The organism is Kocuria sp. KH4, from assembly GCF_053711175.1.
The window spans coordinates 166,367-223,424 of the sequence record NZ_JBSJYX010000001.1; the positions used below are offsets into that span (position 1 = coordinate 166,367).

The 57,058-nt window shown below is 75.2% G+C and carries 48 protein-coding genes (2 of these 48 cut by a window edge); 16 read left to right on the plus strand and 32 right to left on the minus strand.

Annotated features, from left to right (window positions below):
- Positions 1-630, plus strand: the 3' portion of a protein-coding gene (locus tag ACWCOM_RS00855; protein WP_454546840.1) for a phosphatase PAP2 family protein. Its footprint begins 222 nt before the window's first position; only the last 630 of its 852 coding nucleotides appear in the window; its start codon lies off the left edge, out of view; its stop codon occupies positions 628-630.
- Here ACWCOM_RS00855 and ACWCOM_RS00860 read toward each other — a convergent pair.
- The gene (locus ACWCOM_RS00860; RefSeq protein WP_454546841.1) at positions 563-1,456 is read right to left on the minus strand and encodes an MBL fold metallo-hydrolase; all 894 of its coding nucleotides are present in this window, start codon (positions 1,454-1,456) and stop codon (positions 563-565) included. The two genes, ACWCOM_RS00855 and ACWCOM_RS00860, sit on opposite strands and share 68 nt — an antisense overlap.
- Before the next feature lie 40 nt (positions 1,457-1,496).
- Here ACWCOM_RS00860 and gluQRS point away from each other — a divergent pair, with 40 nt between their 5' ends.
- Positions 1,497-2,495: a tRNA glutamyl-Q(34) synthetase GluQRS gene (gene gluQRS / locus ACWCOM_RS00865; RefSeq protein ID WP_454546842.1), complete on the plus strand. Its 999-nt coding sequence runs from the start codon at positions 1,497-1,499 to the stop codon at positions 2,493-2,495.
- Here the strand turns inward: gluQRS and aceB are convergent.
- Both aceB and aceA read right to left on the minus strand, forming a co-directional pair.
- Entirely contained in the window at positions 2,417-4,090 is a 1,674-nt protein-coding gene (gene aceB, locus ACWCOM_RS00870; RefSeq protein WP_454547080.1) for a malate synthase A, read from the minus strand. The two genes, gluQRS and aceB, sit on opposite strands and share 79 nt — an antisense overlap.
- Positions 4,091-4,257: 167 nt before the next feature.
- Positions 4,258-5,541, minus strand: coding sequence for an isocitrate lyase (gene aceA / locus ACWCOM_RS00875; protein WP_454546843.1), 1,284 nt, complete (start codon positions 5,539-5,541; stop codon positions 4,258-4,260).
- 172 nt (positions 5,542-5,713) lie between these two features.
- Between aceA and ACWCOM_RS00880 the strand changes: the two genes are divergently transcribed.
- Complete coding sequence (locus ACWCOM_RS00880; RefSeq protein WP_454546844.1) at positions 5,714-7,195, plus strand: helix-turn-helix domain-containing protein; 1,482 nt, start codon at positions 5,714-5,716, stop codon at positions 7,193-7,195.
- A 141-nt stretch (positions 7,196-7,336) separates the two neighbouring features.
- Complete coding sequence (gene putP, locus ACWCOM_RS00885; RefSeq protein WP_454546845.1) at positions 7,337-8,833, plus strand: sodium/proline symporter PutP; 1,497 nt, start codon at positions 7,337-7,339, stop codon at positions 8,831-8,833.
- Positions 8,834-8,926: 93 nt separating this feature from the next.
- Here the strand turns inward: putP and ACWCOM_RS00890 are convergent, their stop codons facing one another.
- The 3 genes from ACWCOM_RS00890 to ACWCOM_RS00900 form a co-directional block, all read right to left on the minus strand.
- Entirely contained in the window at positions 8,927-9,895 is a 969-nt protein-coding gene (locus ACWCOM_RS00890; RefSeq protein ID WP_454546846.1) for an L-lactate dehydrogenase, read from the minus strand.
- A 106-nt stretch (positions 9,896-10,001) separates the two neighbouring features.
- Positions 10,002-11,975: a penicillin-binding transpeptidase domain-containing protein gene (locus ACWCOM_RS00895; protein WP_454546847.1), complete on the minus strand. Its 1,974-nt coding sequence runs from the start codon at positions 11,973-11,975 to the stop codon at positions 10,002-10,004.
- A gap of 102 nt (positions 11,976-12,077) precedes the next feature.
- A complete protein-coding gene (locus tag ACWCOM_RS00900) occupies positions 12,078-13,703 on the minus strand; it encodes an SLC13 family permease (protein WP_454546848.1) in 1,626 nt (541 codons plus the stop codon).
- Positions 13,704-13,870: 167 nt separating this feature from the next.
- Between ACWCOM_RS00900 and ACWCOM_RS00905 the strand changes: the two genes are divergently transcribed.
- A complete protein-coding gene (locus ACWCOM_RS00905; protein ID WP_454546849.1) occupies positions 13,871-14,773 on the plus strand; it encodes a LysR family transcriptional regulator in 903 nt (300 codons plus the stop codon).
- Positions 14,774-14,891: 118 nt separating this feature from the next.
- Complete coding sequence (locus ACWCOM_RS00910; protein ID WP_454547081.1) at positions 14,892-15,989, plus strand: tartrate dehydrogenase; 1,098 nt, start codon at positions 14,892-14,894, stop codon at positions 15,987-15,989.
- Positions 15,990-16,128: 139 nt separating this feature from the next.
- Here the strand turns inward: ACWCOM_RS00910 and ACWCOM_RS00915 are convergent, their stop codons facing one another.
- The 3 genes from ACWCOM_RS00915 to ACWCOM_RS00925 form a co-directional block, all read right to left on the minus strand.
- Complete coding sequence (locus ACWCOM_RS00915) at positions 16,129-17,088, minus strand: HpcH/HpaI aldolase/citrate lyase family protein (protein ID WP_454546850.1); 960 nt, start codon at positions 17,086-17,088, stop codon at positions 16,129-16,131.
- A gap of 326 nt (positions 17,089-17,414) precedes the next feature.
- Positions 17,415-20,024, minus strand: coding sequence for an ATP-dependent helicase HrpB (gene hrpB, locus ACWCOM_RS00920; protein WP_454546851.1), 2,610 nt, complete (start codon positions 20,022-20,024; stop codon positions 17,415-17,417).
- Between the two features lie 128 nt (positions 20,025-20,152).
- The gene (locus ACWCOM_RS00925; RefSeq protein WP_454546852.1) at positions 20,153-20,962 is read right to left on the minus strand and encodes an alpha/beta fold hydrolase; all 810 of its coding nucleotides are present in this window, start codon (positions 20,960-20,962) and stop codon (positions 20,153-20,155) included.
- Positions 20,963-21,129: 167 nt separating this feature from the next.
- Here ACWCOM_RS00925 and dhaK point away from each other — a divergent pair, with 167 nt between their 5' ends.
- The 6 genes from dhaK to ACWCOM_RS00955 all read left to right on the plus strand — a co-directional run bounded on the left by dhaK (position 21,130) and on the right by ACWCOM_RS00955 (position 28,439).
- On the plus strand, positions 21,130-22,131 hold the full coding sequence (gene dhaK, locus ACWCOM_RS00930; protein ID WP_454546853.1) for a dihydroxyacetone kinase subunit DhaK: 1,002 nt from the start codon (positions 21,130-21,132) through the stop codon (positions 22,129-22,131).
- Positions 22,131-22,763 carry a dihydroxyacetone kinase subunit DhaL gene (dhaL, locus tag ACWCOM_RS00935; RefSeq protein WP_454546854.1) on the plus strand — a complete coding sequence of 211 codons (633 nt, stop codon included), beginning with the start codon at positions 22,131-22,133 and terminating at the stop codon, positions 22,761-22,763. The genes dhaK and dhaL overlap by 1 nt, the downstream gene beginning before the upstream one ends.
- Positions 22,760-25,237 carry a phosphoenolpyruvate--protein phosphotransferase gene (gene ptsP / locus ACWCOM_RS00940; protein WP_454546855.1) on the plus strand — a complete coding sequence of 826 codons (2,478 nt, stop codon included), beginning with the start codon at positions 22,760-22,762 and terminating at the stop codon, positions 25,235-25,237. Before dhaL ends, ptsP begins: the two co-directional genes overlap by 4 nt.
- Before the next feature lie 10 nt (positions 25,238-25,247).
- Positions 25,248-26,225 carry a 1,4-dihydroxy-2-naphthoyl-CoA synthase gene (locus tag ACWCOM_RS00945; RefSeq protein WP_454546856.1) on the plus strand — a complete coding sequence of 326 codons (978 nt, stop codon included), beginning with the start codon at positions 25,248-25,250 and terminating at the stop codon, positions 26,223-26,225.
- Between the two features lie 58 nt (positions 26,226-26,283).
- The gene (locus ACWCOM_RS00950; RefSeq protein WP_454546857.1) at positions 26,284-27,435 is read left to right on the plus strand and encodes an AMP-binding protein; all 1,152 of its coding nucleotides are present in this window, start codon (positions 26,284-26,286) and stop codon (positions 27,433-27,435) included.
- A gap of 122 nt (positions 27,436-27,557) precedes the next feature.
- Positions 27,558-28,439, plus strand: coding sequence for a 1,4-dihydroxy-2-naphthoate polyprenyltransferase (locus tag ACWCOM_RS00955; RefSeq protein ID WP_454546858.1), 882 nt, complete (start codon positions 27,558-27,560; stop codon positions 28,437-28,439).
- Between the two features lie 15 nt (positions 28,440-28,454).
- Here the strand turns inward: ACWCOM_RS00955 and ACWCOM_RS00960 are convergent, their stop codons facing one another.
- A complete protein-coding gene (locus ACWCOM_RS00960; RefSeq protein ID WP_454546859.1) occupies positions 28,455-28,742 on the minus strand; it encodes a DUF4229 domain-containing protein in 288 nt (95 codons plus the stop codon).
- An 81-nt stretch (positions 28,743-28,823) separates the two neighbouring features.
- Here ACWCOM_RS00960 and ACWCOM_RS00965 point away from each other — a divergent pair, with 81 nt between their 5' ends.
- On the plus strand, positions 28,824-29,282 hold the full coding sequence (locus ACWCOM_RS00965; RefSeq protein WP_454546860.1) for a PLDc N-terminal domain-containing protein: 459 nt from the start codon (positions 28,824-28,826) through the stop codon (positions 29,280-29,282).
- Positions 29,283-29,393: 111 nt separating this feature from the next.
- On the opposite strand, the gene ccsB is transcribed toward ACWCOM_RS00965, so the two are convergent.
- The 11 genes from ccsB to ACWCOM_RS01020 all read right to left on the minus strand — a co-directional run bounded on the left by ccsB (position 29,394) and on the right by ACWCOM_RS01020 (position 39,221).
- Complete coding sequence (gene ccsB / locus ACWCOM_RS00970; RefSeq protein WP_454546861.1) at positions 29,394-30,464, minus strand: c-type cytochrome biogenesis protein CcsB; 1,071 nt, start codon at positions 30,462-30,464, stop codon at positions 29,394-29,396.
- A gap of 13 nt (positions 30,465-30,477) precedes the next feature.
- Entirely contained in the window at positions 30,478-32,211 is a 1,734-nt protein-coding gene (gene resB / locus ACWCOM_RS00975; protein WP_454546862.1) for a cytochrome c biogenesis protein ResB, read from the minus strand.
- Between the two features lie 44 nt (positions 32,212-32,255).
- Entirely contained in the window at positions 32,256-33,017 is a 762-nt protein-coding gene (locus ACWCOM_RS00980; RefSeq protein ID WP_454546863.1) for a cytochrome c biogenesis CcdA family protein, read from the minus strand.
- Positions 33,014-33,634 (minus strand): TlpA family protein disulfide reductase, encoded by a 621-nt coding sequence (locus tag ACWCOM_RS00985; RefSeq protein ID WP_454546864.1) that lies wholly within the window; start codon positions 33,632-33,634, stop codon positions 33,014-33,016. The genes ACWCOM_RS00980 and ACWCOM_RS00985 overlap by 4 nt, the downstream gene beginning before the upstream one ends.
- A gap of 54 nt (positions 33,635-33,688) precedes the next feature.
- A complete protein-coding gene (locus ACWCOM_RS00990; RefSeq protein ID WP_454546865.1) occupies positions 33,689-34,360 on the minus strand; it encodes a histidine phosphatase family protein in 672 nt (223 codons plus the stop codon).
- Between the two features lie 49 nt (positions 34,361-34,409).
- Positions 34,410-34,673 (minus strand): glutaredoxin family protein, encoded by a 264-nt coding sequence (locus ACWCOM_RS00995; RefSeq protein ID WP_454546866.1) that lies wholly within the window; start codon positions 34,671-34,673, stop codon positions 34,410-34,412.
- Positions 34,674-34,781: 108 nt separating this feature from the next.
- Positions 34,782-34,880 (minus strand): 30S ribosomal protein bS22, encoded by a 99-nt coding sequence (locus ACWCOM_RS01000; protein WP_005504750.1) that lies wholly within the window; start codon positions 34,878-34,880, stop codon positions 34,782-34,784.
- A gap of 161 nt (positions 34,881-35,041) precedes the next feature.
- Positions 35,042-35,854: a FadR/GntR family transcriptional regulator gene (locus ACWCOM_RS01005; RefSeq protein ID WP_454546867.1), complete on the minus strand. Its 813-nt coding sequence runs from the start codon at positions 35,852-35,854 to the stop codon at positions 35,042-35,044.
- Positions 35,855-35,968: 114 nt separating this feature from the next.
- A complete protein-coding gene (gdhA, locus tag ACWCOM_RS01010; RefSeq protein WP_454546868.1) occupies positions 35,969-37,309 on the minus strand; it encodes an NADP-specific glutamate dehydrogenase in 1,341 nt (446 codons plus the stop codon).
- 35 nt (positions 37,310-37,344) lie between these two features.
- On the minus strand, positions 37,345-37,920 hold the full coding sequence (locus ACWCOM_RS01015) for a metalloregulator ArsR/SmtB family transcription factor (RefSeq protein ID WP_454546869.1): 576 nt from the start codon (positions 37,918-37,920) through the stop codon (positions 37,345-37,347).
- Between the two features lie 89 nt (positions 37,921-38,009).
- Positions 38,010-39,221, minus strand: coding sequence for an acetoin utilization protein AcuC (locus ACWCOM_RS01020; protein ID WP_454546870.1), 1,212 nt, complete (start codon positions 39,219-39,221; stop codon positions 38,010-38,012).
- Positions 39,222-39,428: 207 nt separating this feature from the next.
- Here ACWCOM_RS01020 and ACWCOM_RS01025 point away from each other — a divergent pair, with 207 nt between their 5' ends.
- Both ACWCOM_RS01025 and ACWCOM_RS01030 read left to right on the plus strand, forming a co-directional pair.
- The gene (locus ACWCOM_RS01025; protein ID WP_454546871.1) at positions 39,429-40,841 is read left to right on the plus strand and encodes a TrkH family potassium uptake protein; all 1,413 of its coding nucleotides are present in this window, start codon (positions 39,429-39,431) and stop codon (positions 40,839-40,841) included.
- The gene (locus ACWCOM_RS01030; protein ID WP_454546872.1) at positions 40,834-41,502 is read left to right on the plus strand and encodes a potassium channel family protein; all 669 of its coding nucleotides are present in this window, start codon (positions 40,834-40,836) and stop codon (positions 41,500-41,502) included. The genes ACWCOM_RS01025 and ACWCOM_RS01030 overlap by 8 nt, the downstream gene beginning before the upstream one ends.
- Before the next feature lie 63 nt (positions 41,503-41,565).
- Here ACWCOM_RS01030 and proC read toward each other — a convergent pair whose 3' ends face one another.
- From proC to ACWCOM_RS01080, 10 genes are all read right to left on the minus strand, one after another.
- Entirely contained in the window at positions 41,566-42,402 is an 837-nt protein-coding gene (proC, locus tag ACWCOM_RS01035) for a pyrroline-5-carboxylate reductase (RefSeq protein WP_454546873.1), read from the minus strand.
- A 49-nt stretch (positions 42,403-42,451) separates the two neighbouring features.
- Positions 42,452-43,315, minus strand: coding sequence for a sugar phosphate isomerase/epimerase family protein (locus tag ACWCOM_RS01040; RefSeq protein WP_454546874.1), 864 nt, complete (start codon positions 43,313-43,315; stop codon positions 42,452-42,454).
- A complete protein-coding gene (locus tag ACWCOM_RS01045) occupies positions 43,312-44,289 on the minus strand; it encodes a Ppx/GppA phosphatase family protein (RefSeq protein WP_454546875.1) in 978 nt (325 codons plus the stop codon). The genes ACWCOM_RS01040 and ACWCOM_RS01045 overlap by 4 nt, the downstream gene beginning before the upstream one ends.
- A gap of 49 nt (positions 44,290-44,338) precedes the next feature.
- A complete protein-coding gene (gene topA / locus ACWCOM_RS01050; protein ID WP_454546876.1) occupies positions 44,339-47,212 on the minus strand; it encodes a type I DNA topoisomerase in 2,874 nt (957 codons plus the stop codon).
- A gap of 187 nt (positions 47,213-47,399) precedes the next feature.
- Complete coding sequence (locus ACWCOM_RS01055) at positions 47,400-47,837, minus strand: pyridoxamine 5'-phosphate oxidase family protein (RefSeq protein ID WP_454546877.1); 438 nt, start codon at positions 47,835-47,837, stop codon at positions 47,400-47,402.
- Between the two features lie 40 nt (positions 47,838-47,877).
- Positions 47,878-49,554, minus strand: a complete 1,677-nt coding sequence (locus ACWCOM_RS01060) for a DUF7059 domain-containing protein (RefSeq protein WP_454546878.1) — start codon at positions 49,552-49,554, stop codon at positions 47,878-47,880.
- Position 49,555: 1 nt separating this feature from the next.
- Complete coding sequence (gene trhO, locus ACWCOM_RS01065; protein ID WP_454546879.1) at positions 49,556-50,506, minus strand: oxygen-dependent tRNA uridine(34) hydroxylase TrhO; 951 nt, start codon at positions 50,504-50,506, stop codon at positions 49,556-49,558.
- Positions 50,507-50,576: 70 nt separating this feature from the next.
- Positions 50,577-51,809, minus strand: a complete 1,233-nt coding sequence (gene galK / locus ACWCOM_RS01070) for a galactokinase (protein ID WP_454546880.1) — start codon at positions 51,807-51,809, stop codon at positions 50,577-50,579.
- Positions 51,806-52,906: a galactose-1-phosphate uridylyltransferase gene (gene galT, locus ACWCOM_RS01075; protein WP_454547082.1), complete on the minus strand. Its 1,101-nt coding sequence runs from the start codon at positions 52,904-52,906 to the stop codon at positions 51,806-51,808. The genes galK and galT overlap by 4 nt, the downstream gene beginning before the upstream one ends.
- 334 nt (positions 52,907-53,240) lie before the next feature.
- Positions 53,241-54,131, minus strand: a complete 891-nt coding sequence (locus tag ACWCOM_RS01080; RefSeq protein WP_454546881.1) for an aldose 1-epimerase family protein — start codon at positions 54,129-54,131, stop codon at positions 53,241-53,243.
- A gap of 311 nt (positions 54,132-54,442) precedes the next feature.
- Between ACWCOM_RS01080 and ACWCOM_RS01085 the strand changes: the two genes are divergently transcribed.
- Positions 54,443-56,785: a DEAD/DEAH box helicase gene (locus ACWCOM_RS01085; RefSeq protein WP_454546882.1), complete on the plus strand. Its 2,343-nt coding sequence runs from the start codon at positions 54,443-54,445 to the stop codon at positions 56,783-56,785.
- 4 nt (positions 56,786-56,789) lie between these two features.
- On the opposite strand, the gene ACWCOM_RS01090 is transcribed toward ACWCOM_RS01085, so the two are convergent.
- Positions 56,790-57,058: the 3' portion of an Rv3654c family TadE-like protein gene (locus ACWCOM_RS01090; protein ID WP_454546883.1), read on the minus strand. The gene runs 157 nt beyond the window's last position; the window shows 269 of its 426 coding nt (coding positions 158-426); its start codon lies off the right edge, out of view; its stop codon occupies positions 56,790-56,792.

Sequence of the window (57,058 nt, forward strand, 5' to 3'; positions counted from 1 at the left end):
GCGGTGGGGGTGGTGTCCGCCGTGTGCCTGGCCGTGCTCGTCGCGCGGTCCAGGCGCCTGGCCCCCGCGCTGACCGGGGCCGCGGTGGTGGTGCTGTCCAACCTCACGGTCCAGCTGCTCAAGCGCGTGCTCGTGGAGAAGCCGGACCTGGGCATCCAGGAGGCGGCCGGCAACTCCTTCCCCTCGGGGCACACGGCCGCCGCGGCCGCCGCCGTGGCGGTGGTGCTGCTCGCCGCCCCGGCCCGGTCCCGCCCGTTCGTGGCCCTGCTGGGGGCGGCGGCGACGACCGCGACCGGAGTCGCGACGCTGCTCAACGGCTGGCACCGGCCCTCCGACGTCGTGGCCTCCCTGCTCGTCGTGGCGGGGTGGGCCGCGCTGGGCGGGCTGGTGCTGCGCGTGACCGGCCCGGTGGAGCGGCCCGGGCGCGGCGGGGGCCTGGTCGCGCTGCTGGCCGTCCTCGGCGCCGGGGCGCTGGCCGCCGGGCTGCTGCCCCTGTGGGCCGCGCTGCGGGTGCCGGGCGGCGGCTGGGCGGCGATGGCCGGCTGCGCGGCGATCTTGGGGGTCAGCCTGCTCGCGGCGGCAGCCCTGGCAGCGCTGCAAGCGCCGCGGTCGCGGCGTCCTCGACCCTGATCCGCTCCAGCCGGTCCAGGAGGATGCGCGCCGCACCGGGGTTGTAGGGCAGGCGGAACATCGAGGCCGTCACCGGCCGCATGCCCTCGGGCTGCGCGGCGGCGGCCTCGCTGGCGTCCACCCGCTCGATCGCCGCGCGCATGGTCTGCGCCTGCTGGAGCACGAAGCCGCGCTCCACGGGGTGGCCGTGGCCGGGGACGAAGACCCGGTAGCGGTCCAGGGCGGCGAGGTGCTCCAGGGCCGTGGCCCAGCCGCGCGGATAGGAGTCGTCGAAGCTGGGGTCGGAGCCCTGCTCCACGACGTCCCCCGTGAACACGACGTCGTCCACCCCCACGCACACGTCGTTGTCGGTGTGCCCGTGCCCGAGCGAGAAGAGCACCGCGCCGCGCCCGCCGAGGTCCACGCGGGTCAGCGCGGGACGCCGGCCGGTGCCCGGCAGGTGCCGGTTGGGCACCACCAGGCGGGTGTCCGGACCGTCCGCGGCGGCCATCTCGGGCTCGTGGGTGCCCACGTAGGAGCGCTGGAAGTCGCCGTGCTCCTGGATCGCCTCGGCGCAGCCGCGGTGGGCCCAGAACTCCTCGGCGCCGTCGCGCTGGAACACCGCGTTGCCCATGAAGTGGTCGTAGTGGGCGTGGGTGTTCACCACCGTCAGGGGCAGGTCCGTCAGCGAGCGCACGGCCCCCAGGATCTCCCGGGCCTGCCGGGGGCCGGCGCCCGTGTCGATCACGAGGGCGCGACGGGCACCCAGCACGAGACCGGAGTTGAGTCTCCAGTTGTCCGTGCTCACGGCGAAGACGCCGTCGCGCAGTTCGTTGATGCGGGCCACCCTGCCAGGGTACCGACCGGCGCTGTCTATCCTGGCACCCATGACCACTTCCTCCCCGGGGCGTGCGGCCGGAGGCGCCGGTCGCTACGCGCCGTCCCCCTCCGGGGACCTGCACCTGGGCAATCTGCGCACGGCCCTGGTCGCGTGGGCCGCCGCCCGCTCGAGCGGGCGGCGCTTCGTGCTGCGCGTCGAGGACATCGACCGGGTGCGACCGGGCGCGGCCGAGCGGCAGCTGGCCGACCTCGCCCGCCTGGGCCTGGACTGGGACGGCCCGCCGCTGCTGCAGTCCACGCGCGAGGCCGCCCACCGTGCCGCCGTCGCGGAGCTCACCGCGGCGGGGCGCACCTACGAGTGCTACTGCACGCGCCGGGAGATCCAGGAGGCGGCCCGTGCCCCGCACGGGGCACCGGGCGCCTACCCGGGCACGTGCCGGGACCTCGGCGACGCCGAGCGCGCACGCCGCCGCGACCGGCCGCCGGCGGTGCGGCTGCGGGCGGACGTGCGCTCCCGCACGGTCGTGGACCGCTGGGCCGGCCCCTGCACGGGCCTGGTCGACGACTTCGTGCTGCTGCGCAACGACGGGCGGCCCGCCTACAACCTCGCGGTGGTCCTGGACGACGCCCACCAGGGCGTGGACCAGGTGGTGCGCGGCGACGACCTGCTGCCCTCGACGCCGCGGCAGGCCCACCTGGCGGCGGTGCTCGGGCTGCCCGAGCCGCAGTGGGCGCACGTGCCGCTCGTGCTCGCCCCCGGGGGCCGGCGGCTGGCCAAGCGCGACGGGGCGGTGACCCTCTCCGAGCTCGCCGCGGCGGGCCACGGCACGGCGGAGGTGCTGGGCTGGATGGCGGCGTCGCTGGGCCTGCCCGGCCCGGTCCGCACGGCGCAGGACGTCCTCGCGGTCTTCGCCGAGGACGTCCTGCCGCGGGCGCCCTGGGTGGTGGACCCCTCGGCCTGGGCGCCTCAGGCGGGAACCCGGGACCGGGGACCGGCCTCCTCCGGGGCGTGCGGGTCCTCGGGCTCGGCCAGGAACCGCTCGTAGGCCGGGGTGGTCAGGAACGCCGGGTAGTCGTCGCCCAGGGCGACCTCCTCGAAGAGCGCGCGGGCGTCGTCGAAGCGGTCGCCCTCGGTCCGCGGGATCCGCCCGAACTCCTCCTCGAGGAGCTCCTGCACCCACTCCCGGGTGATCTCCTCGCCCTGGTCGGTGATCGCCCGGGAGTTCACCCACTGCCAGATCTGGGAGCGGGAGATCTCCGCGGTCGCGGCGTCCTCCATGAGGTGGTGGATGCCGACCGCGCCGTGCCCGCGCAGCCAGGCCTCGAGGTAGCGGACCCCGACCTCGACGTTGTTGCGGATCCCGGCCTCGGTGATCCTCCCCCGGGCCGAGGCGATGTCGATGAGCGCCCGGCCATCGGGCACCACGTCCTCCCGCCGCCGGTCGAGCTGGTGGGGCCGGTCGCCCAGCACCGCGTCGAAGACCTCCCGGCACACGGGCACGAGGTCGGGGTGGGCCACCCAGGACCCGTCGAAGCCGTCCTGGGCCTCGCGCGTCTTGTCGGCCCGCACCTTCTCGATCGCGGCCCGGTTGACCTCCTCGTCGCGGCGGGACGGGATGAACGCGGCCATCCCGCCGATCGCCATGGCCTGCCGGCGGTGGCACGCCCGCACGAGCTGCTCGGTGTAGGCCCGCATGAACGGCTGGGTCATGGTCACGGCGTCGCGGTCCGGGAGGATGAAGCGGGGCCCCCGGGTGCGGAAGTTCTTGATGATCGAGAAGATGTAGTCCCAGCGCCCGGCGTTGAGCCCCGCGGCGTGCTCGCCGAGCTCCCACAGGATCTCCTCCATCTCGAACGCCGCGGTGATCGTCTCGATCAGGACGGTCGCCCGGATGGTGCCGTGGTCCGCGCCGAGCACGGACTCGGCGCGGGTGAAGACGTCGTGCCACAGCCGCGCCTCGCGGTGGGACTCGGTCTTGGGCAGGTAGAAGTAGGTGCCCAGTCCCAGCCTCCGGAGCCGGCGGACGTTGTGGAAGAAGTACAGGCCGAAGTCGACCAGCGCCCCGGCGATGGGCTCGCCCCGCACGCAGAGGTGCCTCTCCTCCAGGTGCCACCCGCGCGGCCGCACCACGATCGTGGGGTTGGCCCGCGGGTCCGTGTTCTGCAGGGCGTAGCGCCTGCCGTCCGGGCCGGTGTGCTCGATGGTCCCCTCGAGGGCGTCGATCAGGTTCAGCTGGTTGGTGACCACGTTGGTCCAGTGCGGGGTGCTGGCGTCCTCCATGTCGGCCAGCCACACCTGGGCCCCGGAGTTCAGGGCGTTGATGGTCATCTTCCGCTCGGTGGGCCCGGTGATCTCGACCCGCCGGTCCTCCAGCCCCGGCGGCGGCGGGGGGACCCGCCAGCAGTCGTCCTCGCGGATCCTCGCCGTCCCGGGCAGGAAGGTGGGGTCGGTGCCGCGGGCGATCGCCCGGCGCCGCTCCTCGCGGGCGGCCAGCAGCTCGCGGCGGCGCGGCTCGAACTCGCGGTGCAGGGCCGCCAGGAAGGCCAGCGCGTCGGGGGTGAGCACGCGGTCCTGCCGGGGCACGTGGTGACCGGTGAGGGTCACCCCGTTGATCGTCACGGGGTCGCTGGTCATGGTCATCATGGCTGGTTCCTCGCCTGGGAAGGGTCCGGGAGCGGATCGGGAAGCGATCCGCAGGAGGGTGGGCAGAGATCGGGTGGGGCGCCCCGCCGGGACGCGGCCGTCGCCGGGGGGTCGCGGCGGCCGGGGACCCGCTCGGGTCCCCGGCCGCCCCGCCCGCGGGCGGCTCAGAACTGGGCGGCCTCCGTGGAGCCGGCCAGCGCCGTGGTGGAGGAGGCCGGGTTGAGCACCGTGGAGACCAGGTCGAAGTAGCCGGTGCCCACCTCCCGCTGGTGCCGGGTGGCGGTGTAGCCGCGCTCCTCGGCCGCGAACTCCCGCTCCTGCAGCTCCACGTAGGCCGTCATCTGGCGGCGGGCGTAGCCGTGGGCCAGGTCGAACATCGAGTGGTTCAGCGCGTGGAAGCCGGCGAGGGTGATGAACTGGAACTTGAAGCCCATGGCGCCCAGCTCCCGCTGGAACCTCGCGATCGTGTCGTCGTCCAGGTGCTTCTTCCAGTTGAAGGACGGCGAGCAGTTGTAGGCCAGCATCTGGTCCGGGTGCTCCGCGTGGATGCCCTCGGCGAACTGCCGCGCGAGCTCGAGGTCCGGGGTGCCGGTCTCCATCCACAGCAGGTCGGCGTACGGGGCGTAGGCGTTGCCGCGGGCGATGCACGCCTCCAGGCCGTTGCGCACCTTGTAGTAGCCCTCCGCGGTGCGCTCCCCGGTGACGAACGGCCGGTCCCGGTCGTCGACGTCCGAGGTGATCAGCGTGGCGGCCTCCGCGTCGGTGCGGGCGATGATCAGCGAGGGGACGTCGGCGACGTCGGCCGCGAGCCGGGCCGCGCTGAGCGTGCGGATGTGCTGCTGGGTGGGGATGAGCACCTTGCCGCCGAGGTGGCCGCACTTCTTCTCGGAGGCCAGCTGGTCCTCCCAGTGCACGCCGGCGGCGCCGGCCGCGATCATCGACTTCATCAGCTCGTAGGCGTTCAGCGGGCCGCCGAAGCCGGCCTCGGCGTCGGCGACGATCGGGACCAGCCAGTCCTCGACGGTGCGGATGCCCTCCGCGTGCTCGATCTGGTCGGCGCGCATGAGCGCGTTGTTGATCCGCCGCACGACCGCCGGGACGGAGTTGGCGGGGTAGATCGACTGGTCGGGGTAGGTCTGGCCCGCGAGGTTCGCGTCACCGGCCACCTGCCAGCCGGAGAGGTAGACGGCCTGCAGGCCGGCCTTGACCTGCTGGACGGCCTGGTTGCCGGTCAGGGCGCCCAGGGAGTTGACGAAGTCCTCGGTGTGCAGCTTCTGCCACAGCCGCTCGGCGCCGCGGCGGGCGAGGGTCTGCTCCTCCTGCACGGTGCCGCGCAGGCGGACGACCTCCTCCGCGGTGTACTCGCGGGTGACGTCCTGCCAGCGCGGGTCGGCGTCCCACTCCTGGCGGATCTCGTCGGCGGTCTTGGGGGCGTTGGGGTAGGACATGTCAGCTCCTCGTCGAGTGGTCCACGGTGGTGCGGAAGGGCTGCGAACGGGACCGCAGATGGTCCGGAAGTTCGCGTCCTCCGGGTGACACACACCACTGTGCGCCCGGATCGGCCGGGGTGGACCTCGATGTTCCCGCGAAGATTCCCGATTGTTCGCCTAGGATGAAGAAATGACGACCAGTGCGTGGGGCTACGAGCCGCCGTCCTCGGAGGAGCCGCCCCGGACCACCGACCTCATCGGCCTGGGCCGGCGCATCCGTTCCCTGCGCAAGGACCGGGGCCTGACCCTGGCCGAGCTCGCCGGCCGCGCCGGCACGGCCCCCTCGCAGCTGTCCGTCATCGAGAACGGGCGGCGGGAGCCGCGGCTGAGCCTGCTGCAGCGGCTCGCCGAGGTGCTGGGCACCGGCGTGGACGCCCTGCTCGGGGCCGAGCCCGCCACCCGGCGGGAGGCCCTGGAGATCCGGCTCGAGCGCGCCCAGCGCTCCCCGTTCTACGAGCAGCTGGGCCTGCCGGCGGTCCGGGTGAGCTCGGCCCTGTCCACGGAGGTGCTCGAGGCGCTGGTGGCCCTGCAGGACCGCCTGGCCCAGGCGCTGGAGAAGAACTCGGCGACCCCGGAGGAGGCCCGCCGGGCCAACGTGCAGCTGCGCCGGCTGATGCGGGAGCGGGACAACTACTTCCCGGACCTGGAGCAGGCCGCCAAGGAGCTGCTGGCCCTCGGCGGGTACTCCTCGGGACCGGTGTCCAACTCGGTGATCTCGGAGATGGTGGGCCGGCTCGGCTACAGCATCCACCACGTCACCGACCTGCCCCACTCCACCCGCTCGGTCACCGACCTGCTCAACCGGCGGATCTACCTGGTGCAGAGCCCGCGGGCGGACCACGACCCCCGCGCGGTGCTGCTCCAGGCGGTCGGCCATCAGGTGCTGGGGCACGAGCCGCCGAAGGACTACGCCGAGTTCCTGGCCCAGCGGGTGCAGGCGAACTACTTCGCCGCGGCGGTCATGCTGCCCGAGGACCAGACCGTCCCGTTCCTGCTCGAGGCGCAGAAGAACCGCGACCTCTTCCTGGAGGACCTCAAGGACCGGTTCGCCGTCTCGCACGAGACGGCGGGCCACCGCTTCACGAACCTCGCGACCCGCCACCTGGGCATCCGCACCCACTTCCACAAGGTGCACGCCTCCGGGGTCATCCACAAGGCCTACGAGAACGACGGGCTGGCCTTCCCCACGGACCACACCGGCGCGATCGAGGGGCAGATCTCCTGCCGCAAGTGGACCGGGCGCACGGTGTTCGACCAGCCCAACCAGTTCACCGCCTACGCCCAGTACACCGACACCCCCTCCGGCACCTACTGGTGCTCCACGCGCACGGAGCTCTCCGGCCAGGGCACCTTCTCGATCGGCGTGGGCGTGGGCTTCACGGACGCCCGCTGGTTCCGCGGCCGGGACACCCCGCACCGCACCGTCTCCAGCTGCCCGGACCCCTCCTGCTGCCGGCGCCCGCCGGAGGAGCTGAGCCGGGTCTGGGCCGGCCACGCGTGGCCCAACACCCGGGCGCACTCCCACGTGCTCGCGGCCCTGCCGGAGGGCGCCTTCCCCGGCGTGGACGAGCGCGAGGTGTACGAGTTCCTGCAGGCCCACGACGGCGCCTGAGCCGCCCCCGGGCGGTCCGCTCGTCCCCGCCCCGGCTGGTCACTGCCCGGGAGCCTGCGTAGGGTTGCGGGGTCTCCCGACCCACCCACCCCCTCCTGGACGCCGTGCTCCACCGGGCCGGCGCCGGGCGGAAAGGACGCCATGACCCAAGAGATCTCCCAGACGATCGCGATCGTCGTCTACTTCGCCGCCATGATCGCGATCGGCCTCTACGCCAACAGCCGGACCAAGAACCTCGACGACTACATGCTCGGCGGGCGCAACCTCAAGCCCGGCGTCGCCGCGCTCAGCGCCGGTGCCTCCGACATGTCCGGCTGGCTGCTCCTCGGCCTGCCGGGCGCGGTGTTCCTCTCGGGCATGGTCGAGGCGTGGATCGCCGTCGGGCTGATCGTCGGCGCGTGGGTGAACTGGAAGTTCATCGCGCCCCGACTGCGCTCCTACACGGAGGTCTCGCACAACTCGATCACCATCCCGTCCTTCCTGGACAACCGGCTCAAGGGCGGGACCCGGATGCTGCGCATCGTCTCCGGCCTGGTGATCCTGGTGTTCTTCACGTTCTACGTCTCCTCCGGCATGGTCGCCGGCGGACTGTTCTTCCAGTCGTCCTTCGGCTCGAGCTACCACGCCGGGCTGCTGCTGGTCGTGGGCGTCACCATCGCCTACACCCTCTTCGGCGGGTTCCTGGGCGCCACGTACACCGACGTGGCGCAGGGTCTGCTCATGTTCGCGGCCCTGCTGCTCGTCCCGGTCGTCGGCGTCGTCAACGTCGGCGGCCTCGGCCGGATGGCCGAGAACATCCGCGCCGTCCAGCCCGACGCCCTCTCCATGGTCTCCGGGGCCACGGCCATCGGCGTGGTCTCGGCCCTGGCCTGGGGCCTGGGCTACTTCGGCCAGCCGCACATCATCGTCCGCTTCATGGCCATGCGCTCCCCCGCCGACGCCAGGACCGGCCGCCGGATCGGACTGGCCTGGATGGTGCTCAGCGTCCTCGGGGCGATCGCCACCGCCCTGGTCGGCATCGCCTACTACGGCAGCCGCCCCGACGAGAGCCCGACCGATCCCGAGTCCGTGTTCCTGGACCTCGCCCAGCTCTTCTTCCACCCGGTCGTCGCCGGCTTCGTCCTGGCGGCCGTGCTCGCGGCCATCATGTCCACGGTCTCCTCCCAGCTCATCGTCTCCTCCTCCGCGCTGGTGGAGGACCTCTACAAGCTGACCGTCAAGGAGTCCCCCTCCGAGCGCAAGCAGGTCTGGCTGGGCCGCGCCGGCGTGGCCGCCGTCGCGCTCGTGGCGGTCTTCCTGGCCTGGGAGCAGAACAACACGATCCTCGGCCTCGTGGCCTTCGCCTGGGCCGGCTTCGGCGCCTCCTTCGGGCCGATCGTGATCCTGGCCCTGTTCTGGCGCAGGCTCACCGACCTGGGCGCGATCACCGGCATGGTCCTGGGCGCGGTCACCGTGTTCGCCTGGACCGTGACCCCGTGGGCCGACCTCTACGAGATCGTCCCCGGCTTCGTCGTCTCCCTGGTCTCCGCCGTGCTGGTCTCGAAGGCCACGTACCGGCACGACGAGGACGTCGAGCGCGAGTTCGACGACGCCGTGCGCCTCACCCACGCGGCGGAGGACGAGATGGCCGCGCGCTGACTCCCCCCGCGCTGACTCCCCGCGGCACGACCGGGGCCCGTTCCGCCGGAACGGGCCCCGGTGCCGTCCCCGGGCCCGGCGCCCGCCCGGCGGTCAGTACCCGATCGAGGCCAGGCTCGCCCGGATCGCCTCGGCGGAGCGGTGCAGCATGGCCAGTTCCTGCTCGTCCATGGGCACGACCAGGCGTTCGACGACGCCCTGCCGCGCGACGACCGAGGGCACCGACAGGGCGACCCCGCTGATCCCGCGGTAGTCCTCCAGGACCGTGGACACCGGCAGCACGGCGTGCTCGTCGCGCAGCACGGCCTCGGCCACCCGGGTCGCGGCGAGCCCGATCGCGTAGTTGGTGGCGCCCTTGCCCTGGATCACGGTGTACGCCGCGTTGATCGTCCGGTGGGTGATGTCCTCCAGCCGATCCTCGGTGAAGGGCCGGCGTCCCTCCACCGTCCAGTCCCGCAGCGGGATCTGCCCGATGTTCGCGTTCGACCACAGCGGGAACTCGGTGTCCCCGTGCTCGCCCACGATCGTGGCGTGCACGCTCGTGGTGGACACCCCGCCCTCCTCGGCCAGCAGCCAGCGCAGCCGGGAGGTGTCCAGCACGGTGCCCGAGGCCATCACCCGCCCCGGGGGCAGGCCGGTGAGCTGCTGCGCGATCACCGTGAGCACGTCGCACGGATTGGTCACCAGCACGTACACGGCCTCGGGCGCCTGCTCCACGAGCCGCGGCATCAGCGACTCCAGGATGCGCGCGTTGGCGCCCGCCAGCTCCATCCGGGTCTGCCCCGGCCGCTGCTTCGCGCCGGCGGTGACGACGACGAGGTCCGCGCCGGCCAGCACGGCGACGTCGTCGGAGCCGGTCACCCGGGAGCTGGGGGTGAACATGGCCCCGTGGGCCAGGTCCAGGCCCTCGGCGCGGACCCGGTCCCCCGCCAGGTCGTAGAGGGCGACCTCCTGGGCGACGCCCTTGATCAGCGCCGCGTAGGCCACGGACGAGCCGACGGAGCCGGCGCCGACCACACCGATCTTGGTGCGCGCGGAAGTGGGGGGAACGGTCTCGGGCACGGGGAGCTCCTGTCGGGGTCGGGGTGCGCGGCGGACGGGACGTCCTCCCCCATCCTCCGCCGACCGGGCGCGCACCGGAAGGGCCCGCCCCGTCCGGGTCGCCGCCTCAGCCGGTGCGGGCCTCGGCGGCGGCCGCCAGGAAGTCGCGCATCAGCGGTCCGCCGGTGATCGAGCCGAGGTCGCCGTCCTCCACGAAGACCGCGACGGCCAGGTCCTCGTGCTCGGCGATCACCCACGAGTGGGTCCGGGGCGGGTCCTCCTCGCCGAACTCGGCGGTGCCGGTCTTGCCGATCGCCGTGTCCGGCTCGAGCTCCTGCAGCACCTCCAGGTGCCCGGAGGAGACGACGGCCCGCATCATGGTGCGCAGCTGCTCCGCCTCCGCAGCGGTCAGGGGCTGCTCCGGGCCGGGCCCGGTCGTGGCGGTGCCCTCGAGCAGGCCCTCGGTGGTGACCAGCCGGGGGGTCACCGGCTCGCCGGCGGCGACCGAGGCCGTGAGGGTGGCCATGGCCAGCGGCGAGACGAGCGTGCGCCCCTGCCCGAACAGGGCGGCGGCGTGCTGGGCCGGGTCCTCCTCGGCCGGGACGGCGCCGGTGAACACGGGCACCCCGAGGTCCGGCTCGGCGCCGATCCCCAGGGACCCGGCCGCGGCGGCCAGCTCGGCCTGGCTGATCCGCTCGTGCTGGTCCACGAAGGCGGTGTTGCACGAGTGGGCGATCGCCTCGGTGAGCGTCACGGCGCCGGTGAACTCGGCCGGGTAGGACTCGACGTTGTCGACCCGCACGCCCGCGGCCGTGGTCGAGGGCGGGCACTGCACCTCGGTGTCGGGCGTGTCCCCCGCGCGGAGCATGCCCAGGGCCGTCACCACTTTGAAGGTGGACCCGGGCGCGTACTGGCCCAGCAGCGCGGTGGAGTAGCCCTCGGAGCCCGGCCCGTTGGCCGAGGCGACGATCTCGCCCGTGGAGGGCCGGACCGCCACGATCGCGGACGGGGACTCGACGCCGGCCAGCAGCTTCTCGGCGGTGTCCTGGAGCCCGCGGTCCAGGCTCACCGTGACCGGTTCGCCGGCCTCCGCGGGCACCTCGAACAGCGGCGCGCCGGCGGCCTGCACGCCGTCCCCGCCGGGCACGACCTCCTCGACCACCACGCCGGCGGTGCCGCGCAGCCGGTCGTCGAAACGCTCCTGCAGCCCGCCGCGGCCGACCAGCGCACCGGCCGCGAGGTCGCCGCCGGAGTCCTCGAGGTCCTCGGCGGTCGCCGGGGACACCCCGCCCAGCAGGTCGGCGGCGAAGCCGCGGGAGGGCGCCAGCGGCAGCTCGTCCTCGACCACGAGCAGCCCCGGGACGGCCTCCGTCTGCCGGGCGTCCAGCGCCCGGAAGTCCTCCAGCCGCAGGGGGACGGCCTCCACGAACGCCTCGGGTCCGGCCTGCTCGACGGCCTCGGCGTAGGCGTCGGCGTCGATGTCCACGGCCGCGGCGAGCCGGCGGGCCGCCGCGCCCGGGTCCGCGCCGTCGAGCCGCGACCGGTCGATCCCGACCCGGCGGATCGGGCGCTCCGTCACCAGGGTCTCCCCGTCCGCGCCGAGGACGTCCCCGCGGTCGGCGGCCACGGTCCGGGCGCGCAGCGCCTCGCCCTGCTGCAGCCCGGGCTGCACCACGCCGGCGGACCACTCGGGCACCCACTCCCCGCCCTCCGCGCGGACGAGGGGCAGCACCGCGTCGTACGCCCAGTCGCGGTCCGTGCCGGGCAGGTCCCAGGACCAGGCCAGCGTGGCCTCCCGCCGGTCCTCCTGCCCGGTGTCCTCCACCGCCGTGACCTCGACGGACGCGGCGGCCCCGCCCAGCCCGGCGGTGGCCTCCTCGTACTGCTGCTGGGCGGCGGGGCCGGCGACGGCGCCGAAGCCCAGGTCCTGGACGCTGCCCGCGGTCAGTGCCGCGGCGACCCGTTCGGCGCTCTCGCGCCCGTCGTCGGCGGTGAGGCCCGAGCAGCCGGACGCCAGGAGCCCGGTGCTCAGCGCGAGCGCCGCGGCCCGGCGCCGCGGCCCGGGCCGGACGGCGGGGGTGGAGGACTGGTTGGTCTGCACCCGCCCAATCTAGCGGGACGGGCCCCTCCGGGAGCGGACCGGCCGCGGCACGGCAGGGCGCCGCCCACGGGTCCCCACCGGGTCCGTGGGCGGCGCCGGCGGTCAGCCGCCGAGGCCCACGACCGCGATCATGACGGGGACGACGGTGACGATGAGGATCACGCCGAGGATGTCGAAGACGATGCCGGTGCGGATCATGCGGGTGATGGGGACCGCGCCGGTGCCGTAGACGATGGCGTTCTGCGGGGTGGAGACCGGCAGCATGAACCCGAAGGACGCGGCGAAGGTCGCCGCGAGGGCGGGGACGAAGGGGTCGACGCCGATGGCCTGGCACAGCGGGATGACGATCGGGACGATCACCGCGGCCGAGGCCGTGTTGGAGGTGGTCTCGGAGATCAGCACCGCCAGCACGGCGGAGAAGATGGTGATGGCCACGACGTTGGTGATGGGCAGGCTCTCGGAGGCGCCGGTGCCGATGGTCTCGGCCAGGCCCGTGGCGGCCAGCAGGGAGCCGAAGATGATGCCGGTGCCGAAGAGGATGATGGTGCCCCAGTCGATCTTGGCCGCGTCGGTCCAGGTGAGCGTGGCCTCGCGCTTGGCCCAGTTCGTGGGCAGGATGAACAGCAGGGCGGCGCCCAGCACCGCCACGATGCCCTCGTCGAGGCGGTCGTCGAGGAAGATGTAGGCGGCCGACTCGGTGCCGCCGAACAGGCTGACGACGGCCGGCAGCAGCCACAGGGTGACGGTGATGCCGAAGGCCACCAGGGTGTTCTTCTCCGCCCGGGACATCTTCCCCTGGGCCGCGCGGTGCTCGCGGATGTACTCCTCCACGCCCTCGATCCGGCGGATCTCGGGCTTGTTGAGCAGCAGCATGACCAGCGCCAGGACCACGAACATGGCCAGGCAGACCGGGAAGGCGATGGCCATCCACTGGGCGAAGGAGATCCGGGTGCCGGTGGCCTCCTCGATCAGGCCGCGGCCGATGAGGTTCGGCGGGGACCCCACGGGGGTGAGCAGACCGCCGACGGAGGCGCCGTAGGCGAGCATGAGCAGCAGCGCGGCCCCGACCCGCAGCCGCAGGGGGTCGAAGTCGGCCTTCACCACGCCGCGGTCCTGCATCATCTCGGCGATGACGGCCAGGATGCCCAGGGCGGTGGGCATGAGCATGGCCACCGTGGCCGTGTTGGAGACGAAGGCCGAGAGCATGCAGGTGATCACGCCGAAGGCGATGATGATCCGGTAGGTGGACCTGCCCACCCCGGGCAGGGACAGCACCGCCAGCGCCAGGCGCTGGGCGATGCCGTGCTTGAGCATGGCCTGGGCGAGGATGAACGCCCCGATGAACGTGAAGATCGTGGTGGAGCCGAACGGCTGGAGCACGTCGGAGGCCGGGGCGACCCCCAGGACCACCACGGCGGCCACGCCGATCAGCCCGCCGATCGGGATGGGCACCGGCTCGCAGATCCACAGGATGATCACGCCGAGCAGCACGGCCGCGAGCAGGTGCTGGGTGCGGTCCAGGTTCAGCGGCAGCAGGGCGAAGATGATCGCCACCGCCGGGGCCAGGAACAGCCCGGTGGTCTGACGGGCGCGCTCGAACCGCTCCTCCTGCGGGGAGAGCGTCTGCTCGCTGAGGCTGCGGAAGGTCTTGCCCCCCAGCAGGGCGGCGCGCACGTCGGTGCGCGCCGCGGTGGTGGAGCGGGAGGGTGGGGGCTGCTGTGTCTGCACGGTCCTGGTCCTTCCTCGACGGGATGGCTCTACCATGCACTGTGACGTGCATCACGTCCAGCACTGTCTGACTACTACGCTGATAGGCAGGAACGATGGGTGCCGGAACGCCCGGGCGGCACGACCCGTGCCCCCGAGCCGTCCGGACCCGCGGAAGGAGGGCGCACATGGACGTCCGGCAGCTGAGGTACTTCCTGGCGGTGGTCGACCACGGCGGCTTCACCCGTGCGGCGGAGCACCTGCTGATCGCCCAGCCGTCGCTGTCGCAGACCGTCAAGGGGCTGGAGCGGGAGCTGGGCGTGCCGCTGTTCCACCGGATCGGCCGGCGGGTGGTCCTCAGCGGGGCCGGCGAGGAGCTCGTGGGCCCCGCCCGGGTGGTGCTGCGGGACCTCGAGGCCGCCCGGGCGGCCGTCGACGACCTGCGCGGGGTGCGCAGCGGCCGCCTGGACCTGGTGGCGATGCCCTCCCCGGGCGTGGAGCCGCTCACGTCGATGATCGCCGCCTACGCGCGGTCCCACCCCGCCGTGACGGTCGACGTCGAGGCGGCGTTCACGACCGAGGAGGTGACCGCCGCCGTGCGCACCGGCCGGGCCGAGATCGGGATCCTGGGCTCGGACCGCCCGTTCCGCTCCGCCGAGGTCGACGTCCGGCACCTGGAGGAGCAGCCGCTCGTGCTGATCGTCAGCCCGCCGGCGGACGCCTTCCCCGCCGGGGACGCCGTCCGGCGGGAGGAGCTCGACGGGCACCGGGTCGTGGTCTCCCAGCGCGGATCCCTGATGCGGTGGCTCGTCGACGACGCCCTGGCCGCCGGGATCCGCGTCGAGATCGCCGCGGAGGTCGCCCACCGCACCTCCGTCCTGCCCCTGGTCCTGGCCGGGGTCGGGCACGCCGTCCTGCCCTCCTCCTGGACGCCCCTGGCGCGCCGGATGGGCCTGCGCGTGCTCCGGATCGAACCGGTCACCGCGCTGCACGTGGCGGTCGTGAGCCGCCCGGCGGACCTGACCCCCGCCGCCCGCGCGTTCCTCGCCGTCGCCGAACAGCACGCGACGGCCCCGGCCCGGCCGGCATAGGCGCCGGCTATGCGAAGGATGCGAACCCGGTCTTGGACCGCAGGTGCCCGTGCCCGTTCTACTGGAGCACGACGCCGCGGCACCCGGCGGCGAGCCCACGGACAAGGAGAGCACCAGCATGGCCGAGCACCGCGTTTTCACGATCGCCTCGATCCCCGCCGACGGGGTCGGCCAGGAGGTCGTCGCCGCCGGCCGCACGGTCCTGGACGCGCTGGCCGAGCAGTCGGAGGGCGCCTTCGCCTTCGAGTGGACCGAGTTCCCCTGGGGCTCCGCGTACTACGCCGAGCACGGGGTGCTGATGCCCGCCGACGGCCTGGAGACCCTGAAGCCCTTCGACGCCATCTACTTCGGGGCCGTGGGCTGGGAGAATGTCCCCGACCACGTGTCCCTGTGGGGGCTGCGGCTGAACATCACCCAGAACTTCGACCAGTGGGCCAACATCCGCCCGGTGCGCTTCCTCCCCGGGGTGGTCTCCCCGCTGCGCAAGGCCGACGACACCGAGCTGGACTGGGTCGTGGTCCGGGAGAACAGCGAGGGCGAGTACGCCGGGCTCGGCGGGCGCAACCTCTCCGGCCGGGGCCCCGGCAACGAGGTGGCCGTCCAGTCCTCCCTGTTCACCGAGAAGGGCTGCGAGCGGATCATCCGCTTCGCCTTCGACCTGGCCCGCACCCGCACGGTCAAGAAGGTCTCCAGCGTCACCAAGTCCAACGCCCAGCAGTACGGCATGGTGCTCTGGGACGAGGTCTTCGCCCGCGTCGCCCAGGACTACCCGGACGTGGCCACGGAGTCGGTGCTGGTGGACGCGATGAGCGCCAAGTTCGTGCTGCACCCGGAGGAGCTCTCGGTCGTGGTGGCCTCCAACCTCAACGCCGACATCCTCTCCGACCTCGGCTCCGCGCTGGCCGGCAGCCTCGGCCTGGCCGCCAGCGCCAACCTCAACCCGGAGCGCCGCTTCCCGTCGATGTTCGAGCCCGTCCACGGCTCCGCCCCGGACATCGCCGGCCAGGGGATCGCCAACCCGATCGGGGCCATCGCCAGCGCGGCCCTGATGCTCGACCACTTCGGCCTGCACGCCGAGGCCCGCCGGCTCGAGGCCGCGATCGAGGCGACCACCGCCGCCGGTCACCTCACCCGGGACATCGGGGGCACCGCCGACACGGACGAGATCACCCGGGCGATCGTGGCGGCCCTGGCGGCGTCGCTGACCTCCGCCTGACCCGCCGCGCCGGCCGCGGGCGGCCGGGACGGCAGGGGGGCCGGTGGGCGCCGTGCGGACACGGCGCCCACCGGTCCCCCGTCCGCGCGGCAGCGGGTGCGCCGCCGCGCGCGAACGGGTCGGCCCCCGCACCGCCGGGTCAGCAGTGGTACGTGTCGGTCGGCGCCTCGAAGTGGACGTCGTAGCCCTCGGGCACGCTCAGGCCGAAGGCCCCGGCCAGGCCGAGGATCTTCCGGGCCCGGGCGAGCCGCGGGAGGTCGGAGCCGTTGCGGATCTCCCCGCCGTCGGCGTCGAACTCCTGCAGGAACTCGGTGGCCCAGGACAGCTCGGACAGGGACGGGCTCAGGCCCTCGTTGACCGTGGCGGCCTGCTCGGGCATCAGGCACAGCTTGCCGGTCATGCCGAACTCCAGGGTCACGGACGTCGCCTCGGCCAGCTTCGGGCCCAGCGCCCCGACGGCGGGGCCGTCGATGGGCCCGGGGAGGTTGGCCGCGCGGGAGGCGATCGTGAACTGCGAGCGCGTGTAGGCCAGCGTCATGGGGCGCTCGCCGAATCCCGTGTCGCGGCGGAAGTCGCCCAGGCCGAAGCCCAGCCGGTAGGTGGAGCGGGCGCCGGCGATGGCCGGCAGGTGCTGGACCCCGCGGGCGGTCTCGACGAGCGCGACGATCCGGGTGTCCTGGAGCAGCTGAGCGGTGCGGGTCACGTGCTCGGGCGACTCGACCATGGCCAGCATCACCCCGTCGAGGCCGCGGACCCCGGCGAGCGCGCGGAGGTCGTCCTCCCACCACTGCGTGCCGAAGCCGTTGACCCGCACCCAGGCGCGCTGCTGCACCCCGTGCTCGTCCCGGGCGTCCAGCCAGTCGGTCACGTTGCGGCGGGCGCGCTCCTTGTCCTTGGGCGCCACGGAGTCCTCGAGGTCCAGGACGACGACGTCGGCCGCGCTCCCCGCCGCGACCGCGAAGCGCTCGGCCTGGGCGCCGTTGACGAGCAGCCAGGAGCGGGCGAGCTCCGGGCCGACCGCCGGCGCGGCGACCCGGGCGGCCGGCGGCGAGGAGGTGGTCGGGGTCGTCGTGGTGGACTCGATCGAGGTGGCAGTCATGAGTGCGTACCCATTTCCGTGTGGCGCAGCGTGCTGCGCTGCGGCGTGCGTGCCGGGGCGCCCGGGCCGGGGAGGGCGGGGCTGCCCGGCGGAACCGTGACCGGTGGCGGTGCCGCGGGGACGATGGCGTCGCGGGGGTCCGTCCGGTGCGTGCCTCGGGCCGGGGGCCGCGGAGTGGGCGGGCCGGTCCGTGCGCGCTGGATCGACGCGCTCGGCAGGTGCGGTGGGCCCACCGTAACGCACATCACATCCCGGCGCCAGCGGGCCGGCTCAGCGCCGGCGCGCCGTGCGGGCCGGCTCAGCGGCGGCGCGCCGTGCGGGCCGGCTCAGCCCCGGCGCGCCGTGCGGGCCGTGGCGGCCGCGGACCACGGGTCCTCCGGCCACGGGTGCCGGGGGTAGCGTCCGCGCATCTCGGCCCGCACCTGCCGGTAGGGCCCGGACCAGAACGAGGCGAGGTCGTCGGTGACGGCCAGGGGCCGCCCGGCCGGGGAGAGCAGGTGGAACAGCACCGGGGCGCGGCCGCCGGCGACCGCGGGCGTCTCCGCCCAGCCGAAGCACTCCTGCAGCTTCACCGCCACCACGGGCCGGCCGGCGGGGTCGTCGGCGGGCGGGTAGTCGATCCGGACCCGGGACCCGCTGGCCACGGTCAGCCGCTCGGGGGCGAGCTCGTCGAGGCGGCCGGCCTCCGGCCACGGCAGCAGCCGGCGCAGGGCCCCGGGCAGGTCCACGGACGCGCCGGCGGCGAGGGCGTCCAGCTCGGGGGCGAGCCACGCGTCGAGCCGGGCCCGGAGGGCGTCGTCGGAGACGTCCGGCCAGGGGTCGCCGAGCCGGTGGTTCAGCAGCGCGAGCCGGCGCCGGAGCCCGTCCGCGGCCCCGGACCAGGTGAGCAGGCCCGGGCCGTGCTCGGCCAGGGCCGCCCGCACGGCCTCGCGGGCCGCCGCGGGGGACGGCCGCACGGGGGTGGCGGACAGCCGGATCGCCCCGAGGGCGCGGATCCGGCGCGCGCTCACCCGCCGGCCGTCGTAGCGGGTGTCCACCGCGTCGGTGAGCAGGTGCTCGGCGCACCGTTCGGCGGTTCCCCGGTCCAGGGCGGCGCCGGTGCGGACGACCGCGCCCGTGCCGGCGGCGGCCCGCCCGGCGGCACGGGTGGCCTCGGCGACGGCCAGCCACTCGTGGGCGGCCAGCGGGCCGGCCTCCGGGAGGCCGGCCCGGGTGCCGGAGGCGAGCAGCCAGGTGCCGCCCGACCGGTGGGCGATGCGCTCCGGGAAGGCCAGGGCGAGCACCGCGCCGGGCACCAGCTCGGGGGGCACGGGCCCGCCGGGCACCGGCTCGTCGGGCGCGGTCGCCGGGCGCTCCGCCGGCGCACGGTCGCCGGGCGCTCCGGTGCCCGCCTCGCGGGCGGCGCGGCGGAGCCGGTCCGTCTCCTCGGCCCACCGCCGGGCGCCCGGGGCGCGCCCCGAGCGCAGCCCGGCCAGCAGCCGTGCCAGGTCCCCGTCCGGGGCCCGGTGGTCGTCGGCGAGGGCCGCCACGACCTCGGCGGCGGCGCGCTCCCCCACCAGGCGGGACCCGGCCAGCAGGCCGCGGGCGAGCCGGGGGTCGGCCGGCACCCGGGCGAGGGCGCGGCCGGCCGCGGTGGCGCGGCCCTCGGCGTCGACCGCGCCGAGCCCGCGCAGCACCGCCTCCGCCTCCGCGAGGGCGGTGGGCGGGAGCGGATCGGGCAGGGCCAGGCCGCGCCCGCCCGGGGAGCCCCAGCAGGCCAGCAGCAGGGCGGCGCCGGTGAGGTCGGCGGCGGCGACCTCCGGGGTGCCGTGGGCGGGCATCGCCGTCCACGTGCGCTCGTCGTAGCAGCGCACCACGGTGCCGGGGCCGAGCCGGGCCGCGCGCCCGGCCCGCTGCTCGGCGGAGGCGCGGGAGGCGGCGACCGTGACGAGCCCGGTCATCCCGCGGGCCGCGTCCCGGCGGGGCTCCCGGGCGAGCCCGGAGTCCACGACCAGGCGCACGCCCGGGACCGTGAGGGAGGACTCGGCCAGGGCGGTGGTCACGACCGCGCGCGGGGGCCCGCCCGGCGCGCGCCCGGCGGTGGCCCGGTCCTGCTCCGCGGCCCCGGCCCGCCCGTGCAGCTCGAGGACCTCGGTGCCGGGGGCCTGCTCCCGCAGCCGCCGGGCGACCTGGGCGACCTCCCCGGCGCCCGGGAGGAAGACCAGGGCGTCGGCGCCGGGGTCCGCGGCCAGCGCCCCGGCGTGGGCGGCGGCCGCGGTGCGGGCGACGTGGTCGAGGAACTCCGGGCGCACCCCGCGCTCGTCGGTGCGCCGGCCGGGCCCCGGGGCCCACTCGACGCCCAGCGGGTGCAGGACGGCGGGGCTGTCGACCACGGGCGCCGGTCCGTCCCGACCGAGCAGGGCCGCGAAGCGGGCGGCGTCCACGGTCGCGGACATCGCCGCGAGCACGAGGTCCTCCCGCAGCTCGCGCAGCTCGGCGAGCATCCCCACGAGCAGGTCCGTCTCGAGACCGCGCTCGTGCACCTCGTCGAGGACCACGGCGCCGGTGCCGGGCAGCTCGGGGTCGTGGAGCAGGCGGCGCAGCAGGATCCCGGGGGTCACGAACTCCACGAGCGTGCCGGGCCCGCTCCGCCGGTCCCCGCGCACGGTGTGGCCCACGAGCCCGCCGACGCGGGTGCCGGCGAGGGCGGCGAGGCGCCGGGCCGCGGCGCGGGCGGCGACGCGGCGCGGCTGGGTGACGACCACCTTCGCGGGCCCGGTGCCGCGCTCGTGCAGCAGCACGGCCAGCAGCGGCGGCACGAGGGTGGTCTTGCCGGAGCCGGGCGGGGCCTGGACCACGGCGGCGCCGCCGGCCAGGGCCGCGCGCAGGGCGCCGGCGGCCCCGGCCACGGGCAGGCCGGCGCCGATCGCGTCGAGGTCGAAGGGTGCGGAACTCACGCCCCCAGTGTGGCACCGCGGCCCCGGCTGCCCGGCCCGGATGGAACGACCCGGGGGAACGGCCCGGGGGAACGGCCCGGGGGAACCGCCCGGGCCGGACGACTGCGGGGACCCCGGGCCGGCCGGGCTCAGGCCCCGGTGTGCGCCAGGAAGCCGCGCAGCACCGCGGCGAACTTCTCCGGCTCCTGCGAGTGCACCCAGTGGCCGGCCTCGCGGATCGTCACCCGCTGCGTGCGGGGGAACAGCCGGCGCATCTGCGGTGCGTGCTCGTCACGGACGTAGTCCGAGCGCCCGCCGGCCACCCAGAGCACCGGGCCCTCGTAGACGGCCTCCCCGGTGTCCGGGAAACCGCCGATGGTGTCCAGGCTCGCCCGCAGCAGCTCGAGGTTCGGCTCCCACGAGAGCCCGTCCGGGCCGCGGCGCAGGTTCTGCAGCAGGAAGCTGCGGGTGGTGTCCCACGGGATGGGCTCCCGGAGGGCCTCGTCCGCGTCCGAGCGGTGGTGCACGGCGGTCAGGTCCACGGCCGCCAGGCTGTCCAGCAGGTGGGCGAACTCCCCCTCGCCGCCCCCGGACCGGGTGGGCGCGATGTCGACCACGACGAGCCGGGAGACGAGCTCGGGGTGGCGCAGGGCCAGCACCATGGCCACCTTGCCGCCGAGGGAGTGCCCCACGACGGCGACCGGCCCCTGCGCGGCGAAGTCCCCCCGGAGGGTCTCGGCCACGGAGTCGGCCATCTGCCGGTAGTCCACCCGGTCCGTCCACCGGGAGCCGCCGTGGTTGGGCAGGTCCACCAGCAGGCTGCGGTAGCCGGGCCGGAGGTCCTTGGCGACCCGGGTGAAGTTCTTGCCCCGGCCGAACAGGCCGTGCAGGAAGACGACGCGGTCGCCGTCGTCCCCGACGCGGGTCGTGTGCAGGGTGCTCGTCCGGAAGTCAGCCATCCTCCGAGCTTAGGGTCTCGGCCGCCGCGGGCCCGCACCGCGGGAGGACAGCGCGGCGTCCGGGCCCCGGTCCCCGATCCCCCGGCACGGGAGCGGCCGTGGACGCAATGCCGCACAGTCGCCCGGGGGTGTTGTCACGGCCACGGGCGGAGTGGTCCGATAGGCGCATGAAGAAGCTCATCAACGACCCGGCCGACGTCGTCCGGGACGCGCTGCTCGGCATGCAGGCGGCGCACGGGGACCGCCTGCGCGTCGACCACTCCCACCGCGTCGTCTTCCGCGCCGACGCGCCCCGGCGCGGCAAGGTCGGCCTGGTCTCCGGCGGCGGCTCCGGCCACGAGCCGCTGCACGGCGGGTTCGTGGGCCCGGGCATGCTGGACGCCGCCTGCGCCGGCGAGGTCTTCACCTCCCCGGTGCCGGACCAGGTGCTCGCCGCGACCCTGGGCGTCGACGGCGGCGCCGGCGTCCTGCACATCGTGAAGAACTACACCGGCGACGTCATGAACTTCGAGATGGCCGCCGAGCTCGCCGCCGAGCACGGCGTCGAGGTGGTCCCGGTCGTCACCGACGACGACGTCGCGGTGCAGGACAGCCTGTACACGGCCGGGCGCCGCGGCGTGGGGGTGACCGTGCTGCTGGAGAAGATCGCCGGCGCGGCGGCCGAGGAGGGCCGGCCGCTCGCCGAGGTCGCCGACATCGCGCGGCGGGTCGACGGACAGGGGCGCAGCATGGGCATGGCGCTGACCTCCTGCACGGTCCCGGCCGCGGGCAGGCCGACGTTCGAGCTCGCCGAGGACGAGATCGAGGTCGGCATCGGCATCCACGGCGAGCCGGGACGCGAGCGGCGTCCGATGGCCCTCGCACGGGAGATCGCGGCCATGCTCGTGGAGCCGGTCCTCGCCGACCTGCCCGCGGCCGACGGCGCCCCGGTGATCGCGTTCCTCAACGGCATGGGCGGCACGCCGCTGATCGAGCTGTACCTCATGTACGCCGAGGTGCAGCGGCTGCTGGAGCAGGCGGGCGTCCCGGTCGCCCGCAGCCTGGTCGGCAACTACATCACCTCCCTGGAGATGGCCGGGTGCTCCGTGACCCTGCTGCGCGCGGACGACGAGCTCGTGCGCCTGTGGGACGCCCCGGTCAGCACACCGGGTCTGCGCTGGGGCATGTGATGGCGGAGCTCACCCCCGAGGGTCTCGAGCGCTGGCTGCGGGAGTTCGCGGACGTGGTCCACGCCCACGCCGCGGAGCTGACGGAGCTCGACTCCGCCATCGGCGACGCCGACCACGGCAGCAACATGGACCGGGGCATGCGGGCCGTCGTGGGCGTGCTGGACGGCGGGTACGCCGGCGCCGCCGACGCCATGCTGAAGAAGGCCGGCATGACCCTGGTCAGCACCGTCGGCGGGGCCAGCGGGCCGCTGTACGGCACCTTCTTCCTGCGGATGGCCGCCGGGCTGGCCGGTGGGCACGCCCTCGACGCCGCCGCGCTGGGCAGGGCGCTGCGGGCCGGGCTGGAGGGCGTGCTCGCCCGGGGCCGGGCCGCACCGGGCGACAAGACGATGGTGGACGCCCTGGTGCCGGCGCTCGACGCGTACGACGCGGCGGTGGCCGGGGGCGCCGGCATCGCCGACGCGCTGGCCGCGGCCGCCGACGCGGCGGAGGAGGGCTGCGCGGCGACGATCCCGCTCGTGGCGCGCAAGGGCCGGGCCAGCTACCTGGGGCCGCGCAGCGCGGGCCACCAGGACCCGGGCGCCACCAGCACGGCGCTGCTGCTGCGCTCCGCGGCCGACAGCCTGCCGTGATCGGCATCGTCGTCGTCTCGCACAGCCGGGCGCTGGCCGAGGCGGCCGTCGAGCTGGCCTGCGAGATGGTCGGCGAGCGCCCGCCGATCGCCGTGGCGGCGGGCGCCGGCGGCGGGTTCGGCACGGACGCCGCCGCGGTCGCCGACGCCGTCACCGCCGTCGACTCGCCGGACGGGGTGCTGGTGCTCCTCGACCTCGGCAGCGCCGTGCTCAGTGCGGAGATGGCGCAGGAGTTCCTCCCGGCCGACGTCGCCGGGCGGGTGCGCCTGTCGCCCGCCCCGCTCGTCGAGGGGCTGGTGGCCGCCGTGGTGACGGCGGCCGCCGGCGCGCCGCTGGACGCGGTGCTCGAGGAGGCCGGCCGCGGACTGGCCGCCAAGCGGGAGCACCTGGGGGACGCGGCGGACCCGCCGGCGGCCGGGACGACGCCCCCGCCCGCGGCGCCCGAGGTCGTCGCCGAGCTGCCCGTGGACGTCCCGCACGGCCTGCACGCCCGCCCGGCCGCCCGGCTGGTCGGGCTCGTGCGGGCCGCCGACGCGGCCGCCGCGGTCACGAACCTGCGCACGGGCCGCGGCCCGGTCGACGCCCGCAGCCTGTCCGGGCTCGTCACGCTCGCCGTGCGGCAGGGCGACCGGCTGCGCTTCGAGGCCTCCGGGCCCGGCGCCGCGTCGTTGGCCGAGGCGGTGCGCGCGCTGGCCGCGGACGCCTGGGGCGACCGGCCCGCCGCGGCCCCCGGGCCGCCCGCCCCGGGGGGCGCGCCCGCGCCGCCCGCCGCCGGGGCGGGCACCGACGTCGCCCTGGGCCCGGCGGTCGTCCGAGGCACCGCGATCGACCTCTCCGGCTACCGGCCGGGCGGGCCCGACGAGGAGCAGCGGCGCTCGGACGCCGCCGTGGCCCGCGCGCTCGCCGGGCTGGCCGCCCTGCGCCGGTCCGCGGCCGGCGGCCCCGGTCCGGCGGGCGCCGTCCTGGAGGCCCACGAGGCCCTGCTCGCGGACCCCGAGCTGACCGGCGCCGTGGCCGCCGGCATCGCCGCCGGCGCGTCCGCGCCCACCGCGTGGGGGGACCGCCTCGCCGCGCTGGGCGGCGAGCTCGAGGCGATGGACGACCCCTATCTGCGGGCGCGCGCCGAGGACGTCCGCAGCGTGCGGCAGCGGGTGCTCGCCGCCCTGGCCGGGTCCGGTGCCCCCGACGGGGCGGTCCCCGCGGAGGGTCCACCTGTGGTCCTCGTGGTGCGGGAGCTCGACGCCGCGACGGCGGCGATGCTGGACCCGCAGCGGGTCGCGGGCGTGGTCGCGCTGACGGGCGGGGACACCGGCCACGGCGTGCTGGTCGCCCGCTCCCGCGGCGTGCCGGTCTACCCCGACGCCGGCCCGGCCGCGGCCGCCGTGGCACCCGGCGCCCTCGTCGGCTTCGACGCGCGGGCCCGGCGGCTCGTCGTCGACCCCGACGAGGACGCCCGGCGCTCCCTCCGCGAGCTGGCGGCCGCCCGGGCCGCCGAGGCCGCGCGCGTCCTGGCGGGCGCCCACGAGCCGGGCGCGACCGCGGACGGCCACCCGGTGCCGGTGCTCGCCAACGTCACGACGCCCGCCGACGCCGCCCCGGCCGTCGCGGCCGGGGCGCAGGGGTGCGGGCTGCTGCGCACCGAGGTCCTGTTCGGCCACCTGCACGAGGCCCCGTCGGTCGAGGCGCAGGCGGCCGCCTTCGCCGGCATCGCCGAGGCGTTCGCCGGGCGGGACGTGACCGTCCGCACCTGGGACGTGGGCGGCGACAAGCCGCTGCCCTTCCTGCCGGCCCCCGCCGAGGCCAACCCGTTCCTGGGCGAGCGCGGGCTGCGGCTGATGCGGCGGGCGCCGGAGGTGCTCCGCGACCAGCTGAGCGCGATCTGCCGGGCAGCCCAGGAGCACCCGGTGCACGTCATGTTCCCGATGGTCAGCACCGCCGAGGAGGTGGCCTGGGCGCTGGAGCGGCTCGACGAGGCGGCCGCGGCCGCCGGCGGCCGGCCGCCGGGGATGCGGGTCGGCGTGATGGTCGAGGTCCCGGCCGCGGCCCTGACCGTCGGCCGCGTCGCGCGCGGCCTCGACTTCGTGAGCATCGGCACCAACGACCTCGCGCAGTACACGATGGCCGCCGAACGGGGCAACACCGCGGTCTCCGCGCTGGCGGACGCCCGGCATCCCGCGGTGCTCGGCCTCGTGGCGCGGGTCTGCGCCGACGTGCCCGCGGGCACGCACGTGGCGGTGTGCGGCGACCTTGCCGGCGATCCCGCCGCGGCGGTGCTGCTCGCCGGGCTGGGCGTCGAGGAGCTCAGCGTGGTGCCCGCCCGGGTGGCCCTCGTCAAGGCGCGGCTGCGGGACGTGACCCTGGCCGGCGCGCGGGACCTCGCGCGGCGGGCCCTGGCCTGCGGGTCCGCCGACGAGGTGCGTGCGCTGCTGGCTGACCCGGGGCCCGGCTCGAGGCCGGCGCGCGAGGCCCCGTAGACTCGGACCCGTGACCGACGCGACCCCGACCCCCGCCACCCGCCACCTCCCCGAGCGGGTCTCCGAGCTCTTCGACCCTGCGCAGTGGCGCACGGTCGAGGGCTTCGAGGACCTCCGGGACCTCACGTACCACCGCGGCGTGGAGCGGGACGGCGACGGCGCCGTGCTGCGCGACCTGCCGTGGGTGCGGATCGCGTTCCACCGCCCGGAGGTCCGCAACGCCTTCCGCCCCGGCACCGTGGACGAGCTCTACCGCGCTCTCGACCACGCCCGGATGAGCTCCGACGTGGGCGCCGTGGTCCTCACCGGCAACGGCCCCTCCGCCAAGGACGGCGGCTGGGCGTTCTGCTCCGGCGGCGACCAGCGCATCCGCGGCCGCGACGGCTACCGCTACGCCGGGGGCGAGACCGCCGAGTCCATCGACCCGGCCCGCGCCGGGCGGCTGCACATCCTGGAGGTGCAGCGGCTGATCCGCACGATGCCCAAGGTGGTGATCGCCGCGGTGCCCGGCTGGGCCGCCGGCGGGGGCCACTCCCTGCACGTGGTCTGCGACCTCACCATTGCCTCCCGCGAGCACGCCCGGTTCAAGCAGACCGACGCCACGGTGGGCTCCTTCGACGCCGGCTACGGCTCGGCCCTGCTCGCCCGCCAGGTGGGGCAGAAGTTCGCCCGGGAGATCTTCTTCCTCGCCCGTGAGTACGGCGCCCAGCGGATGCTCGAGATGGGCGCGGTCAACGAGGTCGTCCCGCACGCGCAGCTGGAGGACGCGGCGGTCGCCGCCGCCCGGGACGTGGCCGCCCAGTCCCCGCAGGCGATCCGGATGCTGAAGTTCGCGTTCAACCTGCCCGACGACGGCATGGTGGGCCAGCAGGTCTTCGCCGGGGAGGCGACCCGGATGGCGTACATGACCGACGAGGCCGTCGAGGGCCGGGACGCGTTCCTGGGCAAGCGGGACCCGGACTGGTCCGGCTTCCCGTACTACTTCTAGGCCGCCCTCCCGGCCGGGACGTCCCGGCCGGGAGCGCGGCAGCACGAGGAGGGCCGCGATGGCCGGACTGATCGTTCCCGACGACGCCGTGGTCCTCGACGGCCCGGTCGCCGGCGACCCGCTGCGGCTGCTGTCCCCGCTGACCCGGGCCCTCGGGCGGACGGGGCCCGCCGTGGTGGTGCGCACCTCCGGGTCGACCGGACGCGCCAAGCGCACGGTGCTCACCCGGGACGCCCTCGCCGCGTCCTCCATGGCCACCGCGGTGCGCACGGGCGCCGTGGGCCAGTGGCTGCTGGCCCTGCCCGTCCACTACGTCGCCGGGCTGCAGGTCCTGGTCCGCTCGCTCTACGCCGGGACGGACCCCGTGGTGCTGGACCCCGCCGCCCGCTTCACCCCGGAGGCCTTCGCGGCGGCCGCCGAGGGCCTCGAGGACCCGGTGCGCTTCACCTCCCTGGTCCCCACCCAGCTGCAGCGGATCCTGGACCCGGAGTCCGGGGTCCGCAACGGGGACGCCGTCTCGGCCCTGAAGAGCTTTTCCGCGGTCCTGCTGGGCGGCTCGGCGGCCTCCCCCCGGCTGCTCGCGGCCGCCCGGGAGGCGGACGTGCGCGTGATCGGCACCTACGGGATGTCCGAGACGTGCGGCGGCTGCGTCTACGACGGGGTGGCCCTGGACGGGGTCTCCGTGCACGTCGAGCAGGACGGCGGGCGGCCCGGCACCCCGCCCGCGCCGGGGCCCGGGCGGATCTGGCTGGGCGGGGCGGTGGTCGCCGCGGGCTACGCCGGGGACCCGGAGCAGACCGCGCGGCACTTCCACGAGGCCGGGGGGACCCGCTGGTACCGCACGGACGACCTCGGGGAGCTCTCCGCGGACGGCGTGCTCACGGTGCACGGACGGGTCGACGACGTCCTGAACACCGGCGGGGTGAAGGTCTCCGCGGGGCGGGTCGCCGCCGTGCTGGACCGGCACCCGGCCGTGCGCCAGGCGCTCGTGCTGGGCGTGCCCGACCCCGAGTGGGGCCAGGCGGTGGGCGCCGCCGTGGTCGCGGCCGCGGGCACCGACCGGGCCCGGCTGCGCGCCGAGCTCGCCGAGGCGGTGCGGGCCGAGCACGGCAGCGCCGCCGTGCCCCGCCGCTGGGCATGGCCGGAGGAGCTGCCGATGCTGCCCACCGGCAAGCCGGACCGCGCGGCGGTGGCCCGCCTGCTCGGCTGAGCCGGGCGGAGCCCGCCCGGGACCGTGACACAATGGTGGGCGGTCCGGGCCCCCGCCGCGGTCCCCCACCACGCGCGAGACGCCCCGCGGCCGCGCGAGACGCATCCCGACGGAGGTAGCCCGTGGCCACACCAGCCCAGTGGATCGAGGGAGCCCGGCTCCGGACGCTGCCCATGGCCGTGGCCCCGGTCGTGGCCGGCTCCGCCGCGGCCCAGGCCCTGGACTCCTTCGACCCCGTCCGGGCGGTCCTCGCCCTGCTGGTGGCCCTCTTCCTGCAGATCGGCGTGAACTACGCCAACGACTACTCCGACGGCATCAAGGGCACCGACGACGTGCGGGTCGGTCCGCTCCGGCTGACCGGCTCCGGGGTCGCGGCCCCCGGGCACGTGAAGGCGGCAGCGCTGCTGTGCTTCGGCCTGGGCGCGCTCGCCGGCGCGGCCCTGGTGGTGCTCAGCCGCCAGTGGTGGTTCATCCCCGTGGGGCTCTCCGCCGTGCTCGCCGCGTGGGGCTACACCGGCGGGAGGACCCCGTACGGCTACCGGGGGCTCGGCGACGTGTTCGTGTTCGTCTACTTCGGGCTCGTGGCCGTGCTCGGCACCACGCTGACCCAAGCCGGCGCCCTCAACCCCGAGGCGTGGGTCGCGGCCCTGTCGACCGGCCTGATCGCCACCGCCCTGCTGATGGCCAACAACATCCGGGACCTGCCCGGGGACCGGGAGGTCGGCAAGCGGACGCTGGCCGTGCGGCTGGGCGACCCGATGGCCCGGGTGGTGTTCACCGCCGAGATTGCCGTGGCGCTCGCGCTGGTGCTGTTCCTGGTGCCCGGCAACCCGTGGATGCTCGTGGTGCTGCTGCTCGTGCCGGTGGCGCTGCCGCCGGTGGCCACGGTCCTGCGGGTGCAGGACCGCCGCCGGCTCATCCCCGTGCTCAAGCAGTGCGGGGTGCTCAACGTGGGCTGGGCCGTGCTGTTCACCCTGGCGGTGCTGCTGCGGCAGTGGCTGTGAGCTCCCGCTGAGCGCTCAGACCTCGCGCCCGTCCTCGCGCAGCTTCCGGTCCACGTAGGCGTCCTCGACCTCTTGGTCCTCGAGCGCCACCCGGTTGCGGGGCCGCGGGGAGCGGGCGACCCACCGGCGCAGCTCCTCCCCCGCGGCCGTGTGCAGGCGCGGGAAGAACAGGTAGGACACCGCGAAGGACGCCGCGACGGCGGCGATCCCGGACAGGATCAGCCCCGCGCCCAGCCACGTGCTGAGCAGGAAGACCAGCACGAGCAGGCCGAAGCGGAGCAGGGAGTACTTCAGGAAGTTCACCCCGCCAGTCTACCGAGCCGACCGGGAAGATCTCCCCGGGCGCTGGGCTGGCGCCCAGGCAACTCCCCTACGATTGTCGGCATGGGCAGAGCCATCCTCATCATCGGCGCGGCCGCACTGGCGGTGGGCGTCATCGTGTACTCCCTCATCGAGTGCGCCCGGACCGACAGCGCCGCCATGCGGGGGCTGCGCAAGGGGGGCTGGATCGCGGTGATCGTCCTCCTCCCGCTGCTCGGCGCCCTCCTGTGGTTGTTCCTGGGCCGCCCCCGGGGCGCCGCGGACTCCTCCGGCCCCGCGCGCGGGAAGGGCCCGGACGACGACCCCCAGTTCCTGCGCAACCTCGAGGAGCGGCGCCGGCAGCAGGAGCAGGCCGAGAAGCTGCGCCGCTGGGAGGAGGACCTGCGCCGCGGCGGCGGGACCACCGGCGGGCGCCCCGCCCCGGACGGGCCCGGGAACGGCTCCCCGGGTGGGTCCTCGGCCGGCCGCGCCGACGACTCCTCCGACGACTCCCCCGGCAAGAACCGGCCGCCGCGCGACTGACGCCCTCGCCCCGGGCGGGCGTCCCCGGCGGCCCTGGATCCGGGACACCCCGGGACGACCGCGGCCCGCACCGGCGCTCGTGCCGGTGCGGGCCGCGGGGAGCCGGACGGCTCAGACGCCGGCGTAGGAGTGCAGGCCGGCGAAGAGGGTGTTGACCACGGTGAAGTTGAAGACGATGCACAGGTACCCGGCGATCGACAGCCAGGCCGAGCGCGTGCCGGTCCAGCCGCGGGTCGCGCGGGCGTGCATGTAGGCGGCGTAGACCACCCAGATCACGAAGGTCCACACCTCCTTGGTGTCCCAGCCCCAGTACCGGCCCCACGCCTGCTCGGCCCAGATGGCCCCGGCGGCGAGGGTGAAGGTCCAGAAGGCGAAGCCGACCGCGTTGAGCCGGAAGGAGAGGTTCTCCAGCGCCTGGGCGGAGGGGACCATCCGCAGGAACTCCATGCCGGGGGCCTCCCCGGCCAGGATCGCCCGCTCGCGCCGGGCCTGCAGCAGCTGCAGCACGGCCATGGCGAAGGTGATGGTGAACACCCCCGAGGCGGCCACCGCGATGGACACGTGGATGACCAGCCACCAGGACTGCAGGGCCGGCTGCAGCGGGCCCACGGGCGTGGGGAAGCCGATCGTCGCCGCGCAGAGCATGATCACCACGAGCCCGGAGACGAGGGTGCCCACGAAGCGCAGGTCGCGGGCGAGCAGGGCCAGCAGGTAGACCCCGGCGACCACGAGGGCGCCCGTGGTGCAGAACTCGTACATGTTGCCCCAGGGCACCCGGCCCGCCGCGAACGCCCGGCTCAGCACGGCGGCGGCGTGGACCAGGAACGCCAGGACCATGACGGCCACGGCCACGCGCGCGGCGGGACGGCGCTCCCCGGTGTAGCGCATCTGCTCGTCCGCCACGTGCCCGGCCAGCGCGGACCGGGCGCCCGTGCGGTAGCCGCGCCCCCGGTGGCCGGCCCCGTGCCCGGCCCGCGCGTCGGCGGGCTCGGCGGCGTCCAGCGCGCCCGCCCGGGCCGCGGCGCCGACGAGCTCGCGCTCCTCGGGGCCGGCCGTGCCGCGCAGGGCCTTGGCGTGGGCGGCCATGTCCCACGCGAAGGCGACGAAGCTGACCAGGTAGGTCATGGCGGCCAGGAGCATGAACAGCTCGCTCCAGGCGCCCAGGTTCTCGTTGACGGTCATGCCGCTCATCCTCTCACTCGTTCCCGGACGCCGGCTCGGAGCCGGCCCGGGCGGGGGCGGGCCCCGCGCTCTCCCGGTCCCGCACGCCGGCGGACTCCCACTGCCCGGTCCACAGCTCGCTCAGCCGCTCGGCCTCGGCCGCCAGCCGGGGGTCCTCCCCGCGGGCCAGCAGCCCGTACTCGAGCACCGTGCAGGCCCGGCCGTCCTCGTCCGTGCCCCGCGCCGCCCGCACCCAGACGCGGCGGCGGGAGATGAACAGGGACATCAGCAGGCCCGTGAAGGCCAGCACGAAGGAGACCAGGGCGCCCGTCTTGCCGGGGTCGTAGTGGACGTCCAGGCCCACGTAGCGCTTCACGTCGAGGAACTCCACGGTGCCCTTGCCGTCGGGCAGCTCGTGCACGGGATTCGCGGCGTCGAGGGTGATCGCGCCGTTCTCGTTGGTCATGGCGTTGAGCTCGGTGAGCTGCTCGACGTCGAGCACGTACACGTTCTGCGGGGCGCCGGTGTCCAGGCCCAGGTCGCCGTGGTAGGCGGAGAGGATCAGCCGGGGGTTGGCCAGGCCCGGGTCCACCGAGCGGGGCATCTCCCCCTCCCCGCCGACGGCGGTGGGCAGCAGCAGCCCCACGAAGCCGAGCTGGTCGGGCCGGGCGTCCGGGACCTTGAGCACGAGCGAGGAGGTGTACACGCCGTCGGAGGGGACGGTCACCACGGGGCCCTCGAAGGCGACGTCCCCGTTGCCGTCCGTCACCCGGATCACCGGGGCGTAGCCGTTGCCCACGAGGTAGCTCTTCACGCCGTTCACGTTCAGCGGCCGGTTGACCTTCAGCACCTCCTGCCGGGGCTCGGCGCCGGGCTCGTCCTGCACGGTGACCTCGGCGGTGAAGTCCAGCGGCGCCCCGTAGTTGCGCGGGTTGGCGGTGTCCCGGTTGAACTCGGCCTCGAAGCGGTCGAGCCGGACGGAGAACGGCTCCAGCCAGTCGGCGTCGTAGTTGGTGCCGGGGGTGAAGGAGTCGTAGCCGATGAGGGTGTTGACGAAGGACTCGCCCTCCACGACCACCCGCTGGCCCTTGTAGCCGAACAGGGAGCCGACGGCCACGGAGACCAGCACCCCCAGCAGCGCCAGGTGGAAGACGATGTTGCCGACCTCCTTCCACATCCCGCGCTCGGCGGCGACCGAGGGGGCGCCCGAGCCGGTGTCCCGCACCGCGACCCGGTAGCCTCGCCGGCGCAGCAGCCGGGCCGCGTCGGCGACGACGTCGTCGGGGGCCGGGGCCTCGGCGCCGTCCCGGCCGCCGAGCGTCAGCGCCCGGTGCTCGGGCAGCCGCTCCAGGCGCCGCGGGGTGCGCGGGGGCTCGGCCCGCCAGGCCCGCCAGTGCTTGGCCGCGCGCGGCAGCACGCAGCCCACGAGGGAGACGAACAGCAGGATGTAGACGGCGGAGAACCAGGCCGAGGAGAACACGTCGAAGAACTGCAGCCGGTCGAGCCACTCCCCCAGGACCGGGTTGTTGTCCAGGTAGTCCTGCACGGCCGCCGGGTCCTGGATCCGCTGCGGGAAGATCGAGCCGGGCACGGCCGCGACGGCCAGCAGCAGGAGCAGGAACAGGGCGGTGTTCATCTTCGTGAGCTGCGTCCACGCCCACCGGGCCATGCCGCGGGGCCCGAGGGCGGGCAGCTCGGCGTCGGAGGAGCGCCCGCGGGGCGGGTCCGTGCTCGCGGCGCCCGACGAGGGAGGCGCTGGTGTGCTCATGCCGGTCTTTCTGTGGTCGGGGCGGGACGGGGTGCCGGGGGCGCTCAGATCGGCATCACCCAGTCGGTGACGAGCTCGGCCTGCACCCAGGAGACGAACGCGGTCCACGCCCCCGTCATCATGAGCAGCCCGACCAGCACGAGGAGCCCCCCGCCGGCGCGCTGGATGGTGAGGCGGTGCCGCCGGAAGAAGCCCATGGCCCCCATGCCGCGGCGCAGCGCCAGGGCCAGGGCCAGGAAGGGCACGCCGAGGCCCAGGCAGTAGGCCACCGTGAGCACGGCGGCCTTGCCGGCCGAGGCGCCGTCCACGTACACGAGCGCCTGCACGGCGGCGAACGTGGGGCCGATGCAGGGCGCCCAGCCGAGGCCGAAGGTGACGCCGAGCAGCGGGGCGCCCCACAGCCCGGGCGGGGGGCGGCGCTCGATCTTGCGGTCGCGCTGGAAGAAGGACACCCCGCCGAGGAAGACGACCCCCATGAGCACCACCAGGGCGCCGAGGACCGCGGTGATCCAGCCCTGCCCCAGGAACCAGGCGTAGGCGCCCAGCTGGGCGAGCAGCACGGACATGAGCAGGAACACGGCCGAGAAGCCGAGCACGAACAGGCTGATCCCGGCCAGCACCCGGCCGCGGCGCTGCTCCTGCAGGTCCGCGCCGGTCAGGCCCGTGACGTAGCCCAGGTAGCCCGGCACGAGCGGCAGCACGCACGGGGAGGCGAAGGAGACCAGCCCGGCCAGCAGGGCCACGGGCAGGGCGACGAGGAGGGAGCCGTCGAGGACGATCTCGGCGAACGGGTTGCCGGCCGTCATGCCGCTTCGGCCACCGTGTCCTCGAGCAGGGTCTCCAGCACGGAGCGCTCGGCGATGCCGAGGATGCGGGCGGCCACCCGGCCCTGGGCGTCGAGGACCAGCGTGGTGGGCACCGCCTGCGGGGGCACGTAGGCGCTCAGGGCCATCAGCACGCCCCCGTCCTTGTCCTCGAAGGACGGGTAGGGGATCTCGAAGGTGCGCTCGAACGCCTCCGCGGTGGCCCGCTCGTCGCGCAGGTTCACGCCGTAGAAGGCGGCCCGGCCGTCGAAGCGCTCGGCGAGTTCCCGGAGGTCGGGGGCCTCGACCCGGCACGGGGCGCACCCGGCGTACCAGAAGTTGAGCAGCGCGGGGGTCCCGCGGAGGTCCTCGGCCGAGACCGCGGTGCCGTCGAACAGGGTGCCCTCGAACCGGACGGGCTCCCCGCGCTCCGCGGCCGCGTACTCGGAGACGGTGCCGTCGCCGGCGATGTAGCCCTTCTGGTCCCCGGAGTTGGCCTGCTGGGCCAGCGAGTCCTCCTCGGTGCACCCGGCGAGGGCGAGCCCGAGGACGCCGAGGCCCGCGAGCGAGAGCACGCGGCGGCGGGACGGACGGGAGGAGGGCGAGGGACGGGAGGTCACGGACGGATCACCTGGTGCTCTGGACGGGACGGGGACGGCGGCGGGGCCCCGCCATTATGAACCGGGAAGCTGGTTGACCCCTGGGTAGTAGACGGCGGCGGGCTCGCGGTACTCGACCCGCGGCGGGCGCCCGGCATCGAGGTCGTCGAAGACCAGCGAGGTCAGGGAGGCGAGGTTGCACTGCCGCCGGCGCGGGTCGTGCGGCAGGGGACGGCCCTCGGCCGAGCGCCGGGCCAGCCAGATCGGCAGCTGGTGGGAGACCACCACGGCCTCGGCGCCGTCCCCGCCGCGCTCCACGGCGGTGCGCCCGGCCTCCAGCACGGCCTCGGCCATGCGGGCCACCTGCCGCCGGTAGGGCTCCCCCCAGGAGGGGCGCAGCGGGTTGCGCAGGTGGGGCCAGTGCCGGGGCCGGAGCAGCTCGAGGGCGTCCACGTGCAGGCCCTCGAAGTGGTTGGGGGCCTCGATCACCCGCTCGTCGGGGTGCACCGGCAGGCGCAGCTCCCGGGCCACCGGCGCGGCGGTCTCCCGGGTGCGCTGCAGCGGGGAGGAGACGAGGTGGACGATGCGCGAGCCGTCGCCGACGCGGCGGACGAGCTCGGCGGCGGCGGCCTCGGCCATCCGCGCGCCCAGCTCGGTGAGGCCGTAGCCGGGGAGCCGGCCGTAGACGATGCGGTCCGGGTTGAGGACCTGGCCGTGGCGCAGCAGGTGGATCGTCGAGGAGGGCATGCCCCCATGGTCCCAGACGGCCGCGCCGGTCCCCAAAACGGGGCCCGGCTCAGCCGGCCAGGCGCTCGCGCAGCAGCCGGGTGAGCCGGCGCTCGTCGATCTGCCAGAAGTCGCGCGGGACGCCGTCGACGAGCAGCACCGGGATCTCCTCCGCGTGCCGGCGGGCCAGCTCGGGGTCGCCGTCGACGTCGACCTCGGCCCAGCCCAGGCCCAGTGCGGTGGTGACCCGGTGCACGGACTCCCGGGCCGCCTCGCAGAGGTGGCACCCGGGGCGGGTCAGCAGGGTCACGGCCGGGGGCGTCGGGGAGCTCATGGGTCCATGCTACGGCCCGCCCCGGCGCCGGTGCGGGGCGCCCCGGCAACGCCGCGGGGCCGCCGTCCCCGGGAGGACGGCGGCCCCGCTGGCGGTGTCAGCGCCGGGTCACTTCTTGTTGCGGCGCTGGTGACGGGTCTTGCGGAGCAGCTTGCGGTGCTTCTTCTTGGACATCCGCTTGCGGCGCTTCTTGATCACTGAACCCATAGGATCCCTCGCATCTTCATGTCTTGGTGGTGTCTCCCGGGAACTCCGCGACAGGCGGGAACCGGGGTGCCGGCCCTCGGACGGGAACGGCCGGGCAAACGTTCACTGACACCCTACCGTCTCGCGGGGAAATTGCCGTATTCGTCCCCGGCGGGCGGCTCTCAGGCGCTGCGCGGCACCTCCGCCGGGCCGCCGCCGGGCTCGTCCGCGGCGCGCACCGGCAGCTCCCCCGTGGCCACGGGCACGGCCGGCGCGTCCGGGGCGGGGCCGGGGGTGCGCTGCTCCTGGTCGGGGTCCACGCCGGCCTCGCGGTACTGGTACTCGATGTGCTCGGCCACCAGCCGGGCCGCGAGCCTGCGGTCGCCCGCCGCCACGGCCGAGTAGATCGCCTGGTGCTCGGCGCGCAGCCGCTCCGAGGTGGCGCTCCACAGGGGCACGTGGCCCACGAGGGCCATCGTGTACTCGTAGATCGAGTCCCGCAGCGAGGACATCAGGGCCGAGACCACCGAGTTGCCCGCGGTCTTGCACAGCGCGATGTGGAAGCTCACCTCGAGGTGGTGGAACTCCTTGAGCGAGAGGTCGTCCCGGCCCATCTGCTCGAGCAGCGCCCGCAGCTCGGCCATGGCCGGGTGCCGGGGGTCCGAGCGCTCCAGCGCCCAGGTCTCGAGCAGCACCCGGGTCTGCACGATGTCCCGCAGCGGGTAGTCGGAGGTGGCCATGTGCAGCTGCAGGGCGGGACCGGCGGACGCCGCCGGCTCCCGGACCAGCATCGGCAGGATCGACTTGCGCGGCCCGTCGAAGAGACGGACGATCCCCTGCGCCTCCAGGGTCTTGAGCGCCTCCCGCATGTTGTTGCGGGACACGCGGTGGATGGCCGCGAGATCGCGGTCCGAGGGCAGTTGTTGGCCCAGCACGAGATGGCCGTCGAACAGCTCGTTCTCCAGCCACTGCAGGACCTGTCGATGCGTTGCCATAGTCTCCAGGGTAGGTCCACCGCGGCCCTCCGTGGAGCGCTCGCGGATCCGGACGTGTCGGATGTGCGGACGGGTGGGACCGCCGGGACCGGCCGGGGCCGGTCCCGGCGCGGATCAGATGAGGCCCTGGGCCATCATGGCGCCGGCCACCTTGACGAAGCCGGCGATGTTGGCGCCGGCCACGTAGTTGCCGGGCATGCCGTAGTCCTCGGCCGTCTCGGCGCAGCGGTCGTGGATCGACGTCATGATCTGCCCGAGCCGCTCCTCGGTGTAGCCGAAGGTCCACGAGTCGCGGGACGCGTTCTGCTGCATCTCCAGCGCGGAGGTCGCCACGCCGCCGGCGTTGGCCGCCTTGCCGGGGCCGAAGAGCACCCCGGCCTCCTGGAACATCCGCGTGGCCTCCCCGGTGGTGGGCATGTTGGCGCCCTCGGCGACGGCCACCACGCCGTGCGCCAGCAGCTTCCTGGCGTGGGAGCCGTCCAGCTCGTTCTGGGTGGCGCACGGCAGGGCCACGGTGCCGGGGACGTCCCAGACGGAGCCCTTGGCGATGAACCGGGCGCGCCCGCCGCGGCGCTCGGCGTACTCCGAGATCCGGCCGCGCTCGACCTCCTTGATCTGGCGCAGCAGCTCGAGGTCGATGCCGTCGGGGTCCACCACGTAGCCGCCGGAGTCGGAGGCGGTGACCACCGTGGCGCCCAGGCGCTGGGCCCGGGCGATCGCGAACGTCGCCACGTTGCCGGACCCGGAGACCAGCACCGTCTGCCCGTCGAAGGACTGCCCGCGGGTGCGCAGCATCTCCTCGGCGAACATGACGGTGCCGTACCCGGTGGCCTCGGTGCGCACCAGGGACCCGCCCCAGCTCAGCCCCTTGCCGGTGAGCACCCCCGACTCGTAGCGGTTGGTGATGCGCTTGTACTGGCCGAACAGGAAGCCGATCTCGCGCCCGCCCACGCCGATGTCGCCGGCCGGGACGTCCGTGTACTCGCCGATGTGGCGGTAGAGCTCGGTCATGAAGGACTGGCAGAAGCGCATGATCTCCGCGTCCGAGCGCCCGCTGGGGTCGAAGTCCGAGCCGCCCTTGCCGCCGCCGATGGGCATGCCGGTGAGGGCGTTCTTGAAGATCTGCTCGAAGCCCAGGAACTTCACGATGCCGAGGTAGACGGACGGGTGGAAGCGCAGCCCGCCCTTGTAGGGCCCCAGCGCGGAGTTGAACTCCACCCGGAAGCCGCGGTTGATGTGCACGCGGCCCTCGTCGTCGGTCCACGGGACGCGGAAGATGATCTGGCGCTCCGGCTCGCAGATCCGCTCGAGCACCGCGGCGTCGAGGAGTTCGGGGTGCCGGGCCACCACGGGGCCGAGGGATTCGAAGACCTCGTCCACCGCCTGGTGGAACTCCACCTCACCGGGATTGCGGGCCAGGACGGCCTGGCGGATGGGGTACAGGTCCTCGTGCATGGTGCTCCTCGTGCTGGTCGGGACGGTCGGGGCGGTCACCGCCGCGGGTGCCGGGGACGGCGGCGCAGGCCCGGCAGGCTGGACAGGAGGTCCGCGGCGCGGGCCCCGGCCCCCCGGGCGGGTCGCCGGGACGTCCCGCCGGCGGGAAGCCCGGCCGCGGCCGGCTCGGATCCGGGCAGCTCGGCCATGAGCAGTTCGGGGCCCGGTTCCCGCGGTGCCGGGGCGGTGACCACCAGCTCCTGCACCGCGCCCGTGACGGGTTCCTCCGCCGCGGCCCCGTGCGTCCCGTCCGGCTCCGGTGCGGTGGGCACCGGTGCGGTCGGCTCCGGCGCGGCCCCCTGCTGGACCGCGTCGCCGGTGACCTCGTGGATCCAGCGGGTCACCTCGGCGAGGGGCTCGGGGCGCACGGCGTACAGCCGCCGCTGCCCCTGGGCCTCCATGGACACCATACCGGCCTCGCGCAGGATCTTCAGGTGCTTGGAGACGGTGGGCTGGGAGACGCCCAGCTCCGCCACGAGGTCCCCCACGGGTCGCTCGCCGTCCTTGAGCACGGTGAGGATCCCCCGCCGGGTCTTGTCGGCGATCACCGCGAACACGTCGTTGTTGCCCATCCGATCACTGTAAACGCGTTGGCGCGCGGCACCCGGCAGCGGCACGTCCGCCCCGCTCCCGCGCCCGCCGGCCGCCGGGGGCTCGGGGCTCAGTCGAACCACGGGTCCAGCCCCCACAGCGGGAAGACCTCCTTGCGGGTGGCCATGATCGTGCGGTCCGTCTCGTCGTTGGGGTCGAAGCCGACCTCCCACGACCGCCACCACAGGTCCACCCCGTCGCCCATCGCCCGGGGCGGCTCGACCCCGTAGCGCTCGAGCACGTGGTCCCGCCACGGCTGCGGCACCGCCGCGCCCACGTCCACGGGGTGCCCGGCGGCGACCCCCACCAGGTGCGTCCACGCCCGGGGCACCACGTCGTGGCAGTTGTACCCGCCCCCGCCCGTGGCGATCCACCGGCCCTCGCACAGCTCGTCGGCGAGTCCGGCGAGGGCCACGGCGGTCTGCCGCTGGGCGTCCACGCTGACCCGCAGATGGGTGAGCGGGTCGGCGAAGTGGGAGTCGCAGCCGTGCTGGCTGACCAGGACCTCCGGGGCGAACTGGCGCAGCAGCGGGGGCACCACGGCGTCGAAGGCCCGCAGCCACATGGCGTCGTCGGCGGTGGCGGGCATGGCGACGTTGACGGCGTAGCCGGTGGACGCCCCCCGTCCCGTCTCGTTGGCGAAGCCGGTGCCCGGGAACAGGGCCAGGCCGGTCTCGTGCAGCGAGATGGTGAGCACCCGGGGGTCGTCGTAGAAGATCGACTGGGTCCCGTCCCCGTGGTGGCCGTCCACGTCCACGTAGGCCACCCGCTGGACGCCCTGCTCCAGCAGGTGGCGGATGCCCACGGCGCAGTCGTTGTAGACGCAGAAGCCGCTGGCCCGCTCGGCGTGGGCGTGGTGCATCCCGCCCCCGAAGTTCACGGCGCGCACCGCCTCCCCCGCCAGCAGGGCCGCGGCGCCCTGGTAGGTGCCGCCCACGAGCCGTGCGCTGGCGTCGTGCATCCGCGGGAACGCGGGGGTGTCCTCGGTGCCGAGCCCGCACTCGGGGATCTCCAGGGCGGGGTCCGCGCCGACCGCGCGCACCGCGTCCAGGTAGTGCTGGGGGTGGACGAGGCGCAGGACGTCGTCCGGGGCGACCTCCGGGGCCTCCACGGTGACGTTGGCCCGGCGGTCGAGGCCGAACTCCTGCACCAGGCGGTGCGTGAGCTCGAGCCGTGAGGGGTGCATCGGGTGGTGGGGCCCGAAGTCGTACTCGAGCAGGGCGGGGTCCCAGAACAGTCGCGTGGGGTGCGGGGCGCCGGGCCCGGATGTAGCAGGAGTCACACGGCCATTAGACCACTCGCACCGCCGGCCCCGCGCCGGACCCCGGCGCCGACGCGCTGTGTGTCCGCCGCGCCCGCGGCGGGGCCGGCGGCACGGGCGGTCCCCGGCCCCGCCGCGCGGGCACGGGTGGGATACTGTCTCGGGTCGGGGCGCGCGCCGCGGCCGACGCCGTCCGGGCCGGGCGGCCCGGACACAGGAGGAGGGACCGTGAGCAACCTGCAGCACCGGCCCTGGGTGTCCCGCGAGGAGCGGGGCCGCTTCTGGCTGCTCGCCTCGCTGCGCGACCTCGTGGACCGGATCGCGGCCGGCTCCCCGGCCCGTCTCGCCGTGATCTCCTTCGCCGCGGTCGTGACCGTGTTCTCCCTCCTGCTGTGGTTGCCGGTCTCGTCCGCCCCCGGGGTGGACACGGAGCTCGAGGACGCCGTCTTCACCGCCACCTCCGCCGTGACCGTCACCGGGCTGACCACGGTCCCGACCGCCACGAACTGGTCCTTCTTCGGGCAGTTCGTGATCCTGATCGGGATGCAGATCGGCGGCCTGGGCACCCTGACCATGACCTCGATCCTGGCCCTGGCGATCGGCCGCAAGCTGGGCCTGAAGTCCCGGCTGATCACGCAGGAGGCGCTGAACATCGGGCGCCTCGGCGAGGTCGGCTCGCTGCTGCAGGTCATCCTGGTGATGTCCGTCGTGATCGAGGCGGTCCTGGCCGCCGTCCTGACGGTCGGCTTCCTGCTGGCCGGGGAGCCCTTCCTCACCGCCCTGTGGCACGGGCTGTTCTACTCGGTCTCGGCCTTCAACAACGGCGGGTTCACCCCCCACTCGGACGGGCTCGTGCCCTACACGGACGCGGCGCTGATCCTCCTGCCGATCGCCGTGGGCGTCTTCCTGGGCTCCCTGGGGTTCCCCGTGGTCCTCGTGCTCCGGCAGACGGGGCTGCGCTTCTCTAGGTGGAACCTCAACACGAAGCTGGTCGTGGTGACCACCACGGTGCTGCTGTTCGTCGGCTGGGCGCTGTTCCTGGCGTTCGAGTGGTCCAACCCGGACACCCTGCAGGGGCGGCCCGTGACGCAGAAGGTCTTCGAGGGGTTCTTCCACTCCGTCATGGTCCGCTCCGGCGGCTTCAACCTGGTGGACATGAACGACCTGGAGCCGGTCACCCTGCTCATGACGGACGCGCTGATGTTCGCCGGCGGCGGCCCCGCGTCCGTGGCGGGCGGGATCAAGGTCACCACCCTCGCCGTGGTGTTCCTGGCGATCCTGGCCGAGGCCCGCGGCGACCGGTCCGTCATCTCCTTCTACCGCACCATTCCCGAGGACGCCCTGCGCATCGCGATCTCGGTCATCATGATGGGTGCCACCGTGGTCCTGGTCGGCTGCGGGCTCCTCGTGGAGATCTCCGAGGAGCCCCTCGACCGGGTGCTGTTCGAGGTGATCTCCGCCTACGCCACCTGCGGGCTGAGCGTGGGGCTGTCCGGGGAGTTGCCACCGGAGGGCAAGTACGTCCTCGCGGTGATCATGCTCGTGGGCCGCATCGGCACCACCACTGTGGCGGCCGCGCTGGCCCTGCGCTCGCGCCGCCGTCTGTACAACTACCCCGAGGAAAGGCCGATCATTGGCTGACCGTTCGTCCCACAGCGTCCCCGTCCTGGTGATCGGCCTCGGCCGCTTCGGCACGGCCACCGCCCTCCAGCTGGCGCGGCAGGGGCGGGAGGTCCTGGGCGTGGAGCGGGACGCCCAGCTGGTGCAGAAGCTCTCGGGCCAGCTCACCCACGTGGTCGAGGCCGAGGCCACCGACATCGACGCCCTGCGCCAGCTCGGCGCCGCCGAGTTCGACTCCGCGGTGGTGGGCGTCGGCACCTCGATCGAGTCCAGCGTGCTGATCACGGCCAACCTCGTGGACCTCGGCGTGAGCCGGATCTGGGCGAAGGCCATCACCCCGTCCCACGGCAAGATCCTCTCCCGGATCGGCGCCCACCACGTGATCTTCCCCGAGGCCGACGCCGGCCGGCGCACCGCGCACCTGGTCTCCGGGCGGCTGCTGGACTATATCGAGTTCGACGACGACTTCGCCATCGTCAAGATGCACCCGCCGCGGGAGGTGCAGGGCTTCACGCTCGGGGAGGCCCACGTGCGCTCCAAGTACGGCGTGACGGTGGTGGGCGTGAAGTCGCCCGGGGAGGACTTCACCTACGCCCGCCCCGAGACGAAGGTGACCTCCCGGGACCTGCTCATCGTCTCCGGGCACGTGGACCTGCTCGAGCGCTTCGCGGCCCGGCCCTGACCGGGCCGTGTCCTGACCGGCCCCCGGCCGGGTCACGGGCCCGGCCGGGAGCCGCCGCGGGGCTCAGCCGGCGCTGAGCTCGCGGGTCAGCTCCGCGGAGCGGTCGGCCGAGGCCTGCGCGGCGGCGGCGACCAGCTCCGCGAAGCCGTTCTCGTGGAAGGTCGTGATCGCCCGGTCCGTGGTCCCCTTGGGGCTGGTGACGGCCCGGCGCAGCGCCGCGGGGTCGGCCCCGGCCGGGCGCAGCAGCTCACCGGCGCCGGAGACGGTCTCCTTGGCCAGCACCCGGGCGACGTCGGCCGGGAGGCCCATCCGCTCCCCCGCCTGCTGCATCGCCTCGGCCAGCAGGAACACGTAGGCCGGTCCGGAGCCCGAGATCCCGGTCACGGCGTCGACCTGGTCCTCGGGGACCTCCACGACGGTGCCGACGGCCTCGAGCACCCCGCGCACGGCGCGGGTCTGCTCGGCGGTGGTCGCGGCGCCCGGGGTCACCGAGACGACGCCGCGGCCCACGCTCGAGGGCGTGTTCGGCATGGTCCGCACCACGGGCTGGCCGGCCGGCAGGGCCTGCTCGAGGGCGCCGACCGTGATGCCCGCCGCCACGGAGGCCACCACGGTGCCCGGGCGCAGGACGGGGGCGATCTCCCGGGCGAGGTCGAGGACGCCGACCGGCTTCACGCCGAGCAGCACGACGTCGGCCTCGCGGGCGGCCCGGCGGTTGGCCTCGGGGTCTCCCTCGGTGGCGTACGGGCGCACGCCCGTCTCCTCCTGGAGCCGCTCCGCGCTCTGCGCGGAGCGGACGGTGGCCCGGACCTGCTCGACGGGCACGCCGGAGGCCAGCACCCCCCGCAGGATGGAGCCGTTCATGGAGCCGCAGCCCAGGAAGGCGAGCACAGGTGTCATGGTCGGTGGGGTCCTCTCGGAGCGGGTACGGGTCGGGTCGGGTCGGGCGTCAGTCGCCCCGGGCCCCGTCGCCGGTGACCTCGTCGGCCGGGGCGTCCTCGGCCGGGGTCGTGTGGCGGCGGGCGAAGTCCAGGGACTCGGCGAGCCACCGGGTGCGCTCCTCGGCGCTCGACGAGCGGCGGGTGGAGACCTCCACCCCGATCACCCCCCGCCACCGGGTGGCGGCGAGGTGCTGGAGCGACTCGGCGACCGGCTGCACGCCGTGGCCGGGGAGCAGGTGCTCGTCCGCGGTGGTCTCCCCCGACCCGTCCGTGAGGTGGACGTGGCCCAGGCGGGGGCCGAGCTCCCGGATCGCGGCGAGGGAGTCCATCCGGGCGGTCGCGGCGTGGGAGAAGTCCCACGTCACCCAGTCGTAGTCCTGCCCGAGCGGGCTGTAGTGCGGGGCGTAGACCACGGTGTCGCGCCCGCGCACCCGCCAGGGGTACATGTTCTCCACGGAGATCTTCACGCCCGTGGCCTGCGAGACCACGCGCACGCCCTCCACGAAGTTCGAGGCGTACTTGCGCTGCCAGCGGAAGGGCGGGTGCACGACGACGACCTCCGCGCCGACCTGCTCGGTGAGGGCCGCGGCCATTTGGATCTTGGTCCACGACTTGCCCCAGACCTGCTGGGTGAGCAGCAGCGTCGGGGCGTGGATGGTGGAGATGGGCAGCTGGTGGCGCTGCACGAGGTCGCGCAGCTGGTGGTTGAGCTGGCTCATCCGCTCGTGGGTGACGAGCACCTCCACGCTGTCGTAGCCCAGCTCCACGGCCGCCTCGAAGGTCTCCGGGACCCCGAGCGGGTAGAGGGAGCTGGTGGAGAGTGCCACGTGCGCCCGGTACGGCTCCGGGGCGGGCTCCTGCTGCTCGCTCATGCCGCTCCCACCAGGTGCCGGGGGTCGACGGTGCGCACGTCGGCGTGGCTGTTGAGCTGGTCCAGGCGGCGGAGGATCAGCCCCTCGCGCAGGGCCCACGGGCAGATCTGCAGCGACTCGATCCCGTAGGCGTCCATGGCGGCCTCGGCCACCACCGCGCCCGCCAGGATCTGCCGGGCCCGGGCGGGCGAGACCCCGGGCATCTCGGCGCGCTCCGCCGGGGTCATCGCCTCCATCCGCCGGGTCCACAGCCGCAGGTCCTCGAGGTGCAGGGTCCGCGGGACGTAGGGCCCCATGGCGTAGGGGGCGGCCCCGCAGATCCGGGCGAGGGAGCGGAAGGTCTTCGACGTGCCGGCCACGCAGGTGGGCTCCCCGGCCGCCCGGACCTTCGCGACCGCGGGCTTGAGCTCCCGGCGCACGTGCTTGCGCAGGGCCTTCATCTCCTGGGGCGTGGCGAGGTCCCCGGCGATGAACGAGCGGGTGAGCCGTCCCGCGCCCAGCGGCACGGAGGTCGCCACGGCGGGCAGGGCGTTGTCGCCCAGCGCCATCTCGAAGGACCCGCCGCCGATGTCGAGGTCCAGGACCGTGCCCGCGCCCCAGCCGAACCAGCGGCGCACCGCGAAGAAGGTGACGGCCGCCTCCTGGTCCCCGGCCAGCTCGGTGAGGGTCACCCCGGAGCGGGACTGGACGTGCTCCAGCACCTGGGCCCCGTTGCCGGCCTCGCGGATCGCGGAGGTGGCGAACGCGAGGAAGTCCTCCGCGGCGTTGTCCACCGCGAAGTCCCGGGCCTCGAGCACGAAAGCGGTCAGCGCGTCCCGGCCGGCGTCGGAGATGTTGCCGTCCTGGTCGAGGTACTGCACCAGCCGCAGGGCCAGCTTGTGGGACGCGTACGGTTCGGGCCGGGAGCCCGGGTAGACGTCCAGCAGCAGCAGGTGGACGGTGTTCGATCCGACGTCGAGGACTCCCAGACGCATGCCGTGGTGCTCCTTCGAGTTCCGTGTCCGTCCCGCGGCGCGGGGCGGCTCAGCCCTTGGTCCCGGCGCGGGCGGTCCGGCCCGCCGCCGGATTCTTCGCCGCCGTGGACCTGCCCGTGGACCTGGCCGTGGACTTGGCCGGGGCCTTGGCCGTCGACTTGGCGGGGGCCTTGGCCGTCGACTTGGCGGGGGACTTGGCGGTGGAGCGCGCGGCGCGCTTGGGCGCCGGGCCCTGGGCGCGCTTCTCCGCGAGCAGCTGACTGGCGCGCGCCGGGGTGATCTGCTCCACGGTCTCCCCGCGGGGGACCGTCACGTTCGTCTCCCCGTCGGTGATGTAGGGCCCGAAGCGCCCGTCCTTGATCACCATGGGCCGTTCCGTGATCTGGTCGGTGCCCAGGTCCGCGAGCGGCGGCTTGGCGGTGCCCCGCCCGCGCTGCTTGGGCTGGGCGTAGATCTGCAGCGCCTCCTCGAGGGTGATCGTGAACAGCTGCTCCTCGGACTGCAGGGAGCGGGAGTCGGAGCCTTTCTTCAGGTAGGGGCCGAAGCGGCCGTTCTGCACGGTGATCTCCTCGCCCTCGACGTCGGCGCCCAGGGTCCGCGGCAGGGACAGGATCTTCAGCGCGTCCTCGAGGGTCACGTCCTGCAGGGTCATCGAGGAGAGCAGGGAGCCCGTGCGCGGCTTCTCCTTGACCGGCTTCTTCGGGGGCTTGGGCTTGCCGTTCTTGTAGTACTCGACCGGCTGGGCCGCGAGCTCCTCGGCGGTGGGCTCGGGGACCACCTCGGTGACGTAGGGACCGTAGCGGCCGTCCTTCGCGATGATGGCGCGCCCGGTGACCGGGTCGCGGCCGAGCTCCCGGCCGTCGGCCTTGCCGGTCTCGATGAGCTCGCGGGCCTTCTCGGGGGTCAGCTCGTCCGGGGCCAGGTCCTCCGGCACGTTGGCGCGGACCGGCTCGGTGATCTCGCCCGTCTCGGGGTCCACGGCGCCCGCGACCTCGAGGTAGGGGCCGAACTTGCCCACGCGCAGGGTGATGGCGTCCGTCACGGGGATGGAGTTCACCGCGCGGGCGTCGATCTCGCCGAGGTCGTCGACGATGGGCTTGAGCCCGTTCTCGTGCTCCTGCGAGCCGAAGTAGAAGTCCTGCAGCCAGTCGGTGCTGTCCTCCTCGCCGCGGGCGATCCGGTCCAGGCCCTCCTCCATCTCTGCCGTGAAGTCGTAGTCCACGTAGTCGGAGAAGTGCTCCTCGAGCAGGCGCACCACGGAGAACGCCGTCCACGAGGGGATCAGCGCCGAGCCCCGGACCCGGACGTAGCCGCGGTCCATGATCGTGGAGATCACGGCCGCGTAGGTCGACGGCCGCCCGATGCCCAGCTCGTCGAGGACCTTGACCAGGGACGCCTCGGTGTAGCGCGGGGGCGGGGAGGTGCGGTGCCCGTCCGCGGCGACGTCGGTGGCCTCGAGCCGGTCGCCCTCCGCCATCCGCGGCAGCCGCTTGTCCCCGTCCTTGCCCTCGGCCGGCTCCTCGTCGCGGCCCTCCTCGTAGGCGGCGAGGAAGCCGCGGAACGTGATCACGGTGCCGGACGCGGAGAACTCGGCGTCCCGCCCGGAGGCCGAGGTCGCCCCGAGCCGCACGGTGGCCGTGGAGCCCTTGGCGTCGGCCATCTGGGAGGCGACCGTGCGCTTCCAGATCAGCTCGTAGAGCCGGTAGGCGTCCGCGGAGAGCTCCCCGCGGACCTGGTTCGGCGTCCGGAAGGAGTCCCCGGCGGGGCGCACGGCCTCGTGCGCCTCCTGGGCGTTCTTCGACTTCGAGCTGTACACGCGCGGGGAGCCCGGCACGGAGTCGGAGCCGTAGAGCTCCGCGGCCTGCCGCCGGGCGGCCGAGACCGCCTGGTCGGACAGCGCCACGGAGTCGGTGCGCATGTAGGTGATGTAGCCGTTCTCGTACAGCTTCTGGGCCACCTGCATCGTGGTGCGCGAGGTGAACCGCAGCTTGCGGGCGGCCTCCTGCTGCAGCGTGGACGTGGTGAAGGGCGCGGCCGGGCGGCGGGTGTAGGGCTTGGTCTCCAGCGACCGGACCGCGAACGCGGCGTCCGCGAGCCCGGCGGCCAGCTCCCGGGCCGCCGTCTCGTCCAGGTGCACGAGCTTGTCGGCGGCGCCCTTGAGCGCCCCGTCGTCGCCGAAGTCCCGGCCCCCCGCCACCCGCTTGCCGTCCACGGAGGACAGCCGCGCGCCGAAGGCGGTGCCGGCGTCCTCGCCGTCGGTGCGGGCGAAGGTGCCGCTGAGGTCCCAGTAGTCGGCGGGCACGAAGGCCATGCGCTGGCGCTCGCGCTCCACGACCAGGCGCGTGGCCACGGACTGGACGCGGCCCGCGGACAGGCCGGAGGCGATCTTGCGCCACAGCACCGGGGAGATCTCGTAGCCGTAGAGCCGGTCCAGGATGCGGCGGGTCTCCTGCGCGTCGACCAGGTCCTGGTCCAGCTCGCGCAGCTCCCCGAAGGCGCGCTCGATGGCCTCGCGGGTGATCTCGGGGAAGGTCAGCCGGTAGACGGGGACCTTGGGCTTGAGCACCTCCAGCAGGTGCCAGGCGATGGCCTCGCCCTCGCGGTCGCCGTCGGTGGCGAGGTAGAGGGCGTCGGCCTCCTTGAGCTTGCGCTTGAGCTCGGTGACCTTCTTCTTCTTGTCCGGGTTCACCACGTAGTACGGCTCGAAGCCGTGCTCCACGTCCACCGCGAACTTGCCGTAGGGCCCCTTCTTGAGCTCCGCCGGCAGCTCCGAGGGCTGCGGGAGGTCACGGATGTGCCCCATGGAGGACTCCACCTCGTAGGCGTCGCCGAGGTACCCGGCGATGGTCTTGACCTTCGAGGGGGACTCCACGATGAGCAGGCTCTTGCCCGTTCCCGGGCTCTGGGTGGCCTTCGTTGGCACGGTACTCCTTGCTGCGGTCCGCGACGGCCGCGGGACGCGGCGCTGCTGGACGTCGGGTCGGACGGGCGGGAGTCGTCCGGCCCGCCCTGCGCTCCACCATAACGCCTCGCCGCCGGCGTCCCTCGCGCCGCGGAGGACACGGGGGACGACGGCGGCCGCCGGCACGCACCGGGCCCGGGCCGCGGGCTCAGGAGGGGTGGTGCTCCGGCTCGTCGGCGATCGTGAACTCGCGGCCGGTGGCGGTCTCCACGTCGATGACCACGAAGTTGTACTTCAGCGTGGGCGCCCACGGCTTCAGCGGCAGCTCCTCGGCGGCCTCGATCTCCGCGCGGGTCTCCAGCCGGCGGGCCCGGCCGTGCACCACCACGGAGCGCACCACGTGCTCGTCCGTGACCTCGTCGATCTCGAAGGCCACCTGGTCGTTGACGATCAGGCTGGAGAGCTTGGAGCCCTGGGCCGTGCGGAAGTACACCTTGTGCTGGTGCACCACGTAGTTCACCGGGAAGATGTCCACGAGCCCGGCGGCCTCCACGGCCAGGCGGCCGAAGGGGTGCTCGGCCAGCAGCCGCCAGACGGTGTCCTTGTCCAGGGTCCGGATGGGGTTGAGGTGGTCTCCGATGCTCATGCCCTCATCCTCGCACCCGGGACGCCCCGGCGTCCCGTGCTCATCCGCCCACATCCGCCCGGCGGGCCGGCGGCTGCTCGAGCGGCACGAGGAAGCCGTCGAGCACGAGGTGGCGGACCTCCTCCGTGAGCCGCTCGCGCTCGTCCCCGGTCCACTCCAGCAGCGCGGCGAGCGCGGCGAGGATCTGCCGGGCGCTCAGCTCGCCGTCGCAGGCGCCGGCGAAGCCCGCGGCCTCGCTGGTGAGCACCGCGGTGCGGCGCAGCCCCGCTCCCTGCCGGAGCAGGATCACGCCGGGGTGCTCGGCGCCGGGGCGCTGGTGGCGCTCCTCCGTGACGTCCTCGGCCGCGACGAGGTGGGCGTCCAGCCAGTCCTGCGGGTGCTCCGCGAGCCAGTCGGCGCGCGCCCACGCGGCGGCCAGCGCCGGGGCGAGCGGCTGCTGCACCGGGTGCGGGACGTGCTCGAAGCGGCGCAGCGCCCCGTCGTGCGGGCGCGGTGCGGCCGGGCGGCGCAGCCGGATCATCCCGAAGCCCACGGCCTCGACGCCCCGGGCGGCGAAGTCGTCGAGGTAGGCCCGGTAGGCCCGTTCGTAGTGCTCCGGGTCCCGGGACTCGGCGGCGTCCCGCAGCCACGTCTCGGCGTACTCCTCCGGTGCGGCCAGCTCCCGCTGGATCCACCAGGTGTCGATGCCCTCGGGCACCCAGCCGTCCGGGCGGTGCATCCACCGCTCGGCCGCGGGCCCGGGCGCACCCCCGGTGTCCTCGACGCCGAGGACCTCCCAGTTGCCGAGCAGGTGCGCGGTGGCCCCCGGGGCCATGGCCCCGGGCAGCGCCCGCACGAGGTCGGCCACGATCCGGTCCCCGGGCAAGCCGCCGTCCCGGTAGGTGAAGCGGTCCGCGGGGGTCTCCCCCGGGGCGCGGGGGGTGATGACGAACGGCGGGTTGGAGACCACCAGGTCGAACCGCTCCCCGGCCACGGGCTCGAGCAGGGAGCCGGCGCGGAGGCTCACCCGGTCCTCCAGCCGCTGCGGGTCGAGGTCCAGGGCCCGGGCGTTGAGCAGCAGGTTGAACCGGGTGAAGCCCAGGGCTCGCTCGGAGACGTCGGTGGCGGTCACGTGCCGGGCGTGGGCGAGCAGGTGGAAGGTCTGGATGCCGCAGCCGGTGCCCACGTCCAGGGCCCGCCCGACCGGCCGGCGGTCGGTGGTCTGCGCCAGCGTCAGGGACGCCTGCCCGATGCCCAGCACGTGGTCGCGGCGCAGCACGCCGGGGCGCTGGGACTCCCCCAGGTCGCTCGCCACGTAGAGCTCGGTCCCGTCGTCGGCGGCGTGGGGGCGCAGGTCCACCGTGGCGCGCAGCCCGTCCCGGGTCCGCTCCGCCAGGCCCAGCCCCACCAGGTCCCCGGGGGCGACGGCGGAGGCGCCGAGCAGCTCGGCCGGGACGGCGCGGCCCAGCAGGAACAGCACGACCAGTCCCGCCGTCCCCCGGTCCGGGTGCCCGGGCGTGGCCAGCACCGGTTCGAGCACCCGCAGGGCCGGCACGGCCTGGTCCCGGGCGAGGGCGTCCATCGCGGCCGCACCCAGCAGCCCGGCCACGCGGTCGTGGGTGAAGCCGCCGGCGCGCAGGGCGCCGTGCAGGGCGGCCAGCCGCCGAGGGTCGTCGGAGACGGGGGTGCCCGGCACGCGGGAGAAGGCGGGCGGCCGGTCGGGGGTGTCCGGGGCCATGTCAGTGCTCCTGTCCGGGGTCGGTCGCGCCCTGCGGGAGCAGGGCGCGGGGCGGGGCGTCGCCGGGCGCGGTGCCGCACCCGCCCGGGCAGGTCGCCGCGGGGTGCCCCCCGCGGCAGGCCGGGCACGCCAGGAAGAGGGCGCGGCAGGAGCCGTCCCCGCAGTTGACGAAGCGGTTGGCGGGCCCGCCGCACCGGTCGCAGCGCCCGATGGTCACGGTCTCCGGGCTGAACTCCACGTGCATCCGGCGGTCGAAGACGTACAGGGAGCCCTCCCACAGCCCCCGGTCCCCGCGCTCGCGGCCGTACGCGGCGATGCCGCCGTCGAGCTGGTAGACCTCCCCGAAGCCGCGGCGGCGCATCAGCGCGGAGAGCACCTCGCAGCGGATGCCGCCGGTGCAGTAGGTCACCACGGGCCGGTCCTTGAGGTGGTCGTAGGCCCCGGAGTCGAGGGCGGCCACGAAGTCGCGGGTGTGCGCCACGTCCGGCACCACCGCTCCGCGGAAGCGCCCGATCCGCGCCTCGTGGGCGTTGCGCCCGTCGAGGAACACGACGTCCTCGCCGCGCCGGGCCACCAGGCGGTCCACCTCGGCCGGGCTCAGCCGGGTCCCGCCGCCGACCACCCCGCGCTCGTCCACCTCGAGCTCCTCGGGGGCCCCGAAGGACACGAGCTCGTCGCGGACCCTGACCGAGAGCCGGGGGAAGTCCTCGGCCGAGCCGTCCGACCAGCCGAGCGCCACGTCCCGCAGGCCCGGGTGGCTGCGGGTCTCCCGCGCGTACCGCTTGAGCGCCCCGACCTCGCCGCCCACGGTGCCGTTGAGCCCGTGCGGGGAGACCAGGATCCGCCCGCGCAGCCCCAGGCCCTGGCACAGGGTGCGCTGCCAGAGCATCACGGCCGTGGGGTCGGGCAGCGGGGCGAAGACGTAGTGGGAGAGGATCCGGTGCTGTGCCACCGCACCAGGCTACAAGCGCCGCGGCGCCTCCCGCGCCGCCCGGACCGGCGCCCCGGGGCGAGGGGCGGGCTCAGCGGACCCGGCCCGCGCCCTCCCCGGGGGCGACCACGAAGGTGCCGGGGGCCCGGTGGCCGGCCCGGGCGAAGGCCTCGGTCACCGCGGCGGCGGTCCGCTCGGTCTCCGCGGCCGCCACGAGGGCGATCGCCGAGCCGCCGAAGCCGCCGCCGGTCATCCGCGCCCCGATCGCCCCGGCGGCCCGGGCGGTGTCCACGGCGAGGTCCAGCTCGGGGCAGGAGACCTCGTAGTCGTCGCGCAGCGAGGCGTGGGAGGCGGCCAGCAGCTCCCCGATGCCGGCCACGTCCCCCGCGCGCAGCCGCTCGACGGTGGCCAGCACCCGGGCGTTCTCGGTGAGCACGTGGCGCACCCGCCGGGCGGTCACCGCGTCGAGGCCGCTCAGGTCGGCGTCGGCGGGGACGTCGCGCAGGGAGGCGGCCCCGAGGGCGGCGGCCCCGGCCTCGCAGGAGGCCCGCCGGGCGCCGTAGCCGCCGTCGGCGTGGGAGTGGGCGACCCTCGTGTCCACGACCAGCACCGCCAGCCCGTGCTCGGCCAGCGGCAGCGGGACGGTCTCGGCGGCCAGGCTCCGGCAGTCCAGGAACAGGGCGGCCCCGGCCCGGCCCATCAGCGAGGCGGACTGGTCCATGATCCCGGTGGGGGCGCCGACGAACTCGTTCTCCGCCCGCTGGGTCAGCCGGGCCATGGCCGGGCGGTCCAGGCCGAGCTCCAGCAGGTCGTCCAGGGCCACGACGGTGGCGACCTCCACGGCGTGGGAGGAGGACAGTCCCGCGCCCACCGGCACGGTGGAGTCCAGCAGCAGCTCGAAGCCGGGCACCGGCACCGCCTCCGCCAGCACGTGCACGACCCCGGCCGGGTAGGCCCCCCAGTCGGCGACCGTCCCCGGGGCGAGGTCGGGGACGCGGAAGCGGGTCCGGGACAGCCGCTGCCCGTCGGGGGCGTAGGTGGAGGCCAGCTCCACCGCTTCGGGATCCGGCTCCCCGGCCCGGCGCAGCCGCACGGCCACCAGCGCGGAGCGGTCGATGGCGAAGGGCAGCACGAACCCGTCGTTGTAGTCGGTGTGCTCCCCGATCAGGTTCACCCGCCCGGGGGCCCGCCACACCCCGTCCGGGGCGTGGCCGTACACCTCGGCGAAGCGCCCGGCGAGCGCGGCGGCCCGGGCGGCGTCGCCGTCGGCGGGCCGGGCGTCCCCGGGCCCGGGGGTCGGCGGGTGGGGGTGCGGTGCGCTCATCGTGCGGCCTCCCTCAGGCGTGCGGCGGTCTGCTCGGCGGTGACGTCGTTGATGAACGCGCCCATGGCCGCCTCCGAGCCGGCCAGGAACTTCAGCTTGTCCTCCGCCCGCCGCGGGCTGGTGAGCTGCAGGTGCAGCCACCCGGCCTGACGGTCGGCGGCGTTCACCGGCGTCTGGTGCCAGGCGGCGATGTAGGGGGTGGGGGTGGTGTAGAGGCGGTCCACCCGCTGCACCAGGTCCTGGTAGAGCACCGCCAGCTCGTCGCGCTCGGGGCCGGTCAGCGCCGCCAGGTCCGGGACCTGGCGGTGCGGGAGCAGGTGGACCTCCAGCGGCCAGCGCGCGGCGTAGGGGACGTAGGCGGAGAAGTGCTCCCCGGCCAGCACCATCCGCTCCCCGGCCGCGGTCTCGTCGGCGAGCACCTCGCCCATCAGCGCCCGCCCCGTCTCCTGCAGGTGCGCCCGGGAGCGGGCGGCCAGGCGGGCGGCGTGCGGGGCCGGGTACGGATAGGCGTAGATCTGCCCGTGCGGGTGGTGCAGGGTCACCCCGATCTGCTCCCCGCGGTTCTCGAAGGGGAACACGTGCCGGATCCCGGCCGTCCCCGACAGCGCCTCGGTGCGCTGGGCCCAGGCCTCCACCACCGTGCGGGCCCGTTCCGGGGTCAGGTCCGCGAAGGAGCCCCGGTGCTCCGGGGTGAACACGACCACCTCGCAGCGGCCGTAGGCCGGGGACGGAGCCCCCCACAGCGCCCGCTCCCCCGCCCCGGCCGGCACCGGCAGCGCCCCGAGCTCCGGGCCCAGGGAGGGGAAGCGGTTCTCGAAGACGACGACGTCGAAGTCCGCGGCGGGGATCTCCGACTCCCGCCCGCCCACGGACGGGCACAGCGGGCACTGGTCGGCCGGGGGCAGGTAGGTGCGGGTCTGCCGGTGGGCGGCCACCGCCACCCACTCCCCGGTCAGCCGGTCGAAGCGCACCTCGCCGTGCCCGGCCCGCTCCCCCAGCGGACGGCGGTCGCTCACCTGCCCGACCGGCTCCGTGCCGCGGTCGGCGAAGAAGACCGCCTCCCGCCCGTCGGCCAGGTGGTGGACACGGTGGGCGATGGCCGTGTGCCGCCCCCGCTGCGTCGGGACGGCGGGAACCGGGGGGATCTGCTGCTGGGGCACGTCGGGCCCTTCCTGGCGGTGGGTGGTCGTTCGGGCGGTGCGCACGGTCCTGCTGACCTCCCGTGCCGGAGGTCGCCGGGCCGCGGGAGACGGGGCGCCGCTTCCGGCGCTCGCGGGCTGCCGGGCGCGCTGCGCCCCGTAGGCATTCTTCACCGTACCGAGCCCGGAGGGGACCGTCATGGGCCCCAGCGCGTCGGTGGCGTCGAACTCCCCGGGGCACGTGGTTCCCCGCGCCGGTGACGGCGTCCGGGCGTGGGCGGGCGGGACGTGCTCAGAACGCGCGGAGCTCCCAGTCCAGGGCGTGCTCGGCCCCGGGGGCGAGCACCACGAGGTCCCGGCCCGAGTTGAAGGCGTCGGGCGGGCAGTCCATCGGCTCGACCGCCAGCCCGCTGCGCGGCGCTCCCACGAGGTGGTCGCCGGTGTGCACCTGCACCCAGGGGGCGCGGGGGTCCCAGGCGAGCAGGGCCCCGTGCCCGTCCGGGGCCGTGAGGCGGACCGTGCACCGCCCGTCGTGCGCGGCCACGCCGGTGAACGCGTTGTCGATGGAGGCGCCCCGCAGCGGGCGCCCCGCCCGGAAGTCGAAGGGGCCTCCCGCCGTGTCCTCCAGGACGGTGGGCAGCAGCCGGTCGGGCGAGACCTGCAGCATCCCGGAGGCGTCGAGGTCGAGGACCCAGTCGTCGACGCTCCCGGGGCCGGCCACGAGGTAGGGGTGCGGGCAGCACCCGAAGGGAGCGGCGTCCTCCCCCTCGTTCCGGGCGCGGATCCCGACCCGCAGGCCGTCCTCGCCGAGCGCGTAGCGCACCTCCACCCGCACGGCGAACGGGTACCCGGGGTCCGCGCCGAGCCGGAGGGCGAGCACCACGTCGGTGGGGCTGCTGGAGACGACCTCCCACTCGCGGTCGAAGACCAGCCCGTGCAGGGCCGTCCCGCGCTCGGGCTCCGTGACGGGGACCTCGAGCCGGCGGTCGCCGAAGCGGTACCGGCCGTCGGCCAGGCGGTTGGGCCACGGGGCGCACACGACGCCCCGGAAGTCCTCGGTCGTGGCGCCCGGCTCCCGGGCCACCACGAGGGCCCGGCCGTCGTGCTCGAGGGCGCACAGCGCGGCCCCGAGGGTGTCGACGAGTGCGGTGTAGCCGCCGGCGGCGAGCGGGATCGACGTCACGGGGTTCCTCCTGGAGGATGGGGCCGCTCGCGGCGGCCGCGAGGACGGCGGGGCGACCGGGCCGGCGGTCCGGGCCGGCGCGGGACGCCGCCCCGGCGCCGGGGGCGGCGGAGGGGCGTGCCGGGTCGACGGTATCAGCGCGCCGTGGCGCAGGACACACGCCACGGCCGCGGAGGACCCTCCGCGCCCGCCCCGCGGAACCCGTCGCCGGGTCCCGCCGTCCCTGCGGGCCCGGCCGGGTTCCGCGGCGCCGTGGCCGGCGGCCGCGGCGACCCGGCGCCGGGCCGGGGCCGCGGTGGCACAATGAACCGGTGCCGTCCTCCGACCACGCCTCCCTGATCCCCCTGCTCGGCCGCGGCGACGCGCCGGAGCAGGTGCGCCATGTCCGGGAGCTGCCGGACCGGGACGCGGTGACGGCGCCGTGGCCCGAGCACCTGCACCCGGACGTGGTCGCGGCCTACGAGCGGCTGGGCGTGCACCGGCCGTACCTGCACCAGGTCCAGGCCGTGCTGGCCCCCCGGCACGTGGTGGTGGCCACCGGCACGGCCTCGGGCAAGTCCCTCGCCTACCAGGTGCCCGTGGCCGACGCCGTGCACCGGGGCCGGCTGGCCGCGCTCGCGCACCCCGGCATGGTGCGCCACCCGGACGAGGCCACGGCCCTCTACCTCTCGCCCACCAAGGCCCTGGCGGCCGACCAGCTCAAGGGCCTGGAGGCGCTGGGCCTGCCGACCCTCCGGGCCGCCACCTACGACGGCGACACCGACCCGGCCGAGCGCCGCTGGGTCCGGGACCACGCCGACGTGGTGCTGTGCAACCCGGACATGCTGCACTACGGGGTGCTGCCCAACCACGCGCGCTGGTCGCGGTTCCTCCGCCGGCTCCGCTACGTCGTCGTGGACGAGGCCCACTCCTACCGCGGGGTCTTCGGCTCGCACGTGGCCAACCTCATGCGGCGGCTGCGCCGGATCTGCCGGGCCTACGGCGCCGACCCCGTCTTCATCGGGGCCTCGGCCACCTCCTTCGAGCCGCACGCCTCCTTCGCCCGGCTCGTGGGCGTCCCCGAGGCCGAGGTGACGCCGGTGACCACGGACTTCTCCCCGCATGGACCGGTCACCGTGGTGCTCTGGGAGCCCGAGCAGACGGACGGCGTGGGCGAGAACGACGCGCCGGTGCGCCGGACCGCGCTGGCCGAGGCCGCCGACATGCTCACGGACCTGGTGCTGCGCCGGGTCCGCACGATCGCCTTCATCAAGTCCCGCCGCGGCGCGGAGACGATCGCCCAGATCGCCCACCGCCAGCTCGAGGAGGTCGACCCCTCGCTGGCCCACCGGGTGGCGGCCTACCGCTCCGGCTTCCTGCCGGAGGAGCGCCGTGCCCTGGAGGCGGCCCTGCGGGACGGTCGGCTGCTCGGCGTGGCCAGCACCTCCGCCCTGGAGCTCGGCATCGACGTGGCCGGCCTGGACGCCGTGGTGGTGGCGGGCTGGCCCGGCACCCGGGCGTCCTTCTTCCAGCAGATCGGCCGGGCGGGCCGGGCCGGGCAGGAGGCGCTGGCGGCGTTCGTGGCCGGCGACGACCCCCTCGACACCTATCTGGTCAACCACCCGGAGGCCGTCTTCGACGTGGACGTCGAGGCCACCGTCTTCGACCCCTCGAACCCCTACGTGCTCGCTCCGCACCTGTGCGCGGCGGCCGCCGAGCAGCCGCTGCGGGCCGAGGAGGTCCCCGCGTTCGGCCCCACGGCCCCGGAGGTACTCTCCTCCCTGGTGGCCAACGGGCACCTGCGCCGCCGGCCGAGCGGGTGGTTCTGGACGCACCCGCAGTCCGCGGCCGGGATGGTCTCCCTGCGCTCCGACGGCGGCGGGCCGATCCGGATCGTCGAGACGGGCACGGGCGCGGTGCTGGGCACCATGGACGCTCCCCAGTCCCACTACCAGGCCCACCCCGGAGCCGTGTACGTGCACCAGGGCCGGACCTACATCGTCGACGAGCTCAACGAGGCGGACTCCTACGCGGCCGTGACCCGGGCGCACCCGGACTTCTACACGACCGCCCGGGACGTCACCCAGGTCACCGTGGTGGCGGAGGAGCGCTCCGAGGCGTGGGGGCCGGTGACCGTCCACTTCGGCCAGGTGCAGGTCACCACGAAGGTGGTCTCCTTCCAGCGCAAGGCCGTGACCTCCAACGAGGTGCTCGGCGAGGAGCCCCTCGAGCTCGACGCCCGGGACCTGTTCACCAAGTCCGTGTGGTTCACCGTGCCCGGGCCCGTGCTGCACGGCGCCGGGATCGAGGAGCCGGACGTCCCCGGGTCGCTGCACGCCGCCGAGCACGCCGCCATCGGACTGCTCCCGCTCGTGGCGTCGTGCGACCGGTGGGACGTGGGCGGGCTCTCCACCGCCCTGCACGCCGACACCGAGCTGCCGACGGTCTTCGTCTACGACGGCCACCCGGGCGGCGCGGGCTTCGCGGAGCGCGGCTACGACACCGCGGTGGCGTGGCTGCGCGCGACCCGGGAGGCGATCTCCTCCTGCGAGTGCGAGCACGGCTGCCCGTCCTGCGTGCAGTCGCCCAAGTGCGGCAACCGCAACAACCCCCTGGACAAGCACGGCGCCGTGCGGCTGATCGACGCGCTGCTGCGCAGCGCCCCGGGCGCCTGACCGCTCACGGGCCCCCGGGCGGGCCGGCCCGGGAGACACCGTGGGCCGCGCCGAACCGGGCCAGCGGTCCTTCGAGCGCGACCACGGTGCCCACGTCGACGACGACCCGCTCCGGCTCCACCAGCTCGCACCGCTCCAGCCGGGCGCCGTTGGCCCGTGCGACGCGGGCCGCGGTGCCGCACGGCTCACCGGCCGCGAGGCCGCGGGCGACGTCCGCGGCGGCGAGCGCGGCGAGGTCCGCGGCCTTGCCCGCCCGCAGGGTCGCCGTGCCCG

What these genes read in the sequence shown, in the direction of transcription:
- gluQRS (WP_454546842.1), top strand. Translation starts at nt 1,497, where the DNA reads ATGACCACTTCCTCCCCGGGGCGTGCGGCCGGAGGCGCCGGTCGCTAC.
- aceB (WP_454547080.1), bottom strand. Translation starts at nt 4,090, where the DNA reads ATGACCATGACCAGCGACCCCGTGACGATCAACGGGGTGACCCTCACC.
- aceA (WP_454546843.1), bottom strand. Translation starts at nt 5,541, where the DNA reads ATGTCCTACCCCAACGCCCCCAAGACCGCCGACGAGATCCGCCAGGAG.
- ACWCOM_RS00880 (WP_454546844.1), top strand. Translation starts at nt 5,714, where the DNA reads ATGACGACCAGTGCGTGGGGCTACGAGCCGCCGTCCTCGGAGGAGCCG.
- putP (WP_454546845.1), top strand. Translation starts at nt 7,337, where the DNA reads ATGACCCAAGAGATCTCCCAGACGATCGCGATCGTCGTCTACTTCGCC.
- ACWCOM_RS00905 (WP_454546849.1), top strand. Translation starts at nt 13,871, where the DNA reads ATGGACGTCCGGCAGCTGAGGTACTTCCTGGCGGTGGTCGACCACGGC.
- ACWCOM_RS00910 (WP_454547081.1), top strand. Translation starts at nt 14,892, where the DNA reads ATGGCCGAGCACCGCGTTTTCACGATCGCCTCGATCCCCGCCGACGGG.
- ACWCOM_RS00915 (WP_454546850.1), bottom strand. Translation starts at nt 17,088, where the DNA reads ATGACTGCCACCTCGATCGAGTCCACCACGACGACCCCGACCACCTCC.
- ACWCOM_RS00925 (WP_454546852.1), bottom strand. Translation starts at nt 20,962, where the DNA reads ATGGCTGACTTCCGGACGAGCACCCTGCACACGACCCGCGTCGGGGAC.
- dhaK (WP_454546853.1), top strand. Translation starts at nt 21,130, where the DNA reads ATGAAGAAGCTCATCAACGACCCGGCCGACGTCGTCCGGGACGCGCTG.
- dhaL (WP_454546854.1), top strand. Translation starts at nt 22,131, where the DNA reads ATGGCGGAGCTCACCCCCGAGGGTCTCGAGCGCTGGCTGCGGGAGTTC.
- ACWCOM_RS00950 (WP_454546857.1), top strand. Translation starts at nt 26,284, where the DNA reads ATGGCCGGACTGATCGTTCCCGACGACGCCGTGGTCCTCGACGGCCCG.
- ACWCOM_RS00965 (WP_454546860.1), top strand. Translation starts at nt 28,824, where the DNA reads ATGGGCAGAGCCATCCTCATCATCGGCGCGGCCGCACTGGCGGTGGGC.
- ccsB (WP_454546861.1), bottom strand. Translation starts at nt 30,464, where the DNA reads ATGACCGTCAACGAGAACCTGGGCGCCTGGAGCGAGCTGTTCATGCTC.
- resB (WP_454546862.1), bottom strand. Translation starts at nt 32,211, where the DNA reads ATGAGCACACCAGCGCCTCCCTCGTCGGGCGCCGCGAGCACGGACCCG.
- ACWCOM_RS00980 (WP_454546863.1), bottom strand. Translation starts at nt 33,017, where the DNA reads ATGACGGCCGGCAACCCGTTCGCCGAGATCGTCCTCGACGGCTCCCTC.
- ACWCOM_RS00990 (WP_454546865.1), bottom strand. Translation starts at nt 34,360, where the DNA reads ATGCCCTCCTCGACGATCCACCTGCTGCGCCACGGCCAGGTCCTCAAC.
- ACWCOM_RS00995 (WP_454546866.1), bottom strand. Translation starts at nt 34,673, where the DNA reads ATGAGCTCCCCGACGCCCCCGGCCGTGACCCTGCTGACCCGCCCCGGG.
- ACWCOM_RS01000 (WP_005504750.1), bottom strand. Translation starts at nt 34,880, where the DNA reads ATGGGTTCAGTGATCAAGAAGCGCCGCAAGCGGATGTCCAAGAAGAAG.
- ACWCOM_RS01005 (WP_454546867.1), bottom strand. Translation starts at nt 35,854, where the DNA reads ATGGCAACGCATCGACAGGTCCTGCAGTGGCTGGAGAACGAGCTGTTC.
- gdhA (WP_454546868.1), bottom strand. Translation starts at nt 37,309, where the DNA reads ATGCACGAGGACCTGTACCCCATCCGCCAGGCCGTCCTGGCCCGCAAT.
- ACWCOM_RS01015 (WP_454546869.1), bottom strand. Translation starts at nt 37,920, where the DNA reads ATGGGCAACAACGACGTGTTCGCGGTGATCGCCGACAAGACCCGGCGG.
- proC (WP_454546873.1), bottom strand. Translation starts at nt 42,402, where the DNA reads ATGACACCTGTGCTCGCCTTCCTGGGCTGCGGCTCCATGAACGGCTCC.
- ACWCOM_RS01040 (WP_454546874.1), bottom strand. Translation starts at nt 43,315, where the DNA reads ATGAGCGAGCAGCAGGAGCCCGCCCCGGAGCCGTACCGGGCGCACGTG.
- ACWCOM_RS01045 (WP_454546875.1), bottom strand. Translation starts at nt 44,289, where the DNA reads ATGCGTCTGGGAGTCCTCGACGTCGGATCGAACACCGTCCACCTGCTG.
- ACWCOM_RS01055 (WP_454546877.1), bottom strand. Translation starts at nt 47,837, where the DNA reads ATGAGCATCGGAGACCACCTCAACCCCATCCGGACCCTGGACAAGGAC.
- ACWCOM_RS01060 (WP_454546878.1), bottom strand. Translation starts at nt 49,554, where the DNA reads ATGGCCCCGGACACCCCCGACCGGCCGCCCGCCTTCTCCCGCGTGCCG.
- galK (WP_454546880.1), bottom strand. Translation starts at nt 51,809, where the DNA reads ATGAGCGCACCGCACCCCCACCCGCCGACCCCCGGGCCCGGGGACGCC.